Origin of the sequence: Streptomyces sp. NPDC048001 (assembly GCF_043203115.1) — a bacterium.
Taxonomy (GTDB): Bacteria; Actinomycetota; Actinomycetes; order Streptomycetales; family Streptomycetaceae; genus Streptomyces; species Streptomyces sanyensis.
In genome coordinates this window covers 1-55,881 of the sequence record NZ_JBIDBN010000019.1, presented here as the reverse complement: position 1 = coordinate 55,881, position 55,881 = coordinate 1, and the positions used below count along the sequence as shown (strand labels likewise).

The following is a 55,881-nucleotide window of genomic DNA, read 5'->3' as shown; positions in this document are numbered from 1 at the left end:
CTGCGACCTCTGGGTTATGAGCCCAGCGAGCTACCGAGCTGCTCCACCCCGCGTCGTTGTGATCTCACCGTACCACGACGCGGGGCGGGGCTTCACCCGAGGTCAGCCGCCGTCCCCCGGGGACTCCTCCAGGCGCCCTTCGGCGTCCGCCGCGCGCTGGAGGGCGTCCTGGAGATCCTGCTGGGCCTTGCCGTAGGCCGTCCAGTCGCCGTTCTTGATCGCCTCCTGGCCGTCGGCGTACGCCTTCTGCGCGTCGGCGATGGCGTCCTTCAGGGCCGCGTCGCCGGTGGCCGGGGGCTCCTCCGTGTCGGCGGGCGGCTCACCGGTGTCGGGCGGAGTGGTGGTCCCGTCGCCGGCGCTCTCCTCCCCGAACACCTGCGACAGCGCCCCGCTCAGGTCGTTGGCGAACCCGATCTTCTGGCCGTAGACCACCGCCACCTTGCTCAGCAGCGGGTACTCCGAGCCGCGGCCCTGGGCGTAGATCGGCTCGACGTACAGGAAGCCGCTGTCGAGCGGCACCGTCAGCAGGTTGCCGTACTTGATGGTCGAGTCGGCGCCCTTGAGGTCGCGCACGAAGTTGGCGATGGGGTCGTGGCGGTTGAGCCGGCTCTGGATCTGCTCGGGGCCGTCGACCTTGTCGTCGGTGACCCGCATCAGCCTGATGGTGCCGTAGTCCTTGCTCGTGGCGTCCGCGTCGACCGCCATGAACGCCCTGAGGTTGGGGCGCCCGCTCGGGGTGAACGTCGTGGTCAGCGAGAACTGCTGCTCCGTCTGGCCCGGCAGCTTCATCGACAGGTAGTACGGCGGGACCGCGTTGCTGTCCGACTTGGTCGGGTCGTTGGGGACCTGCCAGGCGTCGCTCGCGTTGTAGAAGGGCGCGGGCTCGGTCACGTGGTACAGGCTCAGCAGCTCGCGCTGGACCTTGAACATGTCCTGCGGGTACCGCATGTGGGACTTCAGCTCGGCCGGGATGTCGCCCTTGGCCTCGACCGTGCCCGGGAACGCCTTCATCCAGGTCTTGAGGACCGGGTCGTTCTCGTCCCACTCGTAGAGGGTCACGGTGCCGTCGTAGGCGTCGACGGTCGCCTTCACCGAGTTCCGGATGTAGTTGACCTGGTTCTGCTGGGCGACGACCGCACGCTGCCGGTCGGTCAGCGAGTCCGCCGTGGTGTCACCGAGGGTCGTACGGGAGGCGTACGGGTAGCCGTTGGTGGTGGTGTACGCGTCGACGACCCACTGGATCCGCTTGTCCACGACCGCGGGGTAGGCGTCGCCGTCGATCGTCAGCCAGGGGGCGACGGCCTCGACGCGCTCCTTCGGCGTGCGGTTGTAGAGGATCTTCGAGCCCTCGCCGATGGCGCCCGAGTACATGATCTGCGGCTCGTTGAAGGCGACCGCGTACGCGGCGCGGTTCAGCGGGTTGGAGAGGTCGATGCCGCCCTTGCCCTCGTAGCTCGTGGTGACCTGGCCGCCGCCGTCGCGCTCGTAGTCGAGCTCCTTCTGGGGCCCGCCCACGATCGAGTACTGGGTGGTCTTCTCGCCGTAGTAGATCCGCTGCTCGTACTCGCCGAGGCTGCCCTTGGAGGGGATGCCGGACTCGGTGAACTCGGGCGCGCCCGTGATCCCCTTGGCCGTGCTGGTCCCCTTGGCCGCCACCGCGCCGTAGCCGTGGGTGTAGGTGAAGTGGTCGTTGATCCAGTTGCGCTTGTCGACGCCCTGGAGGTTCAGCTCGCGCAGACCGATGACCGTGTCCTGGCCGTCGTAGCGGTCCACGTCCAGCGTGGCGGGGAACTGGTAGTACTTCCGCTCCTGTTCCAGCTGCTGGAAGGTGGGCGAGACGATGTTGGGGTCGTTGATCCGGTAGCTGGCCGCCGCGTCCGCCTGGGCGCGCTGCTTGCTGGCGTCCGTGATCTCGCCGCGGCCCGTGTAGTCGGTGGGCTTGACCTGGTCGATGCCGTACGCCTTGCGGGTGGCCTCGATGTTCTTGCGGATGTACTCGGCTTCCTTGGCCTGCTCGTTGGGCTGGACCTGGAACTTCTGGACGATCGCCGGGTACAGGCCGCCGATCAGGATCGCCGACAGGACCATCAGTCCGAAGCCGATCACCGGCAGCTGCCAGGTGCGGCGCCAGAGCGTCGCGAAGAAGAGCACGGCGCAGATGATCGCGATGCAGAAGAGGATCGTCTTGGCGGGCAGGTAGGCGTTGGCGTCGACGAAGCGCAGGCCCGTCCAGTTGCTGGTGGCCTTGAAGTCGCTGGACTTCACGGCGAGCCCGTAGCGGTCCAGCCAGTAGGCGACCGCCTTGAGCGACACGAACAGACCGAGCAGCACCGACAGGTGGCCGGTCGCCGCCCCCGTGGCGCGCGCGCCGGGGCTGGTGACGCGCAGGCCGCCGTAGAGGTAGTGGGTGACCGCGGCGGCGATCAGCGACAGGATGACGGCGGCGAAGCCGAAGCCGAGGAGGAAGCGGTACCAGGGCAGGTCGAAGGCGTAGAAGGCCACGTCCATCGAGAACTGCGGGTCCTTCTCACCGAAGGGGACCCCGTTGACCCACATCAGCCACGTCCGCCACTGGCCGGTGGCCGAGGCGCCCGCGATCAGCCCGACCAGCGCGGTGACGCCGAGGAGCACCCACTTCTTGTAGGGGGCGATCCCCATGCGGTACCGGTCGAGGCTCTGCTGCTCCAGCGACATGGCGCTGAGCGGCGGGCGCAGCCGGTACGCGAGCCAGATGTTCAGCCCGACGGCCACCGCCATGAGCAGGCCGAAGACGGCGAAGAGGCCGACCTTGGTCCACAGGGTGGTGGTGAAGACGGAGGAGTACTCGACGGAGCGGTACCACAGCCAGTCGGTCCAGAACCCGGAGAACATGACGAACACCATGGCCAGCACGGCCAGGACGCCCAGTGTGATGAGCAGGGTGCGGACGCGCCGGGAGGGGCGGCCCACTCTGATCCGTGGCCCGGTCGGGCCTCCGCCGCGGTCCGGCATCTGGAAAGCCAACGTGCGCACCTCGATGTTCGCGGTCGTCTGAAACGGCCCCGGGAACCTGGAGCCTCACTCATGCAACTTACCGAGGCTTTACCTAGTTCCCGCACGGGGCCGGGAAGGAGGCAGGATATTGGCCATGTCCAACGTTTCCTCCTCCGGCCCCCCCATGGCCGCGAGCCCGCTCACCCGTGCCGTCCTGGAGATCGACGAGTACGCGGCGGGTCTCGGCTGGGACCAGCCGGCCCGTCTCTTCGCCCTCGTCGACACCGCCCGCCTGCGTTCGCAGGAGCCCGACCTCGCCGCGCAGCTCGGCCTGGACGAGGGCGACACGGCCGCCCCTCTGACCCCGATCGAGCAGGACGAGATCCCCGCCGGTGTCGCCCTGGACGAGTTCCTGGGCACCATCGCCTGGCCCGACGCCGTGGCCGGCTGCGCGCTGGCGGTGGAGCGGCTGATGCTTCCGCAGAGCGCCGAGGCCTCGGTCCCGGACGGGCTCGACGGCTCCGCGCTCACCGACTGGGTGGCCTCCCACCCCGACCGCCAGGAGGTGCGGATGACCGTGGCCGTCCTGCGCGACGGCACCCGGGAGTCCGCACTGCGGCTCCGCGAGAAGGACTCGCCGAACGAGGTGCTGACCGGGGCCGGACTGGTGCCGGGCCTGGCCGAGGCCCTCGCGGCGACCTTCGAGGACTGACCCCCGCCCGCGCCGACCCGTACTCCGCCGGGGTGCCGCGGGCCGTCGGCCCGTCGGTGCCCCGGCCCCGCGCGGCGCTCGGGCCGGGCTGTGCCGGCCTCAGCCCGTGGTGCAGGCGGGCAGCTCCGCGGTGTCGCCCTCGCGGATCCGCTCCAGGGCGCCGGTGGCGTCCTCGATGGTGTCGACCTTGACCAGGGTGAGGCCCTCGGGGGTGTCCGAGGCGGCCGTCGCGCAGTTGGCGCTCGGGGTGAGGAAGTACTCGGCCCCCGCGTTCCGGGCGCCGACCAGCTTCATCTCGATCCCGCCGATCGGGCCGACCTCGCCGGCCTCGTCGATGGTGCCGGTGCCCGCCACGAACTCCCCTCCGGTCAGGTCACCGGGGGTGAGCTTGTCGACGATCCCCAGCGCGAACATCAGCCCCGCGCTCGGCCCGCCGACGTCGGCGAGGTGGATGTCGATGGTGAACGGGAAGGTGTGGTCGGTGCCCGCCTGGATGCCCACGACGGCCCGGCCGTCGTCCTCGGCAGCCTCGGTGGTGACGGTGACCTGCTCGGTCGTCCGCGGCTCGCGCCGGGCCTTCTCGGCGGCCTCCGCCTCGTCGGCCGGGACGATGGTGAAGACGACCTTCTCGCCGGGCTCGCGCTCCACCACGAGGTCCGCCACGTCGCCCGGCTCCTCGACCGCGGTGCCGTCCACGGCCCGGATCACGTCGCCCGCGTGCAGCACGTCCTCGGCAGGGGCTCCCTTGACCACGGCGGCGACGACGACCCGCGAGGCCACCGGGATGTCCAGTTCGCGCAGCGCCGCGACCTTGGCGCTCTCCTGCGACTGGCTGAACTCCTCGGCGTTCTCCTGGGTGGACTCCTCCTCGGTCTTGCCGTCCGGGTAGAGGGTCTCGTGCGGCACGACGACGTTGTCGTGGGTGAGCCAGCCGTACACGGCCTCGAAGAGGTTCATCCGGTAGTCGGCCCCGGTCACCCGTACCGTGGTCATGTTCAGGTGGCCGGTCGTCGGATAGGTGGGGCGGCCCGAGATCTGCAGCACCGGTTCGCCGTCCGCGGACCCGAGGGTGTTCACCGTCGGGCCCGGCGACATCTCCGCGTACGGAACCCGGAAGAACACGCCCGCGCAGAGCAGCACGATGAAGACGAGGGTGGCGGCGAGCATCGTCGCGGTGCGGCGTGGCATGGAACGACAGTACGGGACAGAGCTGTGCGAGGGCGGCCGGGGCCGGTGCCCGAGAGCCGTGCAAACAGCCCGCGAACGCCGGGGTCAGTTCCGCACGGCATCCGAACCGGAGCCCGCCCGCTCCATGGCGTCACGGAACCGGGCGTAGCCGGCGAGTTCGGCGACGTCCCCGCTGGTACGGTCGCGGGATGCCCAGCCCGCCCATATCGCGGCTCCGACAGCGGCGAAAAGCGGAATCAGCAACCAGGCCAGAACTGCCATCGCGACCTCCCTACCCCATGAGCGAACGCAACTGAGTGATCAGCAGATTAGTGGTCTGCGGGATCAACGCTCGCGGCAGGGGCCGGGTTACGCAAATCGGGGCCCAAGGGCCCCGTCCGGGTTTGGCGGCCGCCACGGGCCACGAACGGAGCATCGTCCGGTCCGGGGACGGGGACAGGGACGGGGCCGGTCTCCCCGGGGACGGGGCGTCGCGCGCCCCGGCCCCCGGCCCGGACCGGTCTCCCGGGGGGTGCCGGCGCTATGCGCCCACCCACTCCTCGGTCCCGTCGGAGAACTGCTGGTGCTTCCAGATCGGCACCTCGTGCTTCAGGTCGTCGATCAGCATGCGGCACGCCTCGAACGCCTCCCCGCGATGCGGGCACGACACCGCCGCGACCACCGCGAGGTCGCCCACCGCGAGGTCACCCACCCGGTGGACGGCGGCCAGCGCCCGTACGGGGTAGCGCGCGGCCACCCGCTCGGCGATGCGCCGCATCTCTGCCTCGGCGCTCGGGTGGCAGGAGTAGCCGAGGGCGTCGACGTCCGCGCCGCCGTCGTGGTTGCGCACCGTACCGACGAAGAGGGCCGTGCCGCCGGCCGCGGTGTCCCCCACCGCCGCGAAGACCTCGTCGACGGAGAGCGGGGCGTCGCGGATGGCCAGCAGCCTGATCGGATCCTGTGCGGCCAGTTCACCGGGGTGGTCGTGCGTGGGTGCCATGGCGCCATCGTGCCGCACCGGGCGGCCCCCGAGGAATAGCCGCTCCGACGGTTCCCGCCCGCCCGGCCTTGGAGCCTCCTACAGCCGCGGGAGGCCCGCACCGGGCGGGCCCCGCCAGGGCGGGCGCCCGGGCGGGTCAGATGCGGCGGCGGGCCTTGCGCGCCCGGCGGACCAGCGCCGCCGTGCCCAGCAGGGCGACGGTGGCACCGGCGGCGCCTGCGGCCGTGGCGTCCTTGCGGCCCAGGCGGCGGCCCGCGACCGTGTGCCGCCCCTCGACCTCCTCCAGCAGCGCGGCGAGCACCTCCTCGTTGGTCCACCGGGGCCGCCAGCCCGCGTCGTGCAGCCGGCTGACGCTGACCACCCAGGGATGCATCGTGTAGGCCAGGTCCCCGGCCGGGGACGGGGTCAGGCCGATGCGGTGGAGGCGTGCGGCCGCCCCGAGCGCGACCGCCGAGGGGAGCTCCATGCGCCGGATGCCGCTGAGCTCCTCGACCTCCTCCTGCTCCAGCCAGCCGTCGCAGCCCACGGCCAGCTCACCCTCGACACGCTCCAGCACGGCGTACTCCAGCGCCGTGACCAGGTCCTCGACATGGCAGAACTGCCAGGTGGGCCGGGAGCCGGCCACCACCAGCAGCCGGGGCGACTCGAAGTAGCGCGTCAGGGCGGTGTCGGTGCCTCCGACGAGCACCGCGGGACGCAGCACGGTGACGTTCAGACCGGGGTGGGCCCGCGGCGCGCGCCGGGCCAGCCGTTCGATCTCCAGCAGGTCGCCCACCCCGGTCGCCTCGGCGGTCGCCTTCAGCTCGGCGTCCTCCGACAGGGGCACGTCGTTGTCGTCCAGCGCCCCGTAGACCATGGCCGACGTGCAGAGCACGACCCGGTGGACCCCGGCGGCCGCGGCGGCCGTCAGCACGGTCTGGGTGCCGCGCACGTTGTAGGCGGTGCGGGCCGCGGGGTCGGACTCCAGGTCCAGGTCGAGGGCGAGGTGCACCACGACGTCGGCGCCGCGGAGCTTCTCCGCGATGGCCGGGTCGCGCACGTCGAGCACGTGCCAGTGGGCCTCCGGCACCTCGCCCCGGCGCTCGTCGATCGCGATGACCTTCTTGATCTCGTCCGAGGCCGCGAGGCGCCTCACGAGCAGGTCGCCGACGCCCGTCGCGGCACCGGTGACCGCGACGACGGGGCCGCGCCCCGGCGCCGGGGTTGAGTGGTTTCGCGCTGCGCGAACCTGCGGATCTGGGGAACTCACCAGGCGTCTCCAGCGGTTGTCTTCAGTACGCAAGCGAACGACGCATACGCACCAGGTGAGTGTCCATCCTGCCGCAGGCGGCCGGCCGGCGGGGCACCGAGGCCGCAAGCGGCCCGGCGCCGCAGCCGCCGGGGCGCCCGGCCGCTTAGGCTGGGTGGTGTTGTCGGGAGTCGCCGTCGGCTGGCAGCCGACGGCCCTACGAGCCGAGGAAACCCGTGAGTGACACCCCATTCGGATTCGGCCTTCCGCCGGAGGAGCCGGAGGACGGCGACGAGGGCAAGAAGAGGAATCCCGGAGGTGGCCAGGGCTCCGGAGGGCCCCCTGGCAACCCCTTCGGGTTCGGCATCGGCCAGGGCGGCGGGGACAACCCCTTCGCCGCCATGTTCGGCTCGCTGAACCCCAGCGACCTGGGCGCGGCCTTCCAGCAGCTCGGCCAGATGCTCAGCTTCGAGGGCGGCCCGGTGAACTGGGACATGGCCCGCCAGATCGCCCGGCAGACGGTCGCCCAGGGCACCCCGGACGGCACCAAGGACGCGAGCGTCGGGCCCGTCGAGCGCACCGCCGTCGAGGAGGCCGTCCGTCTGGCGGACCTCTGGCTGGACGGCGTGACCTCCCTGCCCTCGGGGGCGGGCACCGCCGTGGCCTGGAGCCGCGCCGAGTGGGTCGAGGCGACCCTGCCCGCCTGGCAGCAGCTGGTGGACCCGGTCGCAGAGCGGGTCGGCGCGGCCATGGGCGATGTCCTGCCGGAGGAGATGCAGGCCATGGCCGGGCCGCTGCTCGGCATGATGCGCTCCATGGGCGGGGCGATGTTCGGGCAGCAGATCGGGCAGGCCGTGGGCGTGCTCGCCGGTGAGGTCGTGGGCTCGACGGACATCGGCCTCCCGCTCGGCCCGGCCGGCAAGGCGGCCCTGCTCCCCCTGAACATCGAGGCGCTCGGCAAGGACCTCGGTGTGCCCCGGGACGAGGTCCGGCTCTACCTCGCGCTGCGCGAGGCCGCCCACCAGCGTCTCTTCGCCCATGTGCCGTGGCTGCGCTCGCACCTCTTCGGTGCCGTGGAGGGCTATGCCCGCGGCATCACGGTGGACACCGGCAAGCTGGAGGACGTGGTCGGGCAGTTCGACCCGACCCACCCCGAGCAGCTGCAGGAGGCCCTTCAGCAGGGCATGTTCCAGCCGGAGGACACCCCGCAGCAGAAGGCCGCGCTCGCCCGGCTGGAGACCGCGCTCGCGCTGGTCGAGGGGTGGGTCGACGCGGTGGTCCACGCCGCGGCCGCCTCGCGCCTGTCCTCCGCCGGCGCGCTGCGCGAGACGCTGCGCAGGCGCCGTGCCTCGGGAGGCCCGGCGGAGCAGACCTTCGCCACGCTGATCGGCCTCCAGCTGCGGCCCCGCAGGCTCCGGGACGCCTCCCGGCTCTGGGCCTCGCTCACCGACGCGCGCGGTGTCGACGGGCGGGACGCCCTGTGGGAGCACCCGGACATGCTGCCCACGGCGACCGACCTGGACGACCCGGACGGCTTCGTCCACCGCGAGCAGCTGGACTTCTCGGAGCTCGACAAGATGCTCGGCGAGGCGGCGGGCAGGCGCGGTTCCCAGGACCGCCCTGACGCGGGCACCGGCGAGGGACCGGCCGGGAAGGACCACGGCGCCCGCGAGGACGGCGGCGACAAGGACGGTGGCAAGGACGGCGGGACGGACCCGGACGGCAGGGGCGAGTGAGCCTCCACGAGGACGCGGCCCTGGTCCTGAAGGAGTACCGGGCCCCCGACGAGGAGCAGGCCGCACTGCGCCTGGCCTACCTCGACCACCTGGCGGAGCACGCCGACGGCATGTGGAAGTCCTGCGGCGCGGGGCATCTCACGGCGAGCGCGCTGGTGGTGGACCCGGCGCGCGGGCGGGTCCTGCTGACCCTGCACCGCAAGCTCGGCATGTGGCTGCAGATGGGCGGGCACTGCGAGCCGGGCGACCGCACCCTGGCCGCGGCGGCGCTGCGGGAGGCGAGGGAGGAGTCGGGCATCGACGGGCTCGCCCTTCTGCCGGGCGGCCCCGTCACACTGGACCGCCACCCCATCCCGGCGCCGTGCCACCGCCACCTGGACGTGCAGTACGCGGCCGTGGCTCCGGCAGGGGCGACGGCCGCCCTCAGCGAGGAGTCCCTGGACCTGCGCTGGTTCCCCTACGAGGAGGTCGCCTCCGTGGCCGACGCCTCGGTCGTCCGGCTCCTGGCCCGCACCCGGGCGCTGCTGTAGGGCGGGCCCGCGCCCGGGCCTCGCGCCGGACCGGCCCCGGCACCCGCCGCGTGCGGGTGCCGGGGCCGGTCGCGTGCGGGTGCCGGGGCCGGTCGCGTCAGCTCCAGACGTTGTTGCGGTTCTGCCCCTGGGCGCCGTGCTGGCCCACTCCGTACTGCGCCCGCAGCCCGGAGCCGAGGTCGGCGTGCTGCGGGGGCATGACCTCGCTCGGCTGCACCAGGGCGAAGCCCTGGCCGAGGAAGCTGAGCTCCCAGCCCTCCCCCGTGCTGCCCCGGCGGCGGCGCACGCGCGAGGAGTGGGTCTGGGCCTGCATCTGCACCCGCAGTCCGGAGGACCAGGCCACGACCGCGTCGGCGTCGGCGTTGACGTAGGTGTCCGGGGTGACCCGCATCATCAGCGGCTGCCCGGAGGTCATCAGCGCGACCCTGCCGCGGCCGGAGATGTTGAGCTGGTACTTGCCGGAGCCGGAGATCCCGTACTGGCTGTCCACCGCGATCACCTCGGTGTGCAGACCGGAGTCCAGGGCCAGCACGTAGGCGCTGTCCACGGTGATGCCCTCGGGGTCCACCTCGACGAGGTGGATGTGCTGCGCGAGGTTGGCGAGGTAGACGGTGCCCTGGCCCGAGCAGCGCATCAGGTCCAGGCCCTCGCCCGTGTGGGCCCGGGCCCGGCGCTGGCCGCTGGTCTGGTACTCGCCGTCGAAGTCGACGAGCCCCTGGTAGGCCACCATGGCGCCCTTGCGGGCGAGGACGTCCTCGTGCCCGCTGAGCGCGACCCGCAGCAGCTGCGGGTTCTGCACGACGTACCGCTCCTGGGACTGCTGCTCGGCATGACCGAAAAGCGAACTCTGCATGATCTGTCCCGCTCCCCCTCAGCCCCGGATCCGGAGGCGGTCGGTGCTGTCCTCGCTCGGCTGGACCACGACGATCCCCTCGCCGGAGAACGCCATCTGGTAGGCCTCGCCGCTCCCCCGCCCGATGAGGGAGGACGCCTTGAAGCTGCGCTTGCCCTTGACCTTGAGGTTGGGCGACCAGGCGACGAGCGCGTCCGGATCGACGTAGGTCTCGTCCTCGCCGCGTCCGCAGTCGACCACGATCGGTGTCCCGCGCGAGGTGAGGGCCACCCAGCCGGTGCCGCCGATGGTGACGTTCCACAGGCCCTGGCCTGCGAGCTTGGCCAGCCCCTTGACCTTCTCCACCCCCCACTGGAGGTGGGCGTCGAAGGCCAGCACATTGCTGCCGTTCACCGACAGGGAGTCGTTGTCGAGGTTGATCACGACGACGTCCGCGCCGTAGTCGGCGAGGTACAGCAGGCCGTCGCCCGAGCACCTCATCAGCGGCGCGCCCTCACCGGTGAGCCACTGGGCGGCGATCTGCCGGACGGCGCTCGGGTTGGGCTCGTACTGCACGAAACCCTCGTAGGCGACCATCGAGCCCGTGCGGGCGTACAGGTCCTGGCCGCCGGCCATGGCCACCTTGAGCATGGCCGGGCCGTGGTTCTCCATCCGGGCCGCGACGGGCGTCGGGGCGTAGCCCGCGAGTTGCTGGTTCATTCTCCGGGCTCCCTCAGACCTCGTAGGGCTGGACGACGATGAAGTTTCCGGGAGCTCCCCGGAACTGGAGGTTCACGGTCTCCCCGCTGTGGCCGGGGTAGGCGTTGCGGCGCAGCCGGACCTGGCTGGAGAGGATCACCTGGGAGGCCGCCGACCAGGCGACGATCGCGTTCGAGTCGGCGAAGGTGGTCGGCGTCACCGGCAGGACGACGGGCACCCCGCGGGTCTTGACGACGACGGTGCCGGTGCCGTGGAACATCATGGTGAACAGCGCGCCGCCCGGGATGCCGTGCCCCTCGATCCGGCGGACCTCGTGCTGGAGCGTCTCGTCGAAGGCGAGGACGTTCTCCGCGGAGACGCAGATCCCGTCGCCCTGCAGCTCGACGGCGTGCAGATGCGCCGCCTCCTCCGCGAAGAAGACCTGGCCGCTGCCGGTGCAGCGCATCAGCTGCATCTCCTGGCCGGTGGCGTTGCCGACGACGCGGCCGGAGAACCCGGCGCCCCGGTAGCCGAAGTCCACCTTGCCCTGGTACATCACCATGCTGCCCTGGCGGGCGAGCACCGGCGTGCCGCCGACGGTGAGATCGGCCCGCATCAGCTGCTGGTTCTGCGCGGTCCAGCGCTGCCCGGTGGGCGCCTCACGGTAGGCCTGGAGGGCCGCCCGCAGGCCGGGGCCGGCCTGGGGGGTGCCCTGCGGCACCCCGGCGGGCGGGGTGCCGGGCGGCTGCCCGAGCGGGGCCCCGGGGGGCGGGGTCTGGCCGGGCACCTGGCCGAAGGGCGGCTGGGCCGGCTGGCCGTAGGGGGCCGGTGCCGGGGCGGGCGGCGGGACCGTGCCGGGCTGCGGGGGCGCCAGCGGGGCCGCCATGGTGGGGGCGCTGTGCACCGCGGCCGCGGGCTGCGGGGGCGCGAGCGGAGCGCCGAAGGACGGCGCGGGAGGCTGGGGCGCCTGGGGTGCTTGGGAGGCCTGGGGCGCCTGGGGCGCGTGGGAGGCCTGAGGTGCTTGGGGCGCACCGAAGGCGGGTGCCGGACCCGCGGGCGGGGCGAAGGCCGGGGGCGCGGCGGACCCCGGCTGCGGCGCCGGTTCCTCCTCCGCGACCTCGCCGCCGAAGTTCTTCAGCAGCGCGTCGAGGCCCCCGTCGAAGCCCTGGCCCACGGCGGCGAAGCGCCATACGTCCTTGCGGTAGAAGTCGCCGAGCATCACCGCGCGCTCGGTGCTGAACTCCGAGCCGGTGAAGGCGTAGCGGACGACCTCCTCTCCGCCCGCGACGATACGGATGTAGCCGGGGCCGATCTGCGACATCTGCCCCGCGCCGTCGACGGTGGCGGTGAAGGAGAGCTTGTGGATGTGCTCCGGGATGCGGTCGAGCGTGACGCGGAACGACTCGGTGTCGCCGGCCTGCGCGCCGAGCAGCTGAACCGACTCCTCGGGCGTCTTCGGCTGGTTGAAGAAGACGAAGTACCGGTCGTCGGAGAGCTGCTCCTCGGCGTCCAGGCCGAAGCAGCTGATGTCGAAGGTCAGACCGGGAGCGGCGATCTGGACGCCGACGTACAGATCGGTTCCCGGAGTGAGATCACTGAGCTTGGCCTTGTGGCCGCGTTGGAATTCCCTGGCCATACGTGACGACCGTCCCCCATCCCGAGAAAATGAATGCGTCGCGCCAGGCTAACCGCTGGCAGCGAGATCGAGCCAAGCCGGTACGCATTCGGTACACAGCTGCCACGGCCGCCGCACAGAAGGGGCTGCCCCGGGGCCGCCGGTGGCCGGGACGGCGCTCAGTCGACGGGCGGTGCCGCGCCGCGCGGGAGGCGCCCGGCGGCGGCGACGCCCTCCAGATACCCGCGGGCCCGCTCGGTGCGCGGGTACGCCTCCAGCAGCTTCCAGAAGCGGGGCCCGTGGCCGGGCACGAGCAGATGGGCCAGTTCGTGGAGCAGGACGTAGTCGAGGACGTACTCGGGCATGCCCTGGAGGCGGTGGGACAGCCGGATGCTGCCCTCGGCGGGGGTGCAGGACCCCCAGCGTGCGTTCTGGTTGGTGACCCACCGCACCGACGTGGGCCTGGCCCGCCCCTGGTAGTACTGCCGGGAGAGCCGCTCGGCCCGCTCGGCCAGGTCGGTGTCGCCGAGCGCTCGGCGGCTCTCCTGGGCTTCGAGCTTCTTCAGCATGACGCCGACCCAGCGCTCCTCCTCGGCCTCGGACATCCGGGCCGGGATCAGGACGACGGTCCGGTCGCCCTCGCGGTAGGCGGAGACCGTGCGGCTGCGGCGGCTGCTGCGCCGGACCTCCACGCGGCCCTCGGCGACCGCGGCGCGCGCGGGACCGCTCGGATCGGCTCGGCGCCGCTTCCCGGCGCCGCGGGCGGGGGCCTGCCCCGTGGAGGTGCGGGAGGACGGATCGACGGGCACGCCCCGACGTTACCCGCTGCCCGCACCGGACGTCCCGGCCTCGCACGGTTCCCGCGTGATCCACTCCACGGCGGCAGGAATAGAACGACTAATCCCCCGGCCTGTGGACAACTTTCCCCGCCGCCTCGCCGGAAGCGGGATTCTGTGGAGGCCGACCGCACCAATCCGGCGGTCGGCGACGGATTTCCACGGGGAAACGGGGACCGATATGCATCCCATGCTGAAACCGGCGCTGCGGCGGGCGTGGCGGGACCGCCAGTCGGTCCAGTTCGGAGTGACCCCCGAACGGGCGGTCACCGTAGGGCCGTTGGACACCGCCACCGGCTCTCTCGTCGAACTCCTCGACGGCACCCGCGGGCTGGAACTGCTCCGGGCCGAGGCGCGGGCGGCAGGTCTGCCGGAGGGCCGGGTCGACGCCCTGGTCCACCGGCTGGCCGAGGCGGGGCTGCTCGACGACACGGAGGCGGCGAGCACCTCGGCCGCACTGCGTGAACGGCCCGCGCTGCGCGAACGCCTCCGCCCCGACCTGGCCTCCTTGTCGGTGGTCCATCCCGAACCGGGCGCGGCCTTCGCCCGCATCGCGGCACGGCGCGCCACCCGGGTGGCCGTCCGCGGTGCGGGCCGGGTCGGCGCGACCGTGGCCGCCTGCCTGTCCGCGGCCGGGATCGGCACGGTCGACGTCCATGACGGCGGAGTGGCCGAGCCCGGGGACGCGGCGCCCGGCGGGCTGCCGGCGTCCGAGGCCGGGGAGCGGCGGGACGCGGCCGCCCGGCGGCTGGTTCGCGCACAGGCACCGGACCGGCCTCCCCGGGCGGGTGGGGGCGGGCGGGGTGCCGCACGGGATCCGGGGCTGGCCCTGGTGGTGGTGGCTCCCCGCGACGGCCTCGGGGCCTATGCGCCCGATCCGCGCATGGCGCAGGACTGGATCGGCGCAGGGGTCCCCCACCTGTACGCGGGCGTGGTCGAGGCCACCGGAGTGGTGGGACCGCTGGTGCTCCCCGGGGCCACTCCCTGCGCGGAGTGCCAGGAGCGCGCCCGGGCCGAGCGGGATCCGGCGCGCTCCATGCTGCTCGCTCAGTGGCGCTCCGGGCGGCGGAGGTCCGTGCCCGTCGCCTGCGACGTCGCACTGGCCACGGCGGTCGCCGGGCTGGCCGCCGCCCATGCGCTGGCCTTCCTGGACGGCGGTCTTCCGGAGAGCGCCGGCGCCCGCTGGGAGGTGTCGCTCCCGGGGCTGCGCTGGCGCTCGGAGAGGCTCGGGGCCCATCCCGAGTGCTCCTGCGGAGCGGGGCGGGGCGGCCACGGGGGTGACGGCGGCAGCGCCGCTCACGAGAGAATGCACGCGTGATCGCCGCCAACGGATCTGCTCCGTGCGGCACATACGACAGCCGACTGGGTTTTGGAGGGGTGCATGTCTGATCTTCCTCGGAAGGCGGTCACCCGGACCGCCAAGCTGGCCGCCCTCCCCCTGGGCTTCGCGGGCCGGGCGACCTGGGGCATCGGGAAGAGGATCGGCGGGAAGTCGGCGGAGATCGTCGCCCGCGAACTCCAGCAGCGCACGGCGGAGCAGCTGTTCAAGGTGCTGGGCGAGTTGAAGGGGGGTGCCATGAAGTTCGGGCAGGCGCTGTCCGTCTTCGAGTCGGCGCTCCCCGAGGAGGTCGCGGGGCCCTACCGGGCGGCTCTCACCCGTCTGCAGGAGGCGGCGCCGCCGATGCCCACCGCCACGGTCCACGGCGTGCTGGCCGAATGCCTCGGCGAGGACTGGAGGGAACTCTTCGCCGACTTCGAGGACAGACCCTCGGCGGCGGCCTCCATCGGCCAGGTGCACCGGGCCGTGTGGCACGACGGGCGCCGGGTCGCGGTCAAGGTGCAGTACCCGGGCGCGGGGGAGGCACTGCTGTCGGACCTCACCCAGCTGAGCCGCTTCGCACGCCTGCTGGGGCCGCTGGTCCCCGGCATGGACGTCAAGCCCCTGATCACGGAGCTGCGCGACCGGGTCGCCGAGGAACTGGACTACGGGCTGGAGGCCGAGGCGCAGCGCCGCCACGCGGAGGAGTTCGCCCACGACCCCGACGTGGTCGTCCCCGGCGTGGTCCACCACGGGGAGCGGGTCCTGGTCACCGAGTGGATCGACGGCACCCCGCTGTCGGATGTCATCGCGGAGGGCACCAGCGAGGAGCGGGACCGCGCGGGCCAGTTGCTCGCACGGTTCCTCTTCTCCGGTCCGGCACGCACCGGCCTGCTGCACGCGGACCCCCACCCGGGGAACTTCCGTTTCCTGGCGGATGCGGACGGCGGGAAGCCGCGTCTGGGCGTGCTCGACTTCGGGACGGTGGACCGGCTGCCGGGCGGGCTGCCGCCGACCATCGGCCTGTGCCTGCGGCTGGCGCTGGACGGGGAGGCCGACGCCGTGTACCGGCTGCTGTGCGAGGAGGGCTTCGTCAGGGAGTCGATCGAGCTCGACCCCGACGCCGTCCTGGAGTACCTTCTTCCCGTCATCGGGCCCGCGGCGGAGGAGGAGTTCACCTTCACTCGCGGCTGGATGCGCAGCCAGGCGGCGCGGATAGCGGATATCCGCTCGCCTGCCTACCAGTTGGGCAAGCAGCTGAACCTTCCCCCGTCGTATCTGCTGATCCACCGGGTGACCCTGAGCACCATCGGGGTGCTGTGCCAGCTGGATGCGACGGTGCGGCTCCGTGAGGAACTCGACGCGTGGCTGCCCGGCTTCCCGTGCACGGGGACGGGGACAGGCCAGAAGGCCGGGGCCGGGGCCGGGGCCGGGGAGGGAGGAGAGGCGGCCCCGGGCGGAAGCGGCGCCCCCCGGGGAGCGAACGACCCTCTGAGCGCGGACGACCCTCTGAGCGCGGGCGCCTGACTGGGCGCCAGGTCGTCACCACGACCTGGCAGGAGCCATACGAGCCCCGCGGAAGCGGGGGAGGCCCGCACGGCGCCCGTCATCGTCCCGGCGGCGGGGCCGCGAGGGGCGGGGGCCGCGAGGGGCCCCGGGGACGGGGCGTGCCGGGGGCCGCGCCGCGCCCGGCCGCCGTCATCGACGGGTGGCGGCGGCCGTCCCGGGAGCCGGTCACCACCAGGACGTGTCCAGCCGCCCCTCGATGGATCTGATGTTGGTCCGGGCGCACTCCTCGCAGACATGGCGCCGGACGCCGTCCTCCACGGAGAAGGTCCAGGTGAGGGGGGTGCCCTCGGCGACCTTGCCGCACCGGGAGCACACGGTGGGGCCGTCGGTCCGCTCTCCTCCGCCCGGCCCTTCGGGGTCCGGTGACTCGTCCTGATCCACCCCGCGACGATATCCCCGTGCGCCGCCCTGAGGGCGCACAACGCACCGTGGGGCCGTGCCGGGCGCACAACGCGCCGCGGGGGCCGGTCCGTTCGGACCGGCCCCCGCGGCGGAGCGCTTCGGGGTCAGTGCATGACCGCCATCGCCAGGGCGCGGCGGGCGCGCATCGACACCCGCTCGGCCCGGCGCTGCATCCGCCGCGCGGCGACCAGGCGTGCCGCCTGGCGTCCCGCGTCGGCTTCCTGCCTCCGGTCGTGCATATGCGCACGCGCCAGGGCTTCTGGGATGAGTTGCATCTCACGGTTCCTGTTCTGACGCGAGGTGTTCGCGCCGGTGGTGGTGACGTCCGAGGTCGCGGAGCGGTAGGGCTCCGGGGTGGAGGGGGTCATCGGGGCCTGCTTCTGGGGATCGTGCGTGACGGGTCGGTCGATGGTTCCGGAGGCGTTCATGCCGCGACCGGGTTCTTGCGCGGGCGGCCGCGCGGCCGCTTGCGGGCGACGACCACGCCCTGGACGAACAGCTCCCCGCCCCAGACACCCCACGGCTCGCGCCGCTCCTTGGCCCCGGCGAGGCATGCCTCCATCAGCGGGCAGGTGCGGCACAGGGACTTGGCGTACTCGACGTCGGCCGGGGACTCGGCGAAGAAGACCTCCGGGTCGTAGGAGCGGCAGGGCACGGGTACGCCCAGGTTCTCGATGGCGTCGTCGAGCGCGGTGAGCGCAGTGAGCGGAGTCAAGGCGGATTCCTCGGAAGAAGCGGGCGGAGCGATCGTCGCGGCGGGCGGTACGGACGGGGCGTGCGCTTCGAGTTGCACGGTGTGGAGTTCCTCGTCTTGGTCGTTCCGGCCTGTGGGCCGGGTGTGGCTGCTGTCGGGTCTGGTCCCGAGACCCTTCGGTCCGTGATCCCACCGGGGAAAACAGAAGGGCCGCGGATCCCGGGTGGGGTTCCGCGGCCCTGAAGGCGCCGGCCTGATCATGGATCAGGCTGGATCACTCCAGGGTTCGAGCCCACGGAAGGCCCACTTCGAGTGGTGGTGCGTCGTCTGCTGCGTGGCACTGGCCGCCGCAAGGGCATAGGCCGGGGCCTCTGCCGCTGCTACTCCCGCTTCCAGTGCCTTGGTCGGTCGCTCATTGCGCTCCAGGACCGTGAGACCACCCAGCCGGAAGGCGGGGATCATGGCGGGGGCGCCGGACAGACCGGTGCCCTGGAAGGCGGACGAGAAGCCGAGCATGCAGCGGGAGACGACCGAGGGATCGGTCATGGTGGCGGTGCTGGTCTTGATGCTGATCACTTCAATCGCCTCCTCTCGGCGTCTCGGGACCGGGGTGAGCCGGTCGCGGTATTCGGATAAGTACAGCACGAGGACAGGGCTTCAGAGAAGCCGCTGTTCTCGTGGTTAAGAACCTATGGGGCCTGCCCGGGCGGGCGCAAACTATTTTCTCGACGAGTTTGCCTCAGTCCCCGTCCTCGGCCGTCTCAAGCTCCTCACCTGCACAGATGGCCAGGACATCGGCGCCGAAGCGGTCCAGCTTGCGCCCGCCGACCCCGGAGATCGAGGCGAGTTCGCCCTCGCTGCCGGGAACCGCCTCCGCGATGGCCATCAGCGTCTTGTCGGTGAACACGCAGTAGGCGGGCTGCCCGAGCTCCCTGGCCTGCTCGGACCGCCACTCCCGGAGCCGCTCGTACAGGCCCTCGTCCATGTCCGAGGGGCAGTCCTCGCAGCGCATCAGCTTCATCTCGCCCGCGTCGGTCAGCGTCTTGCCGCAGACCCGGCAGAGCACCGGACCGCGCCGCCTGCGGCGACCGCCTCCGCGCTCGACTCCGCCCGCTGCCCCGGCGCCCCTTCTGCCGGGCGCCGCCGAACCCGGGCGCAGGCCGTTGAGGAAGCGGCTGGGGCGGCGCGAGGCCCGCCCGCCGGGAGAACGCGAGAGCGCCCAGGACAGGCAGAGGTGGACACGGGCCCGGGTGACGCCGACGTAGAGCAGCCGCCGCTCCTCCTCGACCTGCTCGTCCGTCTTGGCGTAGGTGATCGGCATCATGCCCTCGGTGAGGCCGACCAGGAAAACGGCGTCCCACTCGAGCCCCTTGGCCGAGTGGAGCGAGGCGAGGGTCACACCCTGGACCGTGGGCGCGTGCTGCGCGGCGGCGCGCTCGTCCAGCTCGGCCACGAGGTCGGCGAGGGTGGCCGCCGGGCGGACCCGTGCGAAGTCCTCGGCGAGCCGCACCAGGGCGGCCAGCGACTCCCAGCGGTCGCGCACCGACCCGGACCCGGCCGGGGGCTCGGTGGTCCAGCCCTTGGTGGAGAGCACGGCGCGGACCTGGGAGGCCAGCCCCTCCGCGTCGTCCAGGAGGGAGTCGTTGGAGCCCGCTCGGGCCGCACCCCGCAGGGCCACACCCGCCTCGCGGACCTCCGCGCGTTCGAAGAAGCGCTCGGCCCCGCGCAGCTGGTAGGGCACGCCCGCGTCCGCGAGTGCCTGCTCGTAGACCTCGGACTGGGCGTTGACCCGGTACAGGACGGCGATCTCCCCGGCCGGCACCCCGGCGTCGATCAGCTCCCGGATCCTGCGGGCGGTGCCCTCGGCCTCGGAGGGCTCGTCGGCGTACTCGACATAGGCGGGCTCGGCGCCCGCATCACGCTGGGAGACCAGTTCGAGGCGGTGCTCGGCGGCGCGGCCGCGGGCCTGTGCGAGCAGTCCGTTGGCCAGGTGGACGACCTGGGGCGTGGAGCGGTAGTCGCGCACGAGCTTGACGACGGTGGCGTCGGGGTGGCGGGTGCGGAAGTCCAGCAGGTGGTCGGGGGTGGCCCCGGTGAAGGAGTAGATGGTCTGGCTGGCGTCGCCGACCACGCACAGGCTGTCCCGGTCCCCGAGCCAGAGCTCCAGCAGCCGCTGCTGGAGCGGGCTGACGTCCTGGTACTCGTCGACGACGAAGTGCTGGTACTGGCGCCGGACCTGGTCGGCGATGTCGTGCCGGTCCTGGAGGATGCCGACCGTGAGCAGCAGCACGTCCTCGAAGTCCATGGCCGAGCGGTCCCGCTTGAGCTGCTCGTACATCGCGTAGACCTGGCCGATCTCCGCCGGGTCGCGGGGGGCGTCGCGGTGGGACTTGGCGACCGCGGCCGGGTAGTCCGCGGGCACGGTCTGGGTGACCTTGGCCCACTCGATCTCGCCCGTGACGTCCCGGAGCTCGTTGCGGTCAAGGCGGATGCGGCAGCGCGCCGCCGACTCGGCGACCAGCTGGACCTTGCGCTCCAGCAGGCGGGGCAGTTCCCCGCCGACCGCCTTGGGCCAGAAGTACTGGAGCTGGCGCAGGGCGGCCGAGTGGAAGGTGCGGGCCTGCACGCCCCCGGCACCCAGCTGGCGCAGCCTGCCGCGCATCTCGCCTGCGGCCCGGTTGGTGAAGGTGACGGCGAGCACGCTGGCGGGCTGGAGTATGCCCGCCCGGACCCCGTAGGCGATGCGGTGGGTGATCGCACGCGTCTTGCCCGTGCCGGCTCCGGCCAGCACGCACACCGGGCCGTGCAGGGACGTCGCGACCTCGCGCTGCTCGGGGTCGAGCCCGGAGAGCACCGCGTCGGCCGTCTCGGGGACCTGCGGGAAGAGTGAGGAGTGCGTTGCTGCTGTCACCCCGCCATGCTGCCAGGTCCGCCGGGGCGGGTGCGCCGGGTTGTCCACAGGGCGGGCCGATTGTTCGTACCGGGCTGTCCGGAACGGGAGCGGCGGAGGGCGCGGCACCCGTGCGGCGGCCGGGTGGGCAGGGGGCTCGCGGTCCGGGCGGGGCCGTGCGTCCGCGCGGAGCCCCTCGCGATCCCACCCCCGCGGCGGGAATCGCCGGGCCGTCCCGGGCGTTCTACCCCCTGCCGCCGCGTTCCCGCGGCGGCGCGGCCGTGAGGCCGGGCCCCCGCCAGACCCGAGGAGCGCACAGACGATGCAGGGCACCGTGACGATGTACAGCACCACCTGGTGCGGCTACTGCCGCCGCCTGAAGGGCCAGATGGACCGCGAGGGCATCGCCTACACCGAGGTCAACATCGAGCTGGACGCGGAGTCGGCGGCGTTCGTGGAGAAGGCGAACGGGGGGAACCAGACGGTTCCGACGGTCCGCGTGGTGCCCGCCCAGGGCGGCTCCGAGGTGGTCATGACCAACCCCAGCCTCGCCCAGGTCAAGCAGGCCCTGAGCGCCTGAGCGCCCGCCGGGTCGGACCCGGCGGGCGGTGGCCCCGACGGCCCGGGGAAACCGGGAAGCGGCCGTCGGGGCCCCGGCATGCCCGGCCGGGCCCCGCACCGGCCCCGCCCGGGGCCTCCCGGGGCCCTCAGAGCGCGTCGCCCGGGGCCCGGGGCCTCTCAGAGCGCGTCCCCCGGCTTGGGCAGCGGTCTGCCGTACCAGAGCTCGACGAGCCGGGAGGCGATGGAGATGCCGTACGGGGGCAGCACCTCGCCCGACTCGAAGGCCGCCCGCAGCTCGTCCCGGGAGAACCAGCGGGCCTCCTCGATCTCCTCTCCGTCGACCCGGATCTCCGAGGAGGTGGCCCGGGCCGTGAACCCGAGCATCAGACTGGACGGGAAGGGCCAGGGCTGGCTGGCGACGTAGGTCACCTCGCCGACCGTCACACCGGCCTCCTCGTACGCCTCCCGGCGCACCGACTGCTCGATGGACTCGCCCGGCTCGACGAAGCCCGCGAGCGTCGAGAAACGCCCCTCGGGCCAGTGCACCTGCCGGCCCAGCAGCGCCCGGTCCTCCTCGTCCGTCACCAGCATGATCACCGCGGGGTCGGTGCGCGGGTAGTGCTCCGCGCCGCAGGCCTGGCAGCGCCGGATGTGCCCGGCGGCCGCGATCACCGTGCGCTCGCCGCAGCGGGAGCAGAAGCGGTGCAGCCGCTGCCAGTTCTCCAGGGCGACCGCGTGCACCAGCAGTCCGGCGTCCCTCGGGCCGAGCAGCAGCCCGGCCTCCCGCAGCCCGGCGGGGCGCGCCGACTGGTCCATCCGCCCGGGCAGGGTGTCCTTCTGCAGCGCGAAGTACCGGACCCCGTCCTCGTCGGTGCCGAGGAAGTAGCGGTGGGTCTCCGTGAGAGGGGCCTCGAAGGAGGGGGTCATCACCAGCTCGGTGCGCCCGTCAGGGGTGTCGTCGACGAGGGCCTGGCCGCCGGAGACCACGAAGACGCGGGTCTCGGGATGACTCCACGCCGCGGCGAGCCACGCCTCGTCCAGGCGGTGGTGCGCTTCTCGGTCGATGCCGCTCGGCGCGGTCAGGCCGACGGGGCGGGCCCCGGTGGCGTAGCGGTCGGTGCTCACGGTCTTCTTCCAACTCCCCCGGTGTGGATGGCTGTCGTGCCGGGTCGGCTCGCGTCGGGTTCGGGTCAGGTGGCGTCGGTCGGGTGGTTCCGGTCGGCCGGACTCGGGGCGGGGCGGCCCCGTGCCCGGCCGGTGCCGGTCGGGTCAGCGCAGGGTCCGTGCCAGGTCCTCCCAGAGGTGGGCCGCGGCCTCCACGCCCTTGAGGAGCAGATCGAGCTCCACCTTCTCGTCCGGGCCGTGCCACCCGTCGGAGGGCACGGAGATGCCGAGGAAGAGCACGGGTGCGCCCAGGACGTCCCGGAGGTCGGCGGCGGGCCCCGAGCCGCCCTCGCGGGTGAAGCGGATCTTCGCGCCGTCGAAGGCGCGGCCCATCGCGCGGACCACGGACCCCAGTGCCGGGTGGTCGAGCGGGGTGAGGCAGGGGCGGGTGGCCCCGCTGAAGGCGATCTCGTGGCGGATGCCGGGCGGGACCCGGTCCGCCACCCAGTCGGCCACGGCGCGCTCGACGGCGTCCGGCTCCTGCCCCGCGACCAGCCGGAAGGAGAGCTTGACCACGGCCGACGCGGGGACGACGGTCTTGCCGCCGGGGCCCTGGTAGCCGCCGCCGATGCCGTTGACCTCCGCGGTGGGACGGGCCCACAGCCGCTCCAGCGTGGAGTAGCCGCTCTCGCCCAGGGTGCCGTGCGAGCGGGCGGTGCGCAGCCAGGCCGCCTCGTCGAAGGGCAGCTCCGCGAAGAGCTCCCGCTCCGCGTCGCTCAGCGGGAGGACGCCGTCGTAGAAGCCGGGGACGGTGACCCGTTCGTCCTCGTCGTGGAGGGCGGCGACGATCCGGGCGGCGACGGTGGCCGGGTTGGGGACGGCGCCGCCGAAGGACCCGGAGTGGATGTCCTGGTCGGGGCCGCGGAAGGTGATCTCGCACTCGGCGAGGCCGCGCATCCCCGTGCAGACGGTGGGGGTGTCCTCGGACCACATGCCGGTGTCGGAGACGACCACGGCGTCCGCGGCCAGGCGGTCGGCACGGCGTTCGACGAGGTCGCGGAAGTGCGGCGAGCCGGACTCCTCCTCCCCCTCGACGAGCAGCTTCAGGTGGACGGCCGGGGCCGTGCGGCCGGTGGCGGCCAGGTGGGCGCGGACCCCGAGGGTGTGCAGGAGGACCTGGCCCTTGTCGTCGGCCGCGCCGCGGGCGTACAGGCGCCCGTCGACGGTCTCCGGCTCGAAGGGGTCGGTGCGCCAGCCGTCCTCGCGGGCGGCGGGCTGGACGTCGTGGTGGCCGTAGACCAGCACGGTCGGGGCGTCCGGATCGTCCGAGGGCCAGTGCGCGAAGACCGCCGGGGCGCCCGGCGTCTCCCAGACCTCGGCGACCGGGAACCCGGTCTCCGCCAGCTTCCCTGCGAGCCACTCGGCACTGCGCCGGACGTCCCCCGCGTGCTCGGGCTGCGCCGACACCGACGGGATGCGCAGCCACTCGGCGAGGTCGTCGAGGAAAGCGCTGCGCTGCTGGTGGACATGGGTGCGGACGGCGCTGTCCGGGGTCTGGCTCATGCCCTTGAGCCTATCGGTCCGGGGGGTCGGCCCCGTCGGCCGTCCCACCCAGCAGGATGCGCTCCAGCCCCCTGCGGCCGGGCATTCCCTCGGGGCGGACGACCTGCCCGGTCCGTACGAAGACGAAGGCGGCGGTGACCGCCTCCAGGGGCACGCCCCGCTGCTCGGCCCATGCCAGCCGGTAGACCGCCAGCTGGAGCGGGTCGGCGCGGCCGTCGCGGGCCGTCTTCCAGTCCACGATCTCGTACGTCTCCGCACCGGGGCGGCCGCCGGTGCGGTAGACGGCGTCGATCCGGCCGCGCACCACCCGCCCGGCGAGGGTGAACTGGAAGGGCGCCTCGACCCGGTAGGGCGTCCTGCGGGCGTAGTCGGTGCGGGCGAAGGCCTCCTTGAGGGCGGCGAGGTCCTCCTCGTCGGCGATGTCCAGGTCCGCGGTGTCGCCGCCGGGCAGCTCCTCCGGGCCGAGCAGGGGCAGGGGCAGGGCCTCGTAGCGCGACTCCACCCAGGCGTGGAAGCGGGTGCCCCGGCGGGCTGCGGGCTGCGGCGGGCGGGGCATGGGGCGTGCCAGCTCGCGGGCGAAGCCGTCGGGGTCCGCCGCGAGGCGCATCAGCTGGGAGGCGGACAGGGACGGGGGCAGGGGCACGTCGCGGACCGTCGCGCGGGCACGCCGGAGCTCCCCGGTGAGGGCGTCCAGGTCGCGGTCCCAGGAGGCGAGGACGCGCGCCTCCTCCGGCGTGAGCGCGGGGCCGGGGCCCCCGGGACCGTCCGCCGCGTCGGGGCCCGGGGGCGAGGACTCCTCGGCGGGCGCGGAGGGCTGGTGCGGGACGACGGGGTCCGCGGGCACCGCCGAGCGGGGCCGGGCGCCCGCGGGGGCGCCGGGGTGCTCCGGACGCTCCGGACGCTCCGGGGCAGGGTCCTCGGGGACCAGCCCCGCGCGGGCGTCGGGGCCGCCCGGGGCACCGGAAGCGGGCGGGCGGGGGCCGTCGGAGCGCTCGCCCGGGAACGGGCCGTCCGGCAAGGGACCGTCGGGGAACGGGCCGTCCGGGAAGGGATCGTCCGGGAGCGCGTCACCGACGAACGGCTCCTCGGCGAACGGGCCCTCGAACGGGTCCTCGGCGAGCGGGTCCTCGGGGGGCGGCTCCTCCTCGGGGGGCGGCTCGGCGGCCCAGGCGCCGTCGTCGTGCCCGTCCGGCACCGGGCCCGCCGGGGCGTGCCCATCCGGCACAGTGCCTTCCGGGACGTGCCCGCCCGACCCGGCCGCCAGGTGCGCCAGCACCCGTGCGGCCGCCTCCCGGCGGCGCGCCAGCGCCCCGGGATCCAGCGGCAGCGGCCACCGGGGGTCCGCGACGGCGGACCCCAGGGCCGGGTTCTCCGCGTCCTCGGGCGGCTCCTCGGCCCACTCCTCGATCTCCCCGAAGCCCTGCACGCAGTGGTCGTGGAGCGCCTGGAGGAACCCGGAGGGCCCCCGGCGGCGCTTCTGCCCGGGGCCCCACCAGTGGCCCGAGCCGAGCAGCAGGGAGCGCGGGCGGGTGAAGGTCACATAGCCCAGCCGCAGCTCCTCGGTGTGCTGGTGCTCCTTCATGCCCGCCTTGAAGTCCTTCAGCCCGCGGGCGTCCCAGGAGCCGACGGCCGGGAGGGTCGCGGCGTCGCCCCGCAGGCCGTGCGGCAGCACCTTGGGCTGCGCCGTCCACGCCTCGCGCGGCGCCTCGCTCGGGAACCTGCCGGAGACCAGGCCCGGGACGGCGACGACGTCCCATTCGAGGCCCTTGGACTTGTGCGCGGTCATCACCTTGACGGTGTTGCCGCCGCCGGGCAGGGCGTTGTCCAGGCCCTTCTCGTACTGCGCCGCCGTGCGCAGGAAACCGAGGAAGGCCAGCAGGGTGCTCTCCCCGTCGAGCGCCGCGAAGCCGGCCGCGATGTCCATGAAGTTGGACAGCGTCTCCCGCCGGCGGGCGGCCAGGGCCCCCGGCGAGGCGGACAGCTCGACGTCCAGGCCGGTGGCCGTGAGCACCCGGTGCAGGACGTCCATCAGCGGGTCGGCCAGGCCCCGGCGCAGCTCGCGCAGCTCGGCCGCGAGGCGCGCGAAGCGGACCCGGGCGTCGGCGGAGAAGGGCAGCCGGTCGTCGGGGGCGCCCTGGGAGTCGAGGAAGGTGTCCAGGGCGTCCGCCAGGGAGACCACCTCGGCCGGGTCGGTGCCCTCGACGGCGGCGGCCAGGCGGCGCCCGGGGTCGTCGTCCCCGTCGTCGCGGTGGACCAGCAGGCGGGCGCGGCGGCCGAGGAGGGCGAGGTCGCGGGGGCCGATGCGCCAGCGGGGGCCGGTGAGCAGGCGGACCAGGGGCGCGTTGGCCCCGGGGTCCTGCAGGACCTCGCAGACGGCGACCAGGTCGGCGACCTCGGGCAGATGGAGCAGCCCGGAGAGCCCGACGACCTCCACCGGGACCTCGCGGGCGACGAGCGCGGCCTGGATCTCCGCGAAGTCGCCCGCGGTGCGGCACAGCACGGCGATCTCCCCCGGTGCGGTGCCCGTGCGGACGAGGTGGGCGAGGGAGTCGGCGAGCCAGGCGACCTCCTCCGCGTGGGTGGGCAGCAGGGCGCAGCGCACGAGGCCGTCGTGCTCGGCGCCGGGAGCGGGCCTGAGCGCCTCCACTCCCTCGTGCATGGCCCGCAGCGGAGCGGCCAGGCCGTTGGCGAGCCGGAGCAGGCGGCCCCCGCTGCGGCGGTTCTCGCCGAGCGCGAAGCGGGCCGCGGGGGTGCCGTCGGCGAACGGGAAGTGCCGGGGGAAGTCGTCGAGGTTGGCCACGGAGGCGCCGCGCCAGCCGTAGATCGCCTGACAGGGGTCGCCCACCGCGGTCACCGCATGGCCGGTCCCCTTCCCGAAGAGGCCGGAGAGCAGCAGCCGCTGGGCGACGGAGGTGTCCTGGTACTCGTCGAGCAGCACCACCCGGAACTCCTCGCGCAGCAGCGCCCCGACCTCGGGCCGGGTGAGCGCGAGCTCGGCGGACAGGGCGATCTGGTCGCCGAAGTCGAGCAGGTCGCGGGCGCGCTTGGCGGCCCGGTAGCGGAGGGTGAGGTCGAGGAGTTCCCGGCGGGCCCGTGCGGTCTCGGGGACCTTGCGCAGGTCGGCGTTGGTCAGCCGGGCGGCGGCCAGGGTGTCGAGCAGGGCGGCGTCGTGGGCGTCGAGCCGCTCGGGGGGGACCAGGTGCTCGGCGAGTTCGGCGTCCAGCGCGAGCAGGTCGCTCACGAGGGCGGGGAACGAGCGGGTGAGCGCCGGGTAGGGGCCGGGGGCCTCCCGCAGCACGCGTGCGGCGAGCTGGTAGCGGGTGGCGTCGGCGAGCAGGCGGGCCGTGGGTTCCAGGCCGATGCGCAGCCCGTGGTCGGTGAGCAGCTGCCCGGCGAAGGCGTGGTAGGTGGAGATCCGGGGTTCGCCGGGCGGATCGTCCGGGTCGACCGGGTCCGGGTCGGTCACCCCGGCCCGCACCAGGGCGGTGCGGACCCGTTCGGCGAGTTCCCCGGCGGCCTTGTTGGTGAAGGTGAGCCCGAGGACCTGCTCCGGTGCGACCTGCCCGGTGCCGACCAGCCAGACGACCCGGGCCGCCATGACCGTCGTCTTCCCGGACCCGGCACCGGCCACGACGACCTGCGGCGCGGGCGGCGCGGTGATGCAGGCCGTCTGCTCCGGGGTGAACGGGATCCCGAGGAGTTCCTTGAGCTGCTCGGGGTCGCTGATGCGTGGGGGCACCCGGAGAGGCTAACGGGGAGCGCCGACACCGTCCGTCCCCGCGGTCCGCCCCCGGTCGCTCCCCCGCCCGGTCCGGGCTCCGTGCGGGGAGCCGGACCGGGCGGGCGGCGGCGCCGGGGCGCGGGGGCGGGGGCGCGGGCGCGGGGGCGGGGGCGCGGTGCGGGACGGCAGGGGCGCCCGGCCGGGGATGCGGGGGGGGCACGGGGGCGCGGTGTGCCACGCCAGGGGCGCCCCGCTCAGGAGACCGAGGCGCCTCCGGGCCGGGTGGCCGCCTCGAAGCCCGTACCGGTGTCGGGGCCGGTGCCGGTGTCGCCCGGGATATCGGGGTCCTCCCCGGTGCCGCCGTCGGAGGACGGGTACGGGTCGGGGTCCGGTGCCGGATCGGATTCCGGTGGCGGCGTGGAGCCGGGGTCCTCGCCGGGGTCCTCGGTGGCCTCGCCGGAGGGGCCCGCGTCGAAGGGGTCCGCGCCGCCCAGCTCCTCCAGGTCCACGATCTCGCCGGCGGGCGGTGCGCTCACCTCCACCGGGCGGTCGAAGCCGGAGAAGGTCAGGGTGCCGGGCTCGTCCCCGCCCGCCTTGACCACCCGGAGCAGGTAGGGCCTGCCCTCGGTGGCGACGTAGGCGGTGGTGGTCTCGTAGCCGGTGCGCCTGACCAGCGCCACGGCCGGTACGCCGTCGATCTCGGTCTCCTCGCCGAGGGTCATCCCGGGGCGCTCCCTGCGGTCCTCGTCCAGCCGGGCGACGGTCTCGTCGAGGTCGCACACGCCCCGCATGCCCTCGACGGCTCCGGGCGGCATCCTGATCCACCGGTCCTTCATCAGCTCCACCAGCGTCTCCCCGCCGCCGCCGGGTGCCGTCTGCGCGCGCTCGCCCATCGAGGCCCGCCAGAAGGCAGCGTCCCCCTTGATGTAGAGGACGCTGCTCAGCCGCCGCAGGTCGGCCCGGCCGCCGCGGACGCCGAGGTGGCCGGTGCAGTTGTCCCGGTCGTCCATGGCGAGGTCCACGGTCACCGCCTCGCCCTCGCTGCGCACCCCGCCCTTCATCCGCAGGGCGCCCGCCTGCCGGGTGGTCGTGAGCGCGCGGTCGGCGATGCGGTCGGCGGTCAGGCCCCGGAACGGGCCGGAGGTCGCCCCGCCGGTCGCCGCCACCGGCTCCTTGCGCCCGCCCGCGGCACCGGCGCGGGCGTCGCCGCCGGAGCAGCCCGCCAGCGCGGTGGCGGTGCCGATGCACGCGACCGCCAGGGCGAGGGCCTTCCTCGTGGCCACCATGTCACTCCTCGAAGATCCGCCTGTGCAGCCCTCAGGGGGCTGCCGTGGACCTTCATTGGAGGGGCGCCGAGCGCCCCACAGGGGGCCATATGCCGCAAAACACCGATTATTCCACTATTTGGCGGCCTTCCGGGCGGGCGCTGCACGCGCTGGTGAACGCGCAGTGGTCGCAGTGGCGGCCCGCGGACGGGGTGAAGCGCTCGTCCAGCACCCGCCCGGCCGCGGTCGCCAGCAGGTCGCCGACCCAGTCGCCGTCGAGCGCCTCCTGCCGCTGGACCTTGGGCAGCGCTTCGCCCCCCTCCTTCGCGGGTGCCGCCTGGCGCAGGTGCACCAGCTCGGCGCCGCCGGGCCCGGGCCGGGTGCCGTCGAAGACCTCGTCGACGGCGCCCTCGCGGACCGCGAGCTGGTAGACGGCGAGCTGGGGATGGCGGGCGACCTCGTCCCGGGTCGGCGCCTGCCTGCCGGTCTTGAAGTCCACGACGTAGGCGCGGCCCTGGGCGTCCCGCTCGACGCGGTCCATGGAGCCGCGCACCCGGACCTGGACGCCCCCCGCGTCCAGTGTCACGTCGAACTCGTGCTCCGTGGCGGCCGGCTGCCGCTCGCCGCGGTCCAGGACGTGCCAGTGCAGGAAGCGCTCCAGCGCGGCGCGGGCGTGCTCCTTCTCCTGGGCGGACTTCCACGGCGCGTCGAAGACGAGCCCGTCCCAGACCGCGTCGAGCCGTTCCATCAGCACCGCGAGGTCGGCCGGGCTGCGGCCGGACGCGACCTCGTCGGCCAGCACATGGATGACGTTGCCGAAGCCCTGGGCGGCGGTGGCGGGCGCGTCGGCCTTGACCTCCCGGCCCAGGAACCACTGGAGCGCACAGGTGTTGGCCAGCTGGTCCAGTGCGCTGCCGGACAGGGCGACGGGGCGGTCGCGGTCGCGCAGCGGCACCGCGCTGCGCGTCGGTTCGTCCATGCCCCACCAGCGGGAGGGGTGTGCGGTGGGGACGAGCGGCTGGCCCTCCTCGTCGGCGAGCGCGGCCAGCCGCGCCAGGCGCCGCGCGGCGGCGTCCCGCAGGGCCGGGGACGCCTGGGGGTCGACGGTGGTGGCCCGCAGCTCGGCGACGAGCGGGGCGACGGCCAGCGGGCGGCGGGCCCGGCCGGTCACGTCGCGCGGTTCCACGCCCAGCTCGGACAGGAACCTCGACGGCTGGTCGCCGTCGTCCGCGGGCGCCTTCACCGCGGTGGCCACCAGCCGGTCCCGGGCCCGGGTCGCGGCGACGTAGAACAGGCGGCGCTCCTCGGCCAGCAGGGCGCCGGGGGTCAGCGGCTCCGCCAGGCCGTCCCGGCCGATCCGGTCCGCCTCCAGCAGCGAGCCGCGGCGCCGCAGGTCCGGCCAGAGCCCCTCCTGGACCCCGGCGACCACGACGAGCCGCCATTCCAGGCCCTTGGAGCGGTGGGCGGTCATCAGGCGCACGGCGTCGTGGCGGGCCGTCCGCCGGGTGAGGGTGTCGGCGGCGATGTCCTGTGCGTCGAGTTCCTCGATGAGGTTCAGGGCCCCGCGTCCGCCGGTGCGCTCCTCCGCCCGGGCGGCGGTCTCGAAGAGCGCGCACACGGCGTCCAGGTCGCGGTCGGCGTTGCGGCCGGCCGCGCCGCCGCGGAAGGCCGCCCGCTCCAGCCGCTGCGGCCAGGGGGTCCCGTCCCACAGGAGCCAGAGCGCCTCCTCGGCGGTGCCGCCGCCCTCCAGGGTCCGGCGGGCGGCGCGCAGCAGCGCGGCGAGGCGCGAGGCGCCCCGCGCGTAGGCGGGGTCGTGGGCCACGAGGCGCTCGGGCTCGGCGACCGCGCGGGCGATCAGCGTGTCGGAGGGGGGCGGCACGCGGTTGCCGCCGGCCCGCTCCTCGTCGCGCAGGGCCCGGCCGAGGCGGCGCAGGTCGGAGGTGTCCATGCCGCCGAGCGGGGAGGTCAGCAGCGCGATGACGGTCTCCGCCTCGACTCCGCCGGGCCCGGCCCCGGGGACGTCGGGCCCGGGGCCATGAGCGTCGCCCCCCGCCCCGGGGGCGCCGGGCCCGGCTCCGGAGGCGTCCGCCGGCGCGGCTCCGCCGTCGGCCGCGGCGCCGCCCTCCGGCGCCCCGCCCCCCGGTGTCGGGGCCAGCGCCCCGTACGCCGCCACCCGCAGGGCCGTGAGCAGGGGCGCGACCGCCGACTCGTGGCGCAGGGGCACATCGTCGCCGGAGACCTCCACGGGCACGCCCGCCGAGATCAGCGCCCGTCGCAGCGACGGGATCGTCCGGCCCCCGGCACGCACCAGGACGGCCATCTCCTGCCACGGGACGCCGTCCTCCAGATGGGCGCGGCGCAGCAGGTCGGCGATCCCGTCCAGCTCGGCGGAGGCCGTGGGGTAGGTGTACGCCTCGACCCGGCCCCCCGCGCGGACCGCGTCCGGGCCCCGGTGCGCCCGGACGCGCTCCGCGGGGAGCCTGGTGAGCGGCATCCTCGCGGTGAGCAGGCGGGTCGCCTCCAGCAGCGCGGCCCCGCTGCGCCGGGACGTCCCGAGCACGGCGACCTGCGCGGGGCGGCCGTCGCGCCGGGGGAAGGCGTCGGGGAAGCCGAGGATGCCGCCGACGTCGGCGCCGCGGAAGGCGTAGATCGACTGGTCGGGGTCGCCGAAGGCGACCAGGGTGCGCCCGCCGCCCGCCAGGGCGTGCAGCAGCCGCACCTGCGCCGGGTCGGTGTCCTGGTACTCGTCCACGAAGACGGCGTCGTAGGGCAGGTCCGCCGGGGAGAGTTCGCGCTCGGCGAGCAGCACGGCCCGGTGCACCAGCTCCGCGTAGTCGAGCACGCCCTGCATGTCGAGCACGTCCAGGTACTCGGCGAGGAAGCCGGCGGCCGCGGCCCAGTCCGGGCGGCCGGTGCGGGCGGCGAAGCGGGCCAGGGCCTCGGGTCCGAGTCCGAGTTCGCGGCTGCGCGCGAGCACGGCGCGCACCTCGTCGGCGAAGCCCCGGGTGGTCAGGCAGGCACGCAGCTCCGCGGGCCAGCGCACGGCGTCCAGCCCGAGGCGCTCCAGGTCGATGTGGCCGGCGAGCAACTCGCGGAGGGCGACGTCCTGCTCCGGGCCGGAGAGCAGGCGCAGCGGCTCGGCGAAGAGCTCGGCGTCCTGGTGGGCGCGGACGAGGGCGTAGCAGAAGGAGTGGAAGGTGGTGGCCTGGGGACCGTGCGCGCCGCCGAGGCGCAGCGCCATCCGGTCGCGCAGTTCCACGGCCGCCTTCCGGCTGAAGGTCAGGACCAGAATGCGCGCCGGGTCGGCGCCCCGGGCGATCCGCTCGGCGACCGCCTCCACCAGGGTGGTCGTCTTGCCGGTGCCCGGCCCCGCGAGGACCAGCAGCGGACCCTCGCCGTGGTCAACCACCGCGCGCTGCGCTGCGTCCAGAACAGGGGGGTCCACGGGGGCCGGCGGGGTGCGCACCAGCCGGTACGCGCCCGGGGGCCTCCCCTTGTGCCCCTGCGGGCGCGGGGGGGAACCCTGCCGTGCCCGCTGCGGGGACGGCGTACGCCCGGTGGTGGAGGAGGAGCTCACGTGGATCGCCGGTCCTGGTGGGAGTGCTGGTGTCGGGGGCGCGGTGCGCTCCGCGCCCCGGCGACGCTACGCCACGCCGAGGGCGGGGTGCAGCCGCCGGTTCGTCTCGCCCGTACCGCTCAGGGTGCGGCCGCGCCGTGGCCGCCCGCCGGACGCCGTCCGGTGCGTCCGCCGTCGTGAGCCGCCCGCTCCGCCCGGCCGACGGCACCGCGCGCCGCGGGGCCGTCCGCGCCCGAAGGGCCCTTCGCGCGGCCGTCCCACCGGGCGCGCCCCATGTCCAGCCTCGGCAGGCGCGCAGCCGCTCCGGGCGCCGCCTCGCGCAGCGGCGTCCCCTCGGCGCGGTAGTGCTCCAGGGCCTGCCGCTCGTGGCCGGGCAGCAGCCTGCCGTCGGCGCGCACCACCCGCCACCAGGGCACGGCGGCTCCGTAGAGCGCCATGGCCCGGCCGACCTGCCGCGGCCCTCCGTCGCCGAGCCATTCGGCGACGTCGCCGTAGGTCATGACCCTGCCCGGGGGAATCTGTTCGGCGGTCTCCAGGACCCGGTCCGCGTACTCGGGGTACTGGGGGAACGCGGGCGGCCCGCCCTTCCGGTCGTCCATCCGCCCCATCCTGCCGCATGGCACCGACAGCCCCCGGAGCAGGTGGACAATCACCTGGAAACCCCTATCAGTAGACTTTTCCGACACCCGGCATCCCCGCAGCGCCCCCTGATACCCCTCTCCACCGTCCGGGCGTGCCACCATCATGCGGGCGGTGACTGGTGATACGAGATCAAGAAGAGACCGATTCGGCGAAGGAGCAGGGCGTGCAGCCTTCCAAGGCAGCGGACGGCCCTGGGCCCGGGCCGCAGCCGGACGCACCCGTTCCGCCGCACTCCGGCGACGCCGCCGGCGCCCGTGCCGACGACCGCCGCGGCACCGGTGACCGCGCCGGGCAGGAGCACGGTGCCGATCAGGCGCCCGGCGGGGCGGGCACTCCCGGCGAGGCGGCGGACGGGCCCCGGGCCCGTGTGCACAGTGCGGCCCCGGCCGGCTCGACGGCCGTGGGCGAGGGCACCGGCACGCTGCTGAACGACCGCGTCTCGGGCGACGAGCCACTGCTGGCCGCCCGGGTCCACCGCCCCTCGGACCTGATGCGGCTGCTCGGCGGCATCCTCGCCATCGCCGTCGTCCTCGCCGTCGCCGCCTTCGCCCAGGGCACCACCACCGGCCTGGAGTCGGACATCAGCAAGGGCACCGGCCAGGCCCCCGACCTGCTGGTGAAGCTGGCCGGTCTGGTCTCCAGCATCGCGGTGCTCCTGGTGCCGGTCGCCTTCGCCATCGAGCGGCTGGTGAAGCGCGACGGCCTGCGGATCGCCGACGGCGTCCTGGCGGCCGTCCTCGCCCACGGCGTGACCCTCGCGACCGACCTGTGGGTCTCCCGCGCGGCACCCGGCAGCCTCCAGGACGCCCTCACCCAGCCGCAGGCGGGTGGCCTGACCGACCCGGTGCACGGCTATCTGGCCCCCGTGATCGCGTACATGACGGCGGTGGGCATGGCCCGCCGGCCGCGCTGGCGGGTCGTGCTGTGGGTGGTGCTGCTGCTGGACGCCTTCGCGATGCTGGTCGCCGGCTACACCACCCCGTTCTCGATCATCCTGACCGTGCTGCTGGGCTGGACGGTGGCCTACGGCACCCTGTACGCCGTCGGCTCGCCCAACGTCCGCCCCACCGGGCAGACGCTGCTCGCCGGTCTGCGGCACGTGGGCTTCAAGCCCGTGAGCGCGATGCGCGCCGAGGAGACCCCCGACAGCACCGAGCAGGACCGCGGCCGCCGCTACCTGGTCGCCCTGGAGGACGGGCCGCCGCTGGACGTCACCGTCGTCGACCGGGAGCAGCAGGCCCAGGGCTTCTTCTACCGGGTCTGGCGGCGCCTGACGCTGCGCTCCATCTCCACCCGCCGCTCCATCCAGTCACTGCGCCAGGCCCTGGAGCAGGAGGCCCTGCTCGCCTACGCCGCCATCGCCGCCGGGGCGAACGCCCCGAAGCTGATCGCCACCTCCGAGCTCGGCCCCGACGCCGTGATGCTGGTCTACGAGCACCAGAGCGGACGGCTGCTGGACTCCCTGGCCGACGAGGAGATCACCGACGAGGTGGTGCTGAGTGCCTGGCGCCAGGTCCGGGCGCTGCACTCGCGCCGGATCGCCCACCGGCGGCTGACCGGGGACGCGGTCCTGGTCGACGCCGACGGGCGGGTGGTCCTCACCGATCTGCGCGGCGGCGAGATCGCGGCCGGGGACCTGGTGCTGCGGATGGACGTGGCACAGCTGCTGACCACCCTGGGCCTGCGGGTGGGGCCGGAGCGGGCGGTCGCCGCCGCGGTGGAGGTGCTCGGCCCCGACACGGTCGCCGACAGCCTCCCGCTGCTCCAGCCGATCGCCCTGAGCCGGTCCACCCGCGCCACCCTCCGCCAGCAGGCACGGGAGCGGGCCCAGCGGGAGCGGGAGGCCGTGCTCGCGGCCTCCGCGGCGGTGCGCCGCGCCCGCTCGGAGGGCGAGGGCCCGGCGGAGGGCAAGGACGGCCGCAAGGCGGCGCGCAAGGTCGAGAAGGCGGAGCGGCAGGCGGACAAGCGGGCCGTGGACGAGGCTCTGGACGAGGTGCGCGAGGAGGACCTGCTCTCCCAGATCCGGGCGCAGATCCTGCTGATCCGCCCGCAGGCGCCGGTGGAGCCGGTCCGGCTGGAGCGGATCCGGCCGCGGACCCTGGTGAGCTTCATCGCGGGAGCCGTCGCCGCCTACTTCCTCCTCTCCCAGATCGCGGGCATCGACTTCCGCACGGTCTTCGACAACGCCCACTGGGGCTGGGTGGCGGCCGCGCTCGCCTTCGCCGCCCTGAGCTACCTGGCGGCGGCGATGAGCCTGCTGGGCTTCGTCCCGGAGCGGGTCGGCTTCCGGCCCACGGTGCTGGCGCAGGTGGCCGGCTCGTTCGTGAAGATCGTGGCCCCGGCGGCCGTCGGCGGCGTGGCGCTCAACACGCGCTTCCTCCAGCGCTCGGGCGTGCGCCCGGGGCTGGCCGTCGCGAGCGTGGGCGCCTCCCAGCTGTTCGGACTCGGGGCGCACATCCTGCTGCTGCTGCTCTTCGGCTATCTGACGGGCACCGAGCGCACCGCCTCCTTCACCCCCTCCCGGACCGTCATCGCGGGCCTGCTGACGGTCGCCGTGCTGGTGCTGGTCGTGACCGCGATCCCGTTCCTGCGCAAGTTCGTCGCCACCCGGCTGCGGTCGCTGTTCGCGGGCGTCGTGCCCCGGATGCTGGACGTGCTCCAGCGGCCGGGCAAGCTGCTCACGGGCATCGGGGGCATGCTGCTGCTCACCGGCGCGTTCGTGATGTGCCTGGACGCCTCGATCCGCGCGGTCGGCGGCGGCGCCCAGCCGATCAGCTACGCCAGCATCGCGGTGGTCTTCCTCGCGGGCAACGCGATCGGGTCCGCCGCCCCCACCCCCGGCGGCGTGGGCGCCGTCGAGGGCGCCCTGCTCGGCGGCCTGGTCCTGGTCGGGGTGCCCAAGGAGATCGCCGCGCCCGCGGTGCTGCTCTACCGGCTGATGACGCTGTGGCTTCCGGTGCTGCCCGGCTGGTTCGCCTTCAACCACCTCTCGCGCAAGGGCTCGCTCTGATCCGCGCCGGGGCACGGGCGCCGGACCGGGACGGCGCTCGGGCCCTCGGCGGCGCGAGGCCACCGGGCGAGGGCCGCGGCCGAGCACGGAGCCGCGGCCGGGTCCAGCACCACGGCCCGGGCATCACCCGGTCGGTGGAGCGAGGCCACCCGTGGGGAGCAGGCCCCGGGGCACCACCCGCATGGCCCGTCGCCCGCGCGGCGGACGGCCTCCGGGCGCACGATGGCCGCATGCCGACGACCCTTCCCCCCGCCTCCCGCCGCGCCGGACGCCCCGGACGGGCGCGGCGCGCGGTGACCGGGACCGCCGCGGCCCTCGCCGTCCTGCTGGCCGCGGCGGGCTGCTCCGACGGCGGGGACGGCGACGAGCCCCCGCGCGACTACGCGGCCCAGAAGCTCGACTGGCAGCCCTGCCCCGCCCCCTCGGACGCGGAGGGCGGCGGCCCGCCGCCCTCGCCGCTGCCCGGCGGGACAGCTTGGGAGTGCTCGTTCATGGAGGCCCCGCTCGACTACGGCGACCCGCAGGGCGAGACGATCGAGCTGGCCCTGATCCGCGCCCGGGCGCGGGACGCGGACCGCCGCATCGGCTCCCTGGTGTTCAACTTCGGCGGCCCCGGGGGCTCCGGCGTGGCCACCCTCCCGGCGGCCGCCGCCGACTACGGCACCCTGCGCACCCGTTACGACCTGGTGAGCTTCGACCCCCGGGGCGTCGGCCGGAGCGTGCCGGTGGAGTGCCTGGACGACCGGCAGATGCAGGAGTACGTCGCCGAGGACGCCACCCCCGACGACGCCGAGGAGGTGGAGCGGTTCGTCGAGGGACTGGAGACGTTCGCGGACGCCTGCGAGGACAACTCCGGGGAGCAGCTCCCCCACGTCGGCACGCTGAACGCGGCCCGCGACATGGACCTGATGCGTCAGGTCCTCGGCGACGAGCGGCTCCACTACTTCGGCATCTCCTACGGCACCGAACTGGGCGGGGTCTACGCCCACCTGTTCCCGGGGAACGTGGGCCGTGCGGTGTTCGACGCGGTGGTGGATCCGGGCGAGAGCGCGGCGCAGAGCTCGCTCGGCCAGGCGGAGGGCTTCCAGCTCGCCCTGACCAACTTCCTCACCGACTGCGTGGAGCGCGGCGACGACTGCCTCCTGCCGGGATCCACGGCCGACGAGATCCAGGACTGGATCATCGGCTTCCTGGACGGACTGGACAGCCGGCCGATCCCGGGCATCGGCGACCGGATGCTCACCCAGAGCCAGGCGCTCAACGGCATCGCGCAGACGCTCTACTCGCAGGAGTACTGGGAGTACCTGGAGCAGGGGCTCGACGAGGCGGAGGGCGGCAACGGGGCCCTGCTCATGGCCTTCTCGGATGCGCTGACCGGCCGGAACGAGAACGGGACCTACAGCAACATCCAGGCGGCGGGCGCGGCCATCGGATGCGTCGACTCCGAGGAGCGCTACACCCTGGAGCAGACCCGGGAGCGGCTGCCCGCGTTCCGCGCGGCCTCGCCGGTCTTCGGCGACTTCCTCGGCTGGGGCCTGCTGGGGTGCACCGAGTGGCCGGTGCCCGGCACCTGGACGCACCCGGACGTCTCGGCCCCGGGCTCCGCACCGATCCTGGTCATCGGCAACACCGGCGACCCGGCCACGCCCTACGAGGGGGCGCAGGTGATGGCCGAGGCCCTCGGCGAGGACGTGGGGGTGCTGATCACGTACCGGGGCGAGGGACACGGCGCCTACGGCAACAGCGAGTGCGTGGACCGCGCCGTGGACGCCTACCTCCTGGAGGGGACGGTGCCGCGCGACGGGACGGTGTGCCGCTGAGGGCCCCGCCGGGGCGGACGGCGCGGGGCCCGGACCGCCCTCGCTCGGGCGGTCCGGGCCCCGCGGCCCCTCGGGGGTCAGTAGACCGGCAAGTCAGGAAGCATAGCGCCCGACCTGTGCACTTCCCAGGGTCTCACGCTTCCTGGGCCGTCGTGGGGCCGTCATCGGTGGCGGGGCCGTCCGCGAAGGCCCGGTTCACCGCCGCCCGGGTCCGCTTCTCGCTGCTGGGCATCAGGTGGGTGTACGTACGCAGCGTGAAGCCCGGGTCGTGGTGCCCGAGGTACTCGGACAGAGCCTTGACGCTCTCCCCCGCGTCCAGGAGCACGGAGGCGTAGAAGTGCCTCAGCGCGTGCATCCCGCTCGCCCGCCCGAAGGGCACTCCCGCGGAGCGGAGGGCCGGGCGCCAGGCCCAGCGGTTGAAGTCGTTGCGGTTGACGGGGCGGCCCTGGTCCCGGTGGAAGAGCAGTGACGCCGTGACCGGCTCCCCGTCGACCACCCGCCAGGGCAGGGTCACATCGGTCGGCGGATGCCGGCTGATGTGCTCCTCGACCGACCGGGCCACGCTTTCGGGCAGCGGGACCGTGCGCGTCCTGCCTCCCTTGGGCGGCGCGAACACCGGGCGGTGACGGATGAGCTTGACCTGCCGGTCCACGTGAACGACTCCCTCGACAAGGTCCACGTCCTCGACCGCCAGTCCCAGCACCTCCCCCTGGCGCAGGCCGCACCCACCGGCCAGGTCCACCATGGCCCGATACTGCGCCGGTAGAGCCGAGCGCACCGCGAACACACGGCCACGCGACCACGGGACGATCCTGCGGGGGTCGAGCTTCGGGGCCCGTACCGACGACGAGCGGCAGGGGTTCTCAGCGATCAGACGGTCGTCCACGGCCGCCGTGAGCATGGTGGAGAGGTTCGCGAAGATCACCCGCTGATAGGTGGGTGCGACTCCCCCGTCCTGCAGCTTCCGCAGCCATTCGCGGATATGCGTCGGCCGCAGAGAGCCGAGGGTGCGGCTCCCCAGGTACGGCAGGACGTGAAGGCGGATGCGCTGCTCGGTGCTCACGAAGGTGGCGGGGTCCATGGTGAGCGACGCCAGCCACCGTTCGGCGTGCTGCCGGACGGTGAGGCGACCGGCCTGCGGGTCGATGTACTGCCCGCGCGCCATGTCCGCTTCGATCTGGGAGAGCCACTGCTCGGCGAGGCGCTTCTGGCGGTCCGGGAAGCTCTTGGACTTCTCGGTGCCGTCGGGGCCGATGTAGCGGGCCCGGTAGCGCAGGCCGGTGCCGTGCCGGTCGCTCTTGACCTTGCGGCTCTTGTTGTCGGGGCCGGTCTCGGTTCGGTACCAGCGGTCCTGGATGTGCCCGGCCATCAGGCGGCTTCCCCGATCCGGGAGTCGACCCAGGCACGCACGTCGGTGGGGTCGAAGCGGAGGTGCCGGCCGACACGGAAGCCGCGGGGACCGGTGCGCTTGCGGCGCCACTGGTAGACCGTCTCGATGCTGGGCAGCTCGAACATCTCGACCAGGTCCTCAGGCGTCAGGAACCTGTTCGGCAGCTCTGAGGCCATGGTCAGCACTCCCTTGCATCGGCGAGTTGGTCGCGTAGGGCTTCGCGGGCGGTTTCGCGGTTGAGCCGGATGTCGCGGGCGATGGTGGCGGCGAGGGCGGATTCGCCGGGGGTGTGGCCGTGTCCGGCGTACTGCCAGTCGGCCAGGACCAGGACGGTGTCCGGCTCCTGGTCGTCGAGGCCGAGGGCGGCGCGCTCCTGGGCGGCGCGGTAGTCGGCGCGTGCCTGGCGGAGTTCGCCGAGGGTGGTGGAGTAGCGGCGTGACTTGGTGGAGAAGTGGCCGCGGAAGCCGAGCATGTGAGCCCAGGCCCACAGGCGCCGGTCCGGGTAGAGAGGATCGAGCGTCTTGCACGCCGCGATGAGTCGGCGGGCGTGGTCGGGGACGCCGTGGCGGTCGAGTTCGGAGAGTTCACCGATGCGGCGGTCGAGGGTGCCAGTGTTCTCGGCGGCCTTGGTGGCGTACTTGGCGACGTAGGAGGCGACGGCCTGTTCGGTGATGTCGGAGCCGTCCCCGAACGCCTTGACGGGCCGGACGTCGAGCTGGGTGCCCCAGCGGAAGGACCGGTCCGGTTGGTCGGCGGCGGCCGGGACGCAGACGGAGGTGTAGGAGTGCGCCGCGGCGGCCCGGATCGCGTCGGTGAGGAGGGCGGTGGTGGCCCAGGACGGCGGTGAGGTGTCGGGGCCGTCAGGTCCGTCGAGGCGGATCACGGCGTGGAAGTGCAGGGCACCACGCTTCTGGAACTCGGCGACCTTGCCGTAGGACAGCCGGGCGCGCTCCTTCAGCTCCCGTTGGGTGATGCCGGCGCGGGCGGCGATCTCCCGGCGCAGGCGGTTGGTGAAGCGCTGCCACAGCTGTCCGGCGTGGTTGTTGAACAGGACGGTGCCCGCGTAGTCGTAGGTCGCCGGGTCGAGGGCGGTGCCGAGGGCAGGATCGTCGGCCGGGTGGCGGGTGCCGCAGCGGCAGACGCCTCGGTCGGGTCGGTTGTGGACCGGGCCGAACGAGGGTGCGGTGAGCGTGGCGAAGACGCGGGGGTGGTCGCGGACGTTGGCGGGAATGTCGCGGCGGTCGTCACCGGCCAGGCCCGCGCGGATGAGGTGGTAGGTGTCGCCCGCGTACGTCCAGGCGCAGGAGGGACAGCGGGAGGCGCGGCGGTTGCCGCAGGCGACACGGAGACGCCCACCCGGCTCGCCCTCGGTGGAGTAGTGGTGCAGGGTCTCGCCGGTGACCTTGTCCTTGGTCAGGGTCCAGCCGGAGAGGTGGATGGGGTCGGCGCAGCCGCCGGTGCGGCGGATCTGCTCCTGCCAGCGGTGGTAGTCAACGGCCGAAGCCACCCTCAGCAGGTCGCCGAGGGTGACTGGGTCGAGCAGCTGCTCAGGCACGGGCGCCCTCCCGGGTGGGACGGGTGCGGGTGACGCCGAGGCCGTCGCAGGTCGGGCAGTGGGCGGTGATCGTGCGCAGGTGTCCGCGGTGGTCACGGCCGCCGAGGGTGATCGCGGCAGAGGCGAAGCCGTCGCAGGCCGGGCAGATCCGAGGCGTGGGCGGGGTGCGGTGGGCCATGATGGTGGTTCCTTTCGGTTGCGGTTGGAAGGGACGGCCCCGGGTGGCGGCGTGCTTGGCGGCTTGTGCGCCACCCGGGAGCCGGTCAGTGAGTACGGCGGGACCCCCGGCGGGAACGGCCCTTGACCGCGTACATGGCGGCGTCGGCGGAGGCGAGGGCGTCGGTCAGGGTGCGCAGGGGCAGGTCTGCGACGCGGCAGGTGCCGACCGAGGCGGCCAGCGGCAGCGAGACTCCCCGGTGGGTCAGCGGCTGGTGCAGTGCGGTCGTGAGGGCGTCGAGGTCGGCGGCGGCCAGGTCCCGGATCACGGCAGCGAACTCGTCTCCGCCCAGGCGCCCGGCGGTGCCGTTGTGTCCGCACCAGACTCGGAGCCGATCGGCGATGACGGCGAGGGCTGCGTCGCCTGCGGCATGGCCGTGGGTGTCGTTGAGGGCCTTGAAGTGGTCGAGGTCGACCAGGAGGACGGCGGCGTTCGGGTGTCGGCGGATGCAGTGTTCGGCGCGGGTGGTCCATCCGGCACGGGTGTGCAGGCCGGTGAGCGGGTCACGGCGGGCGGAGGCGAGGCGGCAGGTGAGGACTCCGCTGTGCACGGCCCAGCCGAGTAACGGCGCAACGCTCACGAGTGCGGGCAGGTCCATGGTGTTCCCCTTGATGATGGCGGTTGGCAGGTCGAACAGGGCCCAGGGGCGGCGGCGTGCTTGGCGGCTTGTGCAGCGCCCCCGGCGATCGGTCAGCGGTGCTTGTGCTGCTGGCCGATGAGCGTGCGGAGGACGAGGGCGCAGACGGCGACTGAGGCGGCGGTGATGGCGGTCGCGAGGAGCATCGAGACCAGGACGGTGCCGACGACCAGGACCACAGCCGTGCCCGCGCCGACGAGCGCCACGGCGGTGCCGGGGGTGAGGTGAACCACCGGCCGGGACGCGGGCGTGGGCGGCTGGACGGGAGCGGGGGCCGGGGTGTGCTGGACGATCGCGGTCGGCTCGACGGTGGGCGGGGTGACGATGCCGGTGGGGGTCGGCATGGTGGGGATCTTGGGGCGGAACATGAGTGCTTCTCCTTTCTGCGGTGGGCTACTTGGTGAGTGCGGTGTCGATGGCGGGGGCGAGGAGGCTGTCGGCGAGGAGGTAGCCGCCGAGGAGGAGCACGGCGATGAGCCACCAGGGCGGGCGGATGAGCTTGATGCCGAGGGCGCCGATGAGGATCAGGGCGAGCCAGAGCGGGACATCCATGGCGGGTTCTCCGTTCAGTCGGCGATGCGGCAGCGGTGGGTGCGGGCGGCGAGCTGGGCGGCCGAGGAGGCGGTGAAGTCGGCGGACCAGCCGCAGCGGTCGGCGGTGCAGACGGCGGCGTGCTTGGTGCGGCCGTGGCGGTCGCGGTGGGTGCCGATCTGCACGGGGCCGATCCGCATCACGGAGTGGAAGTGGTCGCGTGCGGGCATGTCAGTCGGTCTCCGTTCGGGTGGTGGCCGGGTCGGGGTAGGTGGCGCGGATGGCGGCGGCGGTGGCCGGGGCGGGGGTGCGCTGGGCGGCTTCCTCGGCGAGCAGGTGGGCGAGGTAGGGCCGGTTGGCGGCGGTCATCTCGCGGGCGCTGTCGAGGTAGTCGGCGGTGGTCAGGTCGGCCGGGTCACGGGTCATGGTGGTGCTCCCTTCGAGGTCAGGTGAGGTGGGCGGCGATGGCGTCGGCCATGGGGGCGGGGACGCCGAGGCGGGCGCGCAGGGTGTCGGTGTCGATCGGGGTACCGGTCCGGGTGCGGTGGTCGTCGGCGACCTTCCGGGCGTGGTCGACCAGCGCGGCCGGCACCGGCGGAGCAGGGGCCGGGGCCGGGGCGGGTACGGGTGTGGCCGGGGGCAGCGCGGGTGCGGGCTCCGGCGTGGTGATCGCACCCGGTTCGTCGTCCTCGGTCGCCTCGGCAGGCTCGGGGTCGGCCGGGACCGCAGCGTGGTCCTGGTCGCGTTCGACCACCGGCCGCGGCTCCAGCTCCGGTTCAGGGGCGGGTTCCTGGGGTGGTTGGTGGGTGGGGGTGTGGGCGAGGAGGGTGCCGCCGAGGAAGGCGAGGGCAGGCCATCCGGCGACGAGGATCCGCAGCCAGGCCGGTACGTGGTTGAGGTCGAGGAGTCCGGCGGTGGCGATGTTGGCGCCGAGGGATGCGGCGAGGGCGATGGTGAACCACAACCAGGCGTCACGGTTGTCGGCATCGGTGCGCATCCGGCGCCAGGCGGCTACCAGGAGCAGGTCGACAGAGACCGGGTAGGCCCATGCCTTCCATCCGGTCTGTCCGGCGGCTTCGGCCAGGTCGTGCAGGTGGGAGAAGGACAGGGCCCCGGCAATCACGGCCTGCACCAGGACGGCGTCGACGCGGAGCGTGCGGGTCATGTCCTCACCTCCTTCGCGGGCGTTTTGGGCATGGCAGGGGTAGGGAGTCGGCGCGGTGACGGTCGCGCCGGACCGTGGGAGGAGGGCGTGGGGCTTTAGGCGGTGGACGGGGACTCGGCGCCGGTCTGGGTGGGGACCTTGGCCAGGGACACCGGTCCCGGCGCGGTGGGCCGGAAGGCCGCGAGGCCGGGCAGGTCGGGGGTGCGGTATGCGTGGCGGTTGCAGGCGTTCACGGCCTGGCGGAGCGTGGTGTGCGGTGCGCGGATGCGGTGCCAGCCGCCAGAGGAGTCCCCGGTGACGGCGATGCCGGGAGCGTTGGCGGGAATCTGGATGGCGGCCAGCACGGCGTCGGGGGCGATGTCACCGAAGGCCATGTTCGCGGAGGTCTCGTCGTTGACGCGGTGGGCGGTGCGGCCGGTGAGCTGGGCGCGGAGCATGGTGATGCCCTTGCCGAGTTCGGAGCCGAAGCGCTGCCCGCACACCTCCAGGTAGATGCCGGCGGCGCGGCCGAGCTGGGCGAGCCGGACCAGGGCGGTGATGATCCGGTCCCGGCGCCTCTCCTCCTCCTTGGTCGCGTACAGGGCGAGTTCGGCGACCTCGTCCACCAGGACCACGATCGGGGTCGGGCGCAGGTGGTCGGGGAGGTCCCAGATGTCGGCGGCGATCTCCGCATCCGGCACGTCCGCGGTGATCCGCTGCTCGGCCCGGATCAACTGGTACACCCCCTCCATGTGCGCCAGGAGCACGTCGAGGAGGTCTGCGGCAGCGTCGGGGTTGTCGGCCAGGGCGGAGAACCGGCGCGCGAGGGGGAACAGCTCCACGCCCTGCTTGCAGTCGATGCCGACCAGGGCCACGTCCTGGGCGGCGAGTTCGGCGACCAGGTTGCGCTGGTACACGGACTTGCCCGACTTCGTCGCCCCGACGGTCAGGGCGTGCGGGGTGGTGCGGTAGTCGCGGAAGTGCACTGCCCCGTCCTCCCGCAACGCGACCGGCACCCGCATCGGCACGCGGTCGACCGTGGCGGGCATCTGCACCCGGGCCAGGACGTCATAGCCCGTCATCCGCAGCTCGACCACACCCGAACGCACCTCACGCGAGGTGACGCCGTACATGGTGAACGAGTGCCGCAGCCGATCACACGAGGCGGCCACGTCGAAGGCATCCTGGCCAGGGCGTAGCCCCAGACGTAAGACGAGGCCGGTCCGGGTCGGACGAAGCCGCAGGATGCGCGGCGGCCGGGACTCGGGCACCGGGCGATTGACCATGCGCGCCATGGCCAGGCGCCAGCGCGAAGGCGGAACCGTCAGGCCGCAGGCGTCCATGACCGAGGCATAGCGGACGAGGACGCGAGCGATCGCGACCACGACGCCGAAGGTCAGCCAGTACCAGGCGGGGCGCCGCCACCGCAGGAGACCCGCAGCAGCGACGACCAGCACGACGACACCTAACAGCCGCACCATGACTCAGGCCCCCTTCGAGGCCGAGGCGGCGAGCGAGGTCACGGCGACAGCGCGGAACGCGATCCCGTGCCGCTTCTGCCCGTTGAACTCGTTCTCCCACGGCCGGGCGATCAGCCCCGTGAGCGCGACCGGCGTGCCCATCGTCAGCTCACCGGAGATGCCGGTCTCCGGGACGGTGACGGACAGGATCTCGACCACGTCGTTGGCCGCGAACATCACGTCCACGGTCATCAGCTTCGCACCGGTCTCCATGTCAGTGGCGATCTCGCCGGTACGGCGGTCCTTGACCTTCGGCTGCGGGGCCTTGGCAACCATCACGGTCGCGGCGGACGTGTCGACAGGGATCTGACGCATGGATGCGCTCCTTCACACTCAACTTGACGTACTTAGTACGTCGGCATGCTCCGAGACTGCACCTGAAGCACTTAGTACGTCAAGTGGTTCTCGACTCTTGCCGGTTGGATGTGCTGCACTTAGTGCGACAAGCACTGAGAGGGGCTATGGCTGAGTTCACCGGGCAGGCGAAGTACCTGGAGATCGCCAACGACTTCAAGAGGCGCATCCGGCAAGGCGAGCTGGAACCCGGCACCAAGCTGCCGTCCGAGACCAAGCTGATGGCGGACCACGAGGTCTCCCGCACCGTGGCCCGCCAGGCGATCTCACGGCTACGTGAAGACGGCTACGTCATCTCCCACCAGGGCAAGGGAAGCTTCGTCACCCGCCCCGAGGAGCCTCGCCAGGTGAGGCGCAGCCCGGAGTTCGAGGAGATCGCGGGGTACCTGGCCGACGTGCGTCGCGAGGTACGCCGACTGGGAGAGCGGATGGACCAGCTTGAGCAACTGGTCCGGAAGCAGCCACAAGACGGCTGACCAACTCGTCGGCGCGGCGCGCGATACCCTCCACCTCCCGCGTCAGTGACCTCAACTCTGCGGTCAGCTCCACCACTTCGGCCGGGGTCAGCGCCATCGTGGTTCCTCCGTCCCGTGCTCGGCCTGGCATCCTCTCGGGGTAGCTACGACGCTAGGAGCTCGGCGCCGTACCACCCCGGAAAATTCCTCCGGGGTCCCATAGGGAGATGGGATGAGGCTCTAGCCATGCGAGGAATGACGACGAACCTGACGATCGGTGAACGAGTCGCCTGGTACCGCCGGAGGCGGGGGATCTCCCAAGAGGTCCTGGCCGGACTCGTTGGCCGCACGGTGGACTGGCTGAGCAAGGCCGAGAACAACCGGATCGAGCTGGACAGGCTCTCGGTCATCAAGTCGCTCGCCGACGCCCTGGACGTCACGCTCGGCGACCTGCTGGCCGAACCGACCCTCCTGGAGTGGACTGCCGACAGCGGTACCCGCACGGTGCCGGCGCTTCGCTCGGCCCTCATGAACTACCGGCAGCTGACGCCTCTGCTGGGAGTGACCACCGAAGGCGAACCGACCTCCCTGGAGGAGCTGCGCAGCAACGTCGCCGAGGTCTGGGACGCCTACCAGGACTCACGCTACGGATTCGCGACTCGGAGGCTCCCCCTGCTCCTGGCCGACGCGCTCATTGCCGCCCAGGCCTACCAGGGCCGCGAGCGAGAGCGGGCGTACGAGCTAATGGCCATGACGTACCAGGGCGCAGCCATGGTGCTCACCAAGCTCGGGGAAACCGACCTGGCATGGATCGCCGCCGACCGCGGCTTGGCCGCAGCCCAACAGTCAGGCAACACCATGGTGACCGGATCACTGTTCCGTTCCGTAGCTCACTGCCTGCTCTCCAACGGCCGCTTCGACGCAGCCGTACAGCTGGTCGGTGACGCGGGGCAGTACCTCCGGCCAGGCATCCAAGACCCGACGCCCGAGTTCCTGTCCGTGTACGGCACGCTGTACCTGGCCGGGTCCATGGCAGCAGCCCGAGCGGACGACAGAGGCACCACGCGGACGTTCCTTGAGGAAGCAGAGCGGACCGCAAGCCGACTCGGGACTGACGCCAACCACGTCTGGACCGCGTTCGGGCCGACAAACGTGGCCATCCACCGGGTGGCGACGGCGGCCGAGCTGGGCGACATGCAGGTGGCGATCGACCTCGGGCCTCAGATCAATACGGCCGCACTGCCCACGGAGCGCCGTACGCGGCACAACCTCGAAGTCGCCCGAGCCCTCAGCGCCCACAACCGCATGGATGACGCACTCGCCAAGGTGCTCGAAGCGGAGACCTGGGCACCGGAGCAGGTACGCAGCCACTACCTCGCACGAGAGCTGGTGCTCACCTGGGTACGAGGCCAGCGCGGCCGGCCGAGCCGCAACCTCGCGGGCCTGGCAGACAGGCTGCATGTCGTCTGAGCTGGGTACGCTCGGCTCCATGGCACCGAACGCACACGAAGCGAAGATGGCGCATCCGCGCATGGCAGCGGGTGCGCTGTTCTTCGATACCGCAGACCGCGTCCTCATGGTGGAACCCACGTACAAGGACTACTGGGACATCCCCGGGGGCTACATCGAGACCGGCGAATCACCCCTCCAGGCTGCCGTGCGCGAGGTCCACGAGGAGCTGGGGATCACCCCGCCGATCGGCCGCCTCCTCGCAGTCGACTGGGCCCCGAACGAGGCCGAGGGCGACAAAGTGCTCTACCTATTCGACGGCGGCCAGCTCGACGCCGAGCAGTTGACCAGCATCACGCTGCAAGCCGACGAGCTGAAGGGCTTCGACTTCCTCACCCCGGAGCAGATCACCGAGCGCAGCATCCCGCGACTGGCCCGACGCATCCGCGCAGCGGCCGAAGCCCGGAGCGACACGGGACCGGTGTACCTGGAGCACGGTCAGGCGCCCGGTACGCGACCTGTGTGAACCGCGAAGTGGCCATCGGCATCACCCAGAGGATCATGGACGCTGGCCAGCGCGGTAAGAGTTTCTCTACTTCATCAAGGCCCGCGCACGGCGCGGGCACGCGCCGCCTCTGCGGCGCGGCCTGCCTCCTGTCTGCGCCCCGGCTGGCCGCGCCCGGCGGCGCGCTCGCGAGCTGCGGGCATGAAGTGGGAGACACCCTCTGTGGCTGGGGCGGTCGGCTCCACGGCTTTAGGCAGCCACTTTGGGGCGAGCCTCTAAGATCATGGCCCCAACGTCGTGCTTTAACGGGCAGGTCCACAGACTGCCCGACGCGCCGGAAGCTTACGGGGCCATGATCACTCGCCCCAAAGCAGCTCCAGCCCAAAGCCGCTCCACCGACCTCGGAAAGCGGAAGGCGCGCATCAATTTGACCGAGAGGCGTTCAAATCCCCGGCGAGTCGAGATTTGATGGCAAACCAGATTCCTCGATCCACTGTTCAGCAAATTCCATTCCACTTTGCAACGCGCCAATCATGTCGGCCATCAGATCCTCTTCATTTATCGGCAGATCTTCCGCGCCAACATGAACGGCTGCCACGCGCTTTTCTTTCTCCGCCTGGGAAGAAATTCGCGCCTGCGCATAGAAGTCAATCCATACGTCCGTAGTGTTGTCAATATCGACTGCGAACGGCTCCAGCTTGAAGATAGCAACAACTTCAGCGTAACACCCATCACGCACGGCATGACGCCACACCCACTTACCCTGGTCGCCGTCCCAGGACTTGATGACGCGAGCGATTTGCGGATTATCGCGAATAGAGGTCTCCGAAACCGCATCGAGGCACCTACTAGCTACAGCGAACGGCGTCTCCTTCATCCTTACCCCTAGGCATCGTCACCGCATGGCTCAATAGCTTCATAGTGCAGGTTCGTCGGGCTTATCCGCTGCGAGCAGTAGATCTCTATGCCGCCCCCGTCCCATATGGCCCTCAGACGCGAAGGAGTTCCTACCTCCGGGATAGAGATCCGCGGCCCCCAGAAGCACGGCTCGAGAATGTTGGCGACATCGATGATAATACAGAGATCGCAGGGCTTATTTAGCGCGAGACGATACGGAGCGATACATGAGGAATATATTGACGGAGTCAGGAAGACGCCGTAGTCCATGCCCCACGGATCAGGCATCCCCAGACCGTGAGTCTCGATTAGCGGCCGGAAGGCGTTTTGCGTGTAATGCAGAAGAGGGCCGAATCGTTCGCTTATTTGCGGACCGGTCCAGTTCTCGGTCGTACTACCGACACGGTAGAGCTCCGAGGACGGCCCCGGTGGAACGGTGGCGCCCGGAAGGCGAAACTTCCCCACGGTCTCAGCGAGCGTATCGACGCGACACACCGTAGCCTCCTTCGGTGGGTCGAATTCTAATTCAATCGTAGGCTCAGTGTCCGGTTTCCGCATTTCGGTGCTCACCACAGAGGTTGCCGCACGAGCGCCCTCCCGCGGGCCGTCCTCGGGCCGTGGAAGTGCGCTCAACGTTGACCAACGTCGACAAGTGCCGACAGCTCGGCGGCAGGTCAGGACGTTGATCGATAAGGCGGCCGCAGGTCACAGCCTCCGGTGATCAGTTGTGGCTGTGCAGCAGCCCGACAGGCGCATCATGGAGCATGGGGATTGATCTGGAGCTGCACTCATCACGGCCGGCGCGCAGGACCTGGCGCACGACGCTCTTGCAGACTTCTTACGGCCATGGCGACGCCCTAGCCGATGCGCTCGGCTCGCTTCAGCTTCTCGGCGTATCCGGGCGGCTCACCGCCGTCGATCCGTACGGGGAAACGTTGATGAACGAGCAGGAGGCCGCAGCCGCCGTTCAGGAGATTGGCGGTCTGAAGCGACGGTGCGGTGACGAGCGTCAGCTCGCCGCGTTGGACGACCTCGCGCGGATGTTGGGCGAGTGCGCAGCCACCCCCGGCAGCTATTTGTGGTTCGGAGGCGACTGAAGCTCACGCCACGACTGCCGGGTGAGTGTCCGACCAGGCAGGAGGACTGGGCCGCCCCTGGGCCGTCCAAGGCCAGCCGACGTCGACCGACAACGACAGAAGCCCACGGCATCTGAACTGGTCAGAGCCGTGGGCTTCGTCAGCTCCGCTGGTCAGCGGAGCCGGTGATCAGTAGACCGGCTTCTCCGGCTCGACCTGGTTCACCCAGCCGATCACGCCGCCGCCGACGTGCACCGCGTCGGCGAAGCCCGCGGACTTCACGACCGCGAGGACTTCCGCACTGCGGACACCCGTCTTGCAATGCAGGACGATCTTGCGGTCCTGGGGCAGCTCCGCGAGGGCGTTGCCCATGAGGAACTCGTTCTTGGGGATCAGGCGGGCGCCCGGGATCGAGACGATCTCGTACTCGTTGACCTCGCGGACGTCGATGATGTCGATCTTCTCGCCGCCGTCGATCCACTCCTTGAGCTGCCGGGGAGTGATCGTGGAGCCCGCGGCCGCCTCCTGGGCCTCCTCGGAGACGACGCCGCAGAAGGCCTCGTAGTCGATGAGCTCGGTGACGGTGGGGTTCTCGCCGCAGACCGCGCAGTTCGGGTCCTTGCGGACCTTGACCTGGCGGTACTGCATCTCCAGGGCGTCGTAGATCATCAGTCGGCCGACCAGCGGTTCGCCGATGCCGGCCAGCAGCTTGATCGCCTCGTTGACCTGGATGGAGCCGATGGAGGCGCAGAGCACGCCCAGCACGCCGCCCTCGGCGCAGGAGGGGACCATGCCCGGCGGCGGGGGCTCCGGGTAGAGGCAGCGGTAGCAGGGGCCGTGCTCGGACCAGAACACCGACGCCTGGCCGTCGAAGCGGTAGATCGAGCCCCACACGTACGGCTTGTTCAGCAGCACGCACGCGTCGTTCACCAGGTACCGGGTCGCGAAGTTGTCGGTGCCGTCCACGATCAGGTCGTACTGGGCGAAGATGTCCATCACGTTGTCGGCCTCGAGCCGCTCCTCGTGAAGGACGACGTCCACGTAGGGGTTGATGCCCTTGACCGTGTCGCGGGCGGACTCGGCCTTGGAGCGGCCGATGTCCGACTGGCTGTGGATGATCTGACGCTGGAGGTTCGACTCGTCGACCTCGTCGAACTCCACGATGCCGAGGGTGCCGACCCCGGCCGCGGCCAGGTACATCAGGGCCGGGGATCCGAGACCTCCGGCACCGACGGCCAGCACCTTGGCGTTCTTGAGCCGCTTCTGCCCGTCCATCCCGACATCCGGGATGATCAGGTGGCGCGAGTACCTGCGGACCTCGTCTACGGTGAGCTCGGCAGCCGGCTCGACCAGGGGTGGCAGCGACACGGGGACTCCGTCGGTTGGGTACGTACGGTTGTTCTTCTCCGTAACACTGCCACGCCCCTTCTCATTCCGAGACACCCGGTCCGATCTGCGAGACGATTTCGTCCCAGTAGCCGGGCAGGGCCTCGAAGGGGTGGGTATGCCCCTTTCCTCCTGCAGGATGGCCGCGGTCCGTGAAGAAGATGGTCCCGGCCCCCTGCCAGCGGGCGATCCGGGTCGCCTCCTCCAGGTGCATACGGGGCACCCCGTGGACGAAGTGGGCGAAGCGCTCGGGCGGGTAGTGCGCGGTCCACTCCGCGACCTGCGACCACCGGTAGTCCGCCCAGGCGCCGCTGAAGGTCACGAGCTGGTCGGCCGCCTCCGCGTACCCGGGGTACGGGTGGGTGCCGTGCCCGAGGACCAGGTGCCCGCCGTCGAGCAGGCCGTCCAAAGTGGCCGTCAGCCGCCGGACCTGCGGGAGGTCGGCGCGCTCGACGGGGCAGCGGTCCAGCAGGAAGCCGCCGACCCGGTACCAGTCCGCGAAGCACTGGGCCTCGCGGACCAGCTCTCCGAAGGGCCGCGCCCCGTGGGCCAGGTCGAGGTGCCCGAGCACCCGTACCCCGGCGTTGGCCAGCCGTCCCGCCGCCTCCAGGCAGTGCAGGTCCGGGCGGTCGCCCGGACCGTCCGCGACGTTGAGCACCACCCAGTGCAGCGGGGTGCCCGGCCGGGCGAGCTCCGCCCACTCGACGGGGGCGAGCAGGGGGTGCGCGTAGCCGGGGACGCCGAACCCGAGGGACTCCGCCCCGGTGGCCGACAGCGGCGACCCGGTGCGCGTCAGATGCGGCATGCCGCCTCCATCCAGATGTCGGCCAGCGACTCCTCCAGGTTGATCCGCGGGCGCCAGCCCAGCCGGTCGCGCGCCGTCCGCACGTCGGCCTGCTGCCAGGCGCCGCAGCCGTCCGGGTAGGGGGAGGGGGAGGCGGCGAGGTGCTCGGCGTGGGACTCGGAGCGCGGTGCACCGATCACGGGCCGCAGGTGCGGTGCGTCGAGTTCGTGGAGGGCTCCCGTGTAGCCCGCGACCCGCGCGAGGACCGCCGCCGCGTCCCGCAGCCGCACGGCCCGCCCGGTGCCGATGTTCACCACGCCCTGTGCCGCCGAGAGCGAGGCGGCGTGCACGGCGCGGGCGACGTCGCGCACATCGACGAAGTCCCGCTGCACACCGAGCCCGCCGAGCTTGAGCTCCCCGTCCCCCTGCTGCATCGCGCGGCGCATCGCCTCCGCGAGGCGGCCGAGCGGGGACCCCGCGGGGGTGCCCGGCCCCACGGGTGAGAAGACCCTGAGCACGACGGCGTCCAGCCCGGAGCCGAGCACCAGCTCGGTGGCGGCCAGCTTGCTCACCCCGTAGGGGCCGCCGGGCCGCGGGACCGCGTCCTCCGCGGTGGAGGAGCCGGTCTGCGAGGGGCCGTACTCCGAGGCGCAGCCGATCTGCACGAGCCGCGCCCCGCAGCCGCTGCGCCGCAGGGCCTCGCAGACCGTGGCGACGGCGACGGTGTTGTGGCGGGTCAGGTCGCGGGCGCCGCCGCGGGTCGCCCCCGCGCAGTTGATCACGACGCCGGGATGGACGGCACTCAGGAAGCGGGTCAGCGCACCGGGGCTGCCGCCCGCGAGGTCGAAGCGCACATCGGCGTCGTCGCCCCGGCCGAGGGCCGTGAGGTGGACGGCGGGATCGGCGAGCAGGCGGTCGGTCACGAAGCGGCCGAGGAAGCCGTTGGCACCGAGCAGGAGCACCCTCATCGCGCGCCCTCCTGCGGCCGACGGGCTGTCACCGGGTGTAGCGGGGTCATGCACTGTCTCCTTAGGGGGATTCACTGGCGGTTCGGCGGCGGACGCGCGGTGCCGGCCCCGGCCGCGCCGCCGGTGGGGTCAGGGGGTGTGCGCCGAGGCGCGGGTCAGCAGCGCGAAGGCGCGGGCCAGCAGGGCCAGGGCGGCGGCCGTGCAGGCCAGCACGGGGACGGCGGCCGGTCCCGCGGACCCGGCCAGTGCCTCGACCGGCCGCGCCAGCGGCTCCAGTCCGGGCAGCCGGCCGGCCAGCAGCAGGGCCGGCGCCAGGGCCTCGACGGCGCAGGCCGCGGCCAGGGCCGCCGAGGCGGTCCCGGGGAAGCCGTGCACCGCGAGCAGCCGGGCGAGGAAGAGCAGCACGCCCAGGGCGGCCGCCCCGGCGAGCCCGGTGCCGGGCGGCACCAGCACCCCGGTGGCCAGGAGCAGCAGTCCCAGCGCCCCGGCGAACAGGGCCGACACGGCGAGGAGCAGGGGCCTCGTCGCCGCGGCGAAGGCGTCGAGGCCGCGGCTGCGCGAGAGCCCCCGACGGGACCGGACGGCGAAGAGGTGGGCGCACCAGGCGGCGGGCAGGACGGCCGCCGCGAGCGGGACCAGCGGTACGGGGGTGAGGGCGGGCGGCCCCGCGGGGCCGCCTCGGGCGAGCGCGTCGACCAGGCCCTGGCCGCAGACGGCGTAGGCGATCAGCCACAGCGTCCACAGCCGTGCGGGAGCGGTTGCGCGGCGGCCCGCGCGGAGCGGCCCCGAGCGCAGGGCGAGCGCCAGCGTGAACAGGGTCGCCGCCGCACCGGCCGCGGCGACCGCGATCCGCAGGGCTCCCCCGGCGGCCTCGGCGCCCACGACGGCGAGGGCGCAGACCGCAGCGGGTGCGGCGGCCCGCAGCAGCGGCCCCGCACCGGGGCCCCGGAGGCCGTCGGCGCCCTCTGCGGGCTCCGGCGGGACGGGCGCGGCCGGTCCGTTCGGCGGGGTGCGGTCGGTGCGGGCGAACATCTCCTCGGCGAGGGAGAAGACGTCCCGGTGGCGGTAGTGGGCGGCGGTGCGGTCGGTGACCCCGTGGGCCTCCAGGCCCGCGGCGATCTCCAGCGGGTCGACCGCGCCGGCGCAGAGCTCGCGGTGGCGGTGCAGCAGCCCTTTGACGGGGTCGCCCCCGCGGCGGGGAGGCGCCGGGGCGCGGTGGCCGGAGGCGAAACGGTCCCGCAGGGGGGCGGTCGCCGCGGGGGCGGTGGAGCGCGGCTCCTCGGCGCGGGCGGGGCCGGTCGGGACGGGGCCGGTTCGGGCGGGGCCGGGGCCCGTCCCGGGGACCCCGGGGATCCCGGAGCGGGCCGGGGAGGGCGCCGGGCCCTCGCCGCCCGGCTCCGCCGGGGGGCGAGGCTCCGGGCCGGTGGCGCGTGGCGCGGCACCGGGGGCGTCGCCGTCGCGGGCGCTTCGCCGCGGGGCGGTGCCCGCCGAGGGGTCGCAGATCGCGTCCAGGGCGGCGAGGGCGGCCCGTACGGCGTCCACATGGGCGGTGTCGCCCGTGCCCGCCGTCTCCTCCCGCCCCTCGGCGGCCCTCCGCTCCCCCGCCGCGGGTGCGGTCGCTCCCGTGGGGTGTGCCGCGGTCATGGGTGTACCTCCTTCGCGGGCGCCGTGTCGGGGCCCGACGCCCAGGCGGGAACGTGTCCGGCGCCGTTCCACCGGCCGGGAAGGCGGCTCTCCGCGGGGTGGGCGAAGGGGACCGGGTCCCCGGCCGCGTCCACGGCCTCGGCGGCGCGCCGGACCGGGGAGTGCGAGATGAGCTCCAGGTAGAGGCCGCCGAAGGCCGTCAGGTTCTGTTCGGCGGTGAAGAGTTCGAGGGCCCGGGCGCGGGCCGCCGCGCCCAGGCGGGCGCGGCGCTCGGGGTCGCGCAGCAGAGCGAGGCAGGCGTCGGCGAGGGCGCGCGGGTTGCGCGGGGGCACCACCAGCCCGGTGCCGCCGATCGCCTCGACGACGGCGCCCGCGTCGGTGGAGACGGTCGCCCGGCCGCAGAGCATCGCCTCGACCAGGGTGGCGGGGAAGCCCTCGACCACGCTGGAGTGCACCACCAGGCATCCGGCGGCATAGGCGTCGGCGGGCTCGGGCGCCTCGGGCGAGCCGATCTCCTCGAAGGAGACGGGGTTGTCCCCGACCGCGTGGGCGCCGTCCGCCTCGTCCGGGAAGAGCTGGGCGGCGAGGGCGCGGCACTGCGCGAGGTACGCGTCGGCGGGTCCGTCGCCGCGCCCGCCCTGCGGGGGTGTGGTGAACAGCCGCAGCCGGGCGGCCGGTTCGGTCTTGCGGACCTCGGCGAAGGCGTGCAGCAGGGCCACCAGGTCCTTGCCGGGCTCCGGGCGGCCCACCCACACCAGGGTGCGCTCCTCGCCCTCCGGCCCCTCGCCGACGGCGGCGAAGCGCTCCGCGGCCATCCCGGGGTGCACCGTCCGCAGCCGGGTGCGGTCGGCCCCGCACTGCTCCTGCCAGCGCCGGGCGTGGGCGTTGCCCGAGGTGACCAGGGCCGCCTGGGTGTAGACCTCGCGGGCGAGGCGCCGGTGGAAGGCGGCGAGCAGGGCGCGGACGGCCGGGCCGCGGCCGTCCCGGCGGGCCGCGAGATGGTGGGTGCGCACCTGCACGCCGTACTCGGTGACCAGCAGCGGGACCCCGCAGAAGCGTTTGGCCACCAGGCCGGGAAGCGCCCCGGGGCCGCCGGAGACGGCATGGCAGAGGTCGGCCGCGTCGAGGGCGCCGCCCTGGTACCAGTCGAAGGACAGCGGCCGCAGGGCGTGCTCCAGGGCGTCGGCCGCCCGGAGCAGGTCCGCGGCGGTGGCGTCCCTCAGGGCGCGGTGGGAGCCCGGTGCCCGGCAGGCGGACTCGACGGCCCGCAGCGCGGGCTCCGACCGCAGGGCGGCGGGAAGCCCTCCGTGGGTGCGGGCGAGTTCGGCGAGGCCGTAGAGCGCCTCGTCGAACCCGTCGGCGCCGTGAGCGGGCCCGCCGGGCCGGGTGCCGCCGTCGGCGCACACCGCGCGCAGCAGTTCGGCGAGGAGGCCGGCCGCGCGTCGGCGGCCGCGGCGCCCGGGGGCCGTGCCGGCCTCCGGCGGAGCCCAGGGGGAGGCGGTGGCCGCCAGCCGGGCATGGGGCGGCAGTGGCAGCAGGCCGGAGCGCTCCTGCTCGGGGCCGCTGCTCGCGGCGTAGACGTCGAACTCGTGCCGGGCGAGGCCGTGGACGAGCCGTTCGCACCAGAGCCGGCTCTCACCCTTCGCATAGGGGTAGCCACCATGGGTGACCATTGCGATCCGCACGCGTGCACCCCCGATCTCCCTTGTGGACGGCCGCCGTTGCTCCCGGCGGTTTCGCAGCGGGACGACGTTATGCGGAGGTGGCGGTGGGGGGGGGGGGGGGGGGGGGGGGGGGGCGCCCCCGGCCCCCCCGCCCCGGGGGAGGGGAGAAAAAAACACCGCGGCCCCGGGGGGGTGGGTGGGTTAGACGTGGGGAGAAGCGCCGGGACACAAAACAAAACAG

General features: G+C 73.5%; 50 protein-coding genes and 1 tRNA gene (1 of these 51 only partly in view). 12 read left to right on the top strand and 39 right to left on the bottom strand.

The annotated features are described in order from the left end of the window. Positions 1-53: transfer RNA gene (locus ACGF15_RS27765), tRNA-Met, on the bottom strand; it reaches 21 nt to the left of the window's first position. A gap of 49 nt (positions 54-102) precedes the next feature. Further along, positions 103-2,991: a UPF0182 family protein gene (locus ACGF15_RS27760; protein WP_345613255.1), complete on the bottom strand. Its 2,889-nt coding sequence runs from the start codon at positions 2,989-2,991 to the stop codon at positions 103-105. A gap of 136 nt (positions 2,992-3,127) precedes the next feature. On the opposite strand from ACGF15_RS27760, the gene ACGF15_RS27755 reads away from it, so the two are divergent. Then, positions 3,128-3,685, top strand: a complete 558-nt coding sequence (locus tag ACGF15_RS27755) for a PPA1309 family protein (protein WP_345612882.1) — start codon at positions 3,128-3,130, stop codon at positions 3,683-3,685. Positions 3,686-3,784: 99 nt separating this feature from the next. Here ACGF15_RS27755 and ACGF15_RS27750 read toward each other — a convergent pair whose 3' ends face one another. From ACGF15_RS27750 to ACGF15_RS27735, 4 genes are all read right to left on the bottom strand, one after another. Continuing rightward, on the bottom strand, positions 3,785-4,873 hold the full coding sequence (locus tag ACGF15_RS27750; protein ID WP_345612880.1) for a PDZ domain-containing protein: 1,089 nt from the start codon (positions 4,871-4,873) through the stop codon (positions 3,785-3,787). Between the two features lie 84 nt (positions 4,874-4,957). Next, positions 4,958-5,134, bottom strand: coding sequence for a hypothetical protein (locus tag ACGF15_RS27745; RefSeq protein WP_256524629.1), 177 nt, complete (start codon positions 5,132-5,134; stop codon positions 4,958-4,960). Positions 5,135-5,393: 259 nt separating this feature from the next. Continuing rightward, positions 5,394-5,852: a molybdenum cofactor biosynthesis protein MoaE gene (locus ACGF15_RS27740; protein WP_345612877.1), complete on the bottom strand. Its 459-nt coding sequence runs from the start codon at positions 5,850-5,852 to the stop codon at positions 5,394-5,396. 136 nt (positions 5,853-5,988) lie between these two features. Continuing rightward, positions 5,989-7,101 (bottom strand): SDR family oxidoreductase, encoded by a 1,113-nt coding sequence (locus ACGF15_RS27735; protein WP_256524631.1) that lies wholly within the window; start codon positions 7,099-7,101, stop codon positions 5,989-5,991. A 215-nt stretch (positions 7,102-7,316) separates the two neighbouring features. Here ACGF15_RS27735 and ACGF15_RS27730 point away from each other — a divergent pair, with 215 nt between their 5' ends. Next, a complete protein-coding gene (locus ACGF15_RS27730) occupies positions 7,317-8,816 on the top strand; it encodes a zinc-dependent metalloprotease (RefSeq protein ID WP_392802892.1) in 1,500 nt (499 codons plus the stop codon). After that, positions 8,813-9,346 carry an NUDIX hydrolase gene (locus ACGF15_RS27725; protein ID WP_392802889.1) on the top strand — a complete coding sequence of 178 codons (534 nt, stop codon included), beginning with the start codon at positions 8,813-8,815 and terminating at the stop codon, positions 9,344-9,346. Before ACGF15_RS27730 ends, ACGF15_RS27725 begins: the two co-directional genes overlap by 4 nt. Before the next feature lie 97 nt (positions 9,347-9,443). Here the strand turns inward: ACGF15_RS27725 and ACGF15_RS27720 are convergent, their stop codons facing one another. From ACGF15_RS27720 to ACGF15_RS27705, 4 genes are all read right to left on the bottom strand, one after another. Next, positions 9,444-10,199 carry an AIM24 family protein gene (locus tag ACGF15_RS27720; RefSeq protein ID WP_345612870.1) on the bottom strand — a complete coding sequence of 252 codons (756 nt, stop codon included), beginning with the start codon at positions 10,197-10,199 and terminating at the stop codon, positions 9,444-9,446. A gap of 18 nt (positions 10,200-10,217) precedes the next feature. Beyond that, positions 10,218-10,898: an AIM24 family protein gene (locus ACGF15_RS27715; RefSeq protein ID WP_345612868.1), complete on the bottom strand. Its 681-nt coding sequence runs from the start codon at positions 10,896-10,898 to the stop codon at positions 10,218-10,220. 13 nt (positions 10,899-10,911) lie between these two features. Then, a complete protein-coding gene (locus ACGF15_RS27710; RefSeq protein ID WP_392802886.1) occupies positions 10,912-12,513 on the bottom strand; it encodes a TerD family protein in 1,602 nt (533 codons plus the stop codon). A gap of 158 nt (positions 12,514-12,671) precedes the next feature. Then, positions 12,672-13,301 carry a M48 family metallopeptidase gene (locus tag ACGF15_RS27705; protein ID WP_345612864.1) on the bottom strand — a complete coding sequence of 210 codons (630 nt, stop codon included), beginning with the start codon at positions 13,299-13,301 and terminating at the stop codon, positions 12,672-12,674. A gap of 208 nt (positions 13,302-13,509) precedes the next feature. Between ACGF15_RS27705 and ACGF15_RS27700 the strand changes: the two genes are divergently transcribed. Both ACGF15_RS27700 and ACGF15_RS27695 read left to right on the top strand, forming a co-directional pair. Further along, entirely contained in the window at positions 13,510-14,646 is a 1,137-nt protein-coding gene (locus ACGF15_RS27700; protein WP_345612862.1) for a ThiF family adenylyltransferase, read from the top strand. Positions 14,647-14,709: 63 nt separating this feature from the next. Then, positions 14,710-16,173: an ABC1 kinase family protein gene (locus tag ACGF15_RS27695; protein ID WP_392802881.1), complete on the top strand. Its 1,464-nt coding sequence runs from the start codon at positions 14,710-14,712 to the stop codon at positions 16,171-16,173. A gap of 207 nt (positions 16,174-16,380) precedes the next feature. Here the strand turns inward: ACGF15_RS27695 and ACGF15_RS27690 are convergent, their stop codons facing one another. From ACGF15_RS27690 to ACGF15_RS27670, 5 genes are all read right to left on the bottom strand, one after another. Continuing rightward, positions 16,381-16,596 (bottom strand): hypothetical protein, encoded by a 216-nt coding sequence (locus ACGF15_RS27690; protein ID WP_345612858.1) that lies wholly within the window; start codon positions 16,594-16,596, stop codon positions 16,381-16,383. Positions 16,597-16,721: 125 nt separating this feature from the next. Next, on the bottom strand, positions 16,722-17,045 hold the full coding sequence (locus tag ACGF15_RS27685) for a hypothetical protein (RefSeq protein ID WP_345612856.1): 324 nt from the start codon (positions 17,043-17,045) through the stop codon (positions 16,722-16,724). Then, positions 17,042-17,410, bottom strand: a complete 369-nt coding sequence (locus ACGF15_RS27680; RefSeq protein WP_256524641.1) for a WhiB family transcriptional regulator — start codon at positions 17,408-17,410, stop codon at positions 17,042-17,044. Before ACGF15_RS27680 ends, ACGF15_RS27685 begins: the two co-directional genes overlap by 4 nt. A 165-nt stretch (positions 17,411-17,575) precedes the next feature. Next, on the bottom strand, positions 17,576-17,887 hold the full coding sequence (locus ACGF15_RS27675; protein ID WP_345612854.1) for a hypothetical protein: 312 nt from the start codon (positions 17,885-17,887) through the stop codon (positions 17,576-17,578). Positions 17,888-18,050: 163 nt separating this feature from the next. After that, complete coding sequence (locus ACGF15_RS27670; protein WP_345612852.1) at positions 18,051-20,222, bottom strand: ATP-dependent DNA helicase UvrD2; 2,172 nt, start codon at positions 20,220-20,222, stop codon at positions 18,051-18,053. Between the two features lie 301 nt (positions 20,223-20,523). Between ACGF15_RS27670 and ACGF15_RS27665 the strand changes: the two genes are divergently transcribed. After that, positions 20,524-20,781 carry a mycoredoxin gene (locus ACGF15_RS27665; protein ID WP_345612850.1) on the top strand — a complete coding sequence of 86 codons (258 nt, stop codon included), beginning with the start codon at positions 20,524-20,526 and terminating at the stop codon, positions 20,779-20,781. A gap of 158 nt (positions 20,782-20,939) precedes the next feature. Here the strand turns inward: ACGF15_RS27665 and nudC are convergent, their stop codons facing one another. The 6 genes from nudC to ACGF15_RS27635 form a co-directional block, all read right to left on the bottom strand. Beyond that, entirely contained in the window at positions 20,940-21,887 is a 948-nt protein-coding gene (gene nudC / locus ACGF15_RS27660) for an NAD(+) diphosphatase (protein WP_345612848.1), read from the bottom strand. Between the two features lie 144 nt (positions 21,888-22,031). Then, a complete protein-coding gene (locus ACGF15_RS27655; RefSeq protein ID WP_392802875.1) occupies positions 22,032-23,429 on the bottom strand; it encodes a dipeptidase in 1,398 nt (465 codons plus the stop codon). A gap of 10 nt (positions 23,430-23,439) precedes the next feature. Then, positions 23,440-27,168 carry a UvrD-helicase domain-containing protein gene (locus tag ACGF15_RS27650; protein ID WP_392802872.1) on the bottom strand — a complete coding sequence of 1,243 codons (3,729 nt, stop codon included), beginning with the start codon at positions 27,166-27,168 and terminating at the stop codon, positions 23,440-23,442. A 236-nt stretch (positions 27,169-27,404) separates the two neighbouring features. After that, the gene (locus ACGF15_RS27645) at positions 27,405-28,436 is read right to left on the bottom strand and encodes a hypothetical protein (protein ID WP_362610616.1); all 1,032 of its coding nucleotides are present in this window, start codon (positions 28,434-28,436) and stop codon (positions 27,405-27,407) included. Between the two features lie 106 nt (positions 28,437-28,542). Beyond that, on the bottom strand, positions 28,543-31,992 hold the full coding sequence (locus tag ACGF15_RS27640; protein ID WP_392802869.1) for an ATP-dependent helicase: 3,450 nt from the start codon (positions 31,990-31,992) through the stop codon (positions 28,543-28,545). Positions 31,993-32,111: 119 nt separating this feature from the next. Beyond that, the gene (locus tag ACGF15_RS27635) at positions 32,112-32,591 is read right to left on the bottom strand and encodes an MGMT family protein (RefSeq protein WP_376428487.1); all 480 of its coding nucleotides are present in this window, start codon (positions 32,589-32,591) and stop codon (positions 32,112-32,114) included. A gap of 206 nt (positions 32,592-32,797) precedes the next feature. On the opposite strand from ACGF15_RS27635, the gene ACGF15_RS27630 reads away from it, so the two are divergent. Both ACGF15_RS27630 and ACGF15_RS27625 read left to right on the top strand, forming a co-directional pair. Beyond that, a complete protein-coding gene (locus ACGF15_RS27630) occupies positions 32,798-35,644 on the top strand; it encodes a lysylphosphatidylglycerol synthase transmembrane domain-containing protein (RefSeq protein WP_345612839.1) in 2,847 nt (948 codons plus the stop codon). A gap of 230 nt (positions 35,645-35,874) precedes the next feature. After that, positions 35,875-37,464, top strand: coding sequence for an alpha/beta hydrolase (locus tag ACGF15_RS27625; protein ID WP_345612837.1), 1,590 nt, complete (start codon positions 35,875-35,877; stop codon positions 37,462-37,464). A gap of 133 nt (positions 37,465-37,597) precedes the next feature. Here ACGF15_RS27625 and ACGF15_RS27620 read toward each other — a convergent pair whose 3' ends face one another. The 12 genes from ACGF15_RS27620 to ACGF15_RS27565 all read right to left on the bottom strand — a co-directional run bounded on the left by ACGF15_RS27620 (position 37,598) and on the right by ACGF15_RS27565 (position 44,773). After that, complete coding sequence (locus tag ACGF15_RS27620; RefSeq protein ID WP_392802864.1) at positions 37,598-38,833, bottom strand: tyrosine-type recombinase/integrase; 1,236 nt, start codon at positions 38,831-38,833, stop codon at positions 37,598-37,600. Further along, positions 38,833-39,030: a helix-turn-helix domain-containing protein gene (locus ACGF15_RS27615; RefSeq protein WP_360643702.1), complete on the bottom strand. Its 198-nt coding sequence runs from the start codon at positions 39,028-39,030 to the stop codon at positions 38,833-38,835. Before ACGF15_RS27615 ends, ACGF15_RS27620 begins: the two co-directional genes overlap by 1 nt. Positions 39,031-39,032: 2 nt before the next feature. Next, positions 39,033-40,409 carry a replication initiator protein RepSA gene (gene repSA / locus ACGF15_RS27610; RefSeq protein ID WP_392802860.1) on the bottom strand — a complete coding sequence of 459 codons (1,377 nt, stop codon included), beginning with the start codon at positions 40,407-40,409 and terminating at the stop codon, positions 39,033-39,035. Continuing rightward, positions 40,402-40,587 carry a hypothetical protein gene (locus ACGF15_RS27605; protein WP_392802857.1) on the bottom strand — a complete coding sequence of 62 codons (186 nt, stop codon included), beginning with the start codon at positions 40,585-40,587 and terminating at the stop codon, positions 40,402-40,404. The genes repSA and ACGF15_RS27605 overlap by 8 nt, the downstream gene beginning before the upstream one ends. A gap of 85 nt (positions 40,588-40,672) precedes the next feature. Beyond that, positions 40,673-41,224 carry a GGDEF domain-containing protein gene (locus tag ACGF15_RS27600; protein ID WP_392802854.1) on the bottom strand — a complete coding sequence of 184 codons (552 nt, stop codon included), beginning with the start codon at positions 41,222-41,224 and terminating at the stop codon, positions 40,673-40,675. A 92-nt stretch (positions 41,225-41,316) separates the two neighbouring features. Next, positions 41,317-41,631: a SpdD-like protein gene (locus ACGF15_RS27595; protein WP_392802851.1), complete on the bottom strand. Its 315-nt coding sequence runs from the start codon at positions 41,629-41,631 to the stop codon at positions 41,317-41,319. Positions 41,632-41,656: 25 nt separating this feature from the next. Next, positions 41,657-41,815, bottom strand: a complete 159-nt coding sequence (locus ACGF15_RS27590) for a hypothetical protein (protein WP_360643717.1) — start codon at positions 41,813-41,815, stop codon at positions 41,657-41,659. Positions 41,816-41,829: 14 nt separating this feature from the next. Next, positions 41,830-42,024, bottom strand: a complete 195-nt coding sequence (locus tag ACGF15_RS27585) for a mobile element transfer protein (RefSeq protein WP_360643720.1) — start codon at positions 42,022-42,024, stop codon at positions 41,830-41,832. A 1-nt stretch (position 42,025) separates the two neighbouring features. Further along, positions 42,026-42,220, bottom strand: coding sequence for a hypothetical protein (locus ACGF15_RS27580; protein ID WP_392802848.1), 195 nt, complete (start codon positions 42,218-42,220; stop codon positions 42,026-42,028). A gap of 19 nt (positions 42,221-42,239) precedes the next feature. Then, positions 42,240-42,959: a DUF2637 domain-containing protein gene (locus tag ACGF15_RS27575; RefSeq protein ID WP_392802846.1), complete on the bottom strand. Its 720-nt coding sequence runs from the start codon at positions 42,957-42,959 to the stop codon at positions 42,240-42,242. Positions 42,960-43,054: 95 nt separating this feature from the next. Continuing rightward, complete coding sequence (locus tag ACGF15_RS27570; protein WP_392802843.1) at positions 43,055-44,419, bottom strand: FtsK/SpoIIIE domain-containing protein; 1,365 nt, start codon at positions 44,417-44,419, stop codon at positions 43,055-43,057. 3 nt (positions 44,420-44,422) lie between these two features. Next, a complete protein-coding gene (locus ACGF15_RS27565) occupies positions 44,423-44,773 on the bottom strand; it encodes a hypothetical protein (protein ID WP_392802840.1) in 351 nt (116 codons plus the stop codon). 146 nt (positions 44,774-44,919) lie between these two features. On the opposite strand from ACGF15_RS27565, the gene ACGF15_RS27560 reads away from it, so the two are divergent. The 3 genes from ACGF15_RS27560 (at position 44,920) to ACGF15_RS27550 (ending at position 47,242) form a co-directional block, all read left to right on the top strand. Continuing rightward, positions 44,920-45,288, top strand: coding sequence for a GntR family transcriptional regulator (locus tag ACGF15_RS27560; protein ID WP_392802837.1), 369 nt, complete (start codon positions 44,920-44,922; stop codon positions 45,286-45,288). 234 nt (positions 45,289-45,522) lie between these two features. After that, positions 45,523-46,737 carry a helix-turn-helix domain-containing protein gene (locus ACGF15_RS27555; protein WP_392802835.1) on the top strand — a complete coding sequence of 405 codons (1,215 nt, stop codon included), beginning with the start codon at positions 45,523-45,525 and terminating at the stop codon, positions 46,735-46,737. A gap of 19 nt (positions 46,738-46,756) precedes the next feature. Beyond that, positions 46,757-47,242 (top strand): NUDIX domain-containing protein, encoded by a 486-nt coding sequence (locus ACGF15_RS27550; RefSeq protein WP_392802832.1) that lies wholly within the window; start codon positions 46,757-46,759, stop codon positions 47,240-47,242. A gap of 421 nt (positions 47,243-47,663) precedes the next feature. Here ACGF15_RS27550 and ACGF15_RS27545 read toward each other — a convergent pair whose 3' ends face one another. Continuing rightward, positions 47,664-48,098 carry a hypothetical protein gene (locus ACGF15_RS27545; protein ID WP_392802829.1) on the bottom strand — a complete coding sequence of 145 codons (435 nt, stop codon included), beginning with the start codon at positions 48,096-48,098 and terminating at the stop codon, positions 47,664-47,666. Between the two features lie 784 nt (positions 48,099-48,882). Between ACGF15_RS27545 and ACGF15_RS27540 the strand changes: the two genes are divergently transcribed. After that, entirely contained in the window at positions 48,883-49,215 is a 333-nt protein-coding gene (locus ACGF15_RS27540) for a hypothetical protein (protein WP_392802826.1), read from the top strand. Positions 49,216-49,383: 168 nt separating this feature from the next. Here ACGF15_RS27540 and moeZ read toward each other — a convergent pair whose 3' ends face one another. From moeZ to ACGF15_RS27515, 5 genes are all read right to left on the bottom strand, one after another. Then, a complete protein-coding gene (moeZ, locus tag ACGF15_RS27535) occupies positions 49,384-50,562 on the bottom strand; it encodes an adenylyltransferase/sulfurtransferase MoeZ (protein WP_256524653.1) in 1,179 nt (392 codons plus the stop codon). Positions 50,563-50,623: 61 nt separating this feature from the next. Further along, positions 50,624-51,385, bottom strand: a complete 762-nt coding sequence (locus ACGF15_RS27530; RefSeq protein ID WP_392802823.1) for a spherulation-specific family 4 protein — start codon at positions 51,383-51,385, stop codon at positions 50,624-50,626. Beyond that, positions 51,373-52,332: an NAD-dependent epimerase/dehydratase family protein gene (locus tag ACGF15_RS27525; protein WP_345612832.1), complete on the bottom strand. Its 960-nt coding sequence runs from the start codon at positions 52,330-52,332 to the stop codon at positions 51,373-51,375. Before ACGF15_RS27525 ends, ACGF15_RS27530 begins: the two co-directional genes overlap by 13 nt. Before the next feature lie 129 nt (positions 52,333-52,461). Continuing rightward, entirely contained in the window at positions 52,462-53,976 is a 1,515-nt protein-coding gene (locus ACGF15_RS27520; RefSeq protein WP_392802820.1) for a hypothetical protein, read from the bottom strand. Beyond that, on the bottom strand, positions 53,973-55,661 hold the full coding sequence (locus ACGF15_RS27515) for a DUF3492 domain-containing protein (RefSeq protein WP_392802817.1): 1,689 nt from the start codon (positions 55,659-55,661) through the stop codon (positions 53,973-53,975). Before ACGF15_RS27515 ends, ACGF15_RS27520 begins: the two co-directional genes overlap by 4 nt. Positions 55,662-55,881 lie beyond the last annotated feature (220 nt).

What these genes read in the sequence shown, in the direction of transcription:
- ACGF15_RS27595 (WP_392802851.1), bottom strand. Translation starts at nt 41,631, where the DNA reads ATGTTCCGCCCCAAGATCCCCACCATGCCGACCCCCACCGGCATCGTC.
- ACGF15_RS27550 (WP_392802832.1), top strand. Translation starts at nt 46,757, where the DNA reads ATGGCACCGAACGCACACGAAGCGAAGATGGCGCATCCGCGCATGGCA.
- ACGF15_RS27635 (WP_376428487.1), bottom strand. Translation starts at nt 32,591, where the DNA reads ATGGACGACCGGAAGGGCGGGCCGCCCGCGTTCCCCCAGTACCCCGAG.
- ACGF15_RS27600 (WP_392802854.1), bottom strand. Translation starts at nt 41,224, where the DNA reads ATGGACCTGCCCGCACTCGTGAGCGTTGCGCCGTTACTCGGCTGGGCC.
- ACGF15_RS27555 (WP_392802835.1), top strand. Translation starts at nt 45,523, where the DNA reads ATGACGACGAACCTGACGATCGGTGAACGAGTCGCCTGGTACCGCCGG.
- ACGF15_RS27745 (WP_256524629.1), bottom strand. Translation starts at nt 5,134, where the DNA reads ATGGCAGTTCTGGCCTGGTTGCTGATTCCGCTTTTCGCCGCTGTCGGA.
- ACGF15_RS27560 (WP_392802837.1), top strand. Translation starts at nt 44,920, where the DNA reads ATGGCTGAGTTCACCGGGCAGGCGAAGTACCTGGAGATCGCCAACGAC.
- ACGF15_RS27570 (WP_392802843.1), bottom strand. Translation starts at nt 44,419, where the DNA reads ATGGTGCGGCTGTTAGGTGTCGTCGTGCTGGTCGTCGCTGCTGCGGGT.
- ACGF15_RS27755 (WP_345612882.1), top strand. Translation starts at nt 3,128, where the DNA reads ATGTCCAACGTTTCCTCCTCCGGCCCCCCCATGGCCGCGAGCCCGCTC.
- ACGF15_RS27605 (WP_392802857.1), bottom strand. Translation starts at nt 40,587, where the DNA reads ATGGCCCACCGCACCCCGCCCACGCCTCGGATCTGCCCGGCCTGCGAC.
- ACGF15_RS27700 (WP_345612862.1), top strand. Translation starts at nt 13,510, where the DNA reads ATGCATCCCATGCTGAAACCGGCGCTGCGGCGGGCGTGGCGGGACCGC.
- ACGF15_RS27685 (WP_345612856.1), bottom strand. Translation starts at nt 17,045, where the DNA reads ATGAACGCCTCCGGAACCATCGACCGACCCGTCACGCACGATCCCCAG.
- ACGF15_RS27545 (WP_392802829.1), bottom strand. Translation starts at nt 48,098, where the DNA reads ATGAAGGAGACGCCGTTCGCTGTAGCTAGTAGGTGCCTCGATGCGGTT.
- ACGF15_RS27565 (WP_392802840.1), bottom strand. Translation starts at nt 44,773, where the DNA reads ATGCGTCAGATCCCTGTCGACACGTCCGCCGCGACCGTGATGGTTGCC.
- ACGF15_RS27540 (WP_392802826.1), top strand. Translation starts at nt 48,883, where the DNA reads ATGGGGATTGATCTGGAGCTGCACTCATCACGGCCGGCGCGCAGGACC.
- ACGF15_RS27760 (WP_345613255.1), bottom strand. Translation starts at nt 2,991, where the DNA reads ATGCCGGACCGCGGCGGAGGCCCGACCGGGCCACGGATCAGAGTGGGC.
- ACGF15_RS27715 (WP_345612868.1), bottom strand. Translation starts at nt 10,898, where the DNA reads ATGAACCAGCAACTCGCGGGCTACGCCCCGACGCCCGTCGCGGCCCGG.
- ACGF15_RS27580 (WP_392802848.1), bottom strand. Translation starts at nt 42,220, where the DNA reads ATGACCCGTGACCCGGCCGACCTGACCACCGCCGACTACCTCGACAGC.
- ACGF15_RS27625 (WP_345612837.1), top strand. Translation starts at nt 35,875, where the DNA reads ATGCCGACGACCCTTCCCCCCGCCTCCCGCCGCGCCGGACGCCCCGGA.
- ACGF15_RS27710 (WP_392802886.1), bottom strand. Translation starts at nt 12,513, where the DNA reads ATGGCCAGGGAATTCCAACGCGGCCACAAGGCCAAGCTCAGTGATCTC.
- ACGF15_RS27615 (WP_360643702.1), bottom strand. Translation starts at nt 39,030, where the DNA reads ATGGCCTCAGAGCTGCCGAACAGGTTCCTGACGCCTGAGGACCTGGTC.
- ACGF15_RS27740 (WP_345612877.1), bottom strand. Translation starts at nt 5,852, where the DNA reads ATGGCACCCACGCACGACCACCCCGGTGAACTGGCCGCACAGGATCCG.
- ACGF15_RS27575 (WP_392802846.1), bottom strand. Translation starts at nt 42,959, where the DNA reads ATGACCCGCACGCTCCGCGTCGACGCCGTCCTGGTGCAGGCCGTGATT.
- ACGF15_RS27525 (WP_345612832.1), bottom strand. Translation starts at nt 52,332, where the DNA reads ATGAGGGTGCTCCTGCTCGGTGCCAACGGCTTCCTCGGCCGCTTCGTG.
- ACGF15_RS27530 (WP_392802823.1), bottom strand. Translation starts at nt 51,385, where the DNA reads ATGCCGCATCTGACGCGCACCGGGTCGCCGCTGTCGGCCACCGGGGCG.
- ACGF15_RS27655 (WP_392802875.1), bottom strand. Translation starts at nt 23,429, where the DNA reads ATGAGCCAGACCCCGGACAGCGCCGTCCGCACCCATGTCCACCAGCAG.
- ACGF15_RS27620 (WP_392802864.1), bottom strand. Translation starts at nt 38,833, where the DNA reads ATGGCCGGGCACATCCAGGACCGCTGGTACCGAACCGAGACCGGCCCC.
- ACGF15_RS27665 (WP_345612850.1), top strand. Translation starts at nt 20,524, where the DNA reads ATGCAGGGCACCGTGACGATGTACAGCACCACCTGGTGCGGCTACTGC.
- ACGF15_RS27645 (WP_362610616.1), bottom strand. Translation starts at nt 28,436, where the DNA reads ATGGTGGCCACGAGGAAGGCCCTCGCCCTGGCGGTCGCGTGCATCGGC.
- ACGF15_RS27585 (WP_360643720.1), bottom strand. Translation starts at nt 42,024, where the DNA reads ATGCCCGCACGCGACCACTTCCACTCCGTGATGCGGATCGGCCCCGTG.
- ACGF15_RS27720 (WP_345612870.1), bottom strand. Translation starts at nt 10,199, where the DNA reads ATGCAGAGTTCGCTTTTCGGTCATGCCGAGCAGCAGTCCCAGGAGCGG.
- ACGF15_RS27520 (WP_392802820.1), bottom strand. Translation starts at nt 53,976, where the DNA reads ATGACCGCGGCACACCCCACGGGAGCGACCGCACCCGCGGCGGGGGAG.
- ACGF15_RS27695 (WP_392802881.1), top strand. Translation starts at nt 14,710, where the DNA reads ATGTCTGATCTTCCTCGGAAGGCGGTCACCCGGACCGCCAAGCTGGCC.
- ACGF15_RS27750 (WP_345612880.1), bottom strand. Translation starts at nt 4,873, where the DNA reads ATGCCACGCCGCACCGCGACGATGCTCGCCGCCACCCTCGTCTTCATC.
- ACGF15_RS27590 (WP_360643717.1), bottom strand. Translation starts at nt 41,815, where the DNA reads ATGGATGTCCCGCTCTGGCTCGCCCTGATCCTCATCGGCGCCCTCGGC.